The organism is Pseudoduganella violacea (assembly GCF_014191875.1).
Classification (GTDB): Bacteria; Pseudomonadota; Gammaproteobacteria; order Burkholderiales; family Burkholderiaceae_D; genus Rugamonas; species Rugamonas violacea_A.
This window is the reverse complement of the sequence record NZ_JACHXD010000004.1, coordinates 56,608-112,521: the sequence shown is the minus strand read 5'-3', so window position 1 is coordinate 112,521 and position 55,914 is coordinate 56,608. Positions and strand designations below refer to the sequence as shown.

The following is a 55,914-nucleotide window of genomic DNA, read 5'->3' as shown; positions in this document are numbered from 1 at the left end:
AGCCGAAGAAGCGGAAGTGCACCGGCTCGCCCACCACCAGGCCGAATTCCTGGCCCGGCAATTCCAGCTCGCCGCCTTCTTCCATGCCGAATGGCGCCACGCACAGCGCCTGGATCGGCGGCTCCATGCCGGGGATGGCCGGCATCGACGATTCCACCGCCACGTAGTAGGAACGCGCCGTGCCGCCGCGAATGCGCACGCCAGCGCCGCGCCGCACATAGCTGTAGTAAGCCGCGCCGCGCGCCACCGCCAGATCGAGGTCGGCCCCGCCCAGCATGCGTGCCGGCTCCGCGCCTTCCATATACAGCCAGTCGTTGATGGTATCCATCACGCGCTGAGCCAGCAGTTCGGACTTGAACACGCCGCCGTTGAACAGCACCGCGCTTGGATGCAGGAAGGTGTGCTCGCCATTCTGCTGGCCGGCATAGCCTTCCAGCTCGGCGGTCGCGCCCACCTGGCGCGCCAGGAAGGCGGCTAGGTGGCGCGTTACGGCCGCGTCCTGCGCATATGGCAGGCCAAGCTGGGTCAGGCCGGCGCGGGTGCGCACGGCCGGACGGGCCGCCGCTTCCACGCGCGGGAAGAAGCCGTCGGTAATGAAGGTGGTGACTTCCTCGCGCGTCAGTTCGGTGCGGATGGAGCCGCCGATCAGCTTCGAGCCGCGGCTTGGCACCACGATAGGCCAGGTCTGCGCATCGGCATTGGCCAGCAGGTTTTCCTTGGCGGCGCGGCAGCCATAAGTCAGGGCGCGCATCTGCCAGGCGTCGAGCTGGGTGCCGTTGGCGGCCAGCTTGCGCGCCACCAGATGGGCCAGGGCCAGGTCCATATTGTCGCCGCCCAGCAGGATATGGTCGCCCACGGCCACGCGGTGCGGTTCCAGCTTGCCGTCGCGTTCCAGGATGGCGATCAGCGAAAAGTCGCTGGTGCCTCCGCCCACGTCCACCACCAGGATGATGTCGCCCGGCTTGACTTCCTTGCGCCAGCGGCCGTCGCTGTTCTGGATCCAGCTGTACAGGGCGGCCTGCGGTTCTTCCAGCAGGGTCAGGCCCGCGTAGCCGGCCGCGTTGGCGGCGGCGGCGGTCAGCTCGCGCGCGGCCGGATCGAACGATGCCGGAATGGTGACGGTGACGGCCTGCTCGGCGAACGGCGCGTCGGGATGCGCTGCATCCCAGGCCTGGCGCAGATGGTTCAGGTAGCGCGTCGACGCTTCCAGCGGCGAAACGCGCGTCACTTCTTCCGGCGCGTCGTTGGGCAGGATGGCGGCGCAGCGGTCCACGCCGGGGTGGCACAGCCAGCTTTTCGCGCTCGACACCAGGCGGATCGGTGTCGTGGCGCCACGGCTGCGCGCCATCTCGCCGGCCACGCCGGTTTCGTTCTCGCCGCTGGACCAGGGCAGGGCCAGTTCGCCCGCCGCCAGTTCCTCGGGATGCGGCAGATACAGGAAGGAAGGCAGCAGCGGCAGCTCTTCCACCGTACCGGGCGCCGTCAGTTGCGGGATGCCCAGCACGCCGTGGCTGGTTTTCTCGCCGTCACTGCCAGCCAGGTCTACATAGGAGAGGGCGCTGTGCGTGGTGCCCAGGTCGATGCCGATGGCGTAACGTGGATCGCTCACAGTTCCACCTCGGCCGGCGCCAGGATTTTCGCGTCATGCGCTTCCGCCAGTTTCGGCAGGCGCACGCTGGCGGCACGCCAGCCACGGTGGCTCAAGCTGCCGGTGAAGGGCGCCTTGCCCACCACGTTGCCGGTCAGGCGCACGCTGCTCGCGTCGAAGCCTTCCGCCAGGGTGACGCGGCTGCCTTCGGCTTCGCTGCGCACCGGTTCGATCGAGAAGTGCTCGCGCAGCACCTTGCTGCAGCCTTCGTGCACCACGCGCGCGGCGGCGCCGATGTCGGCGTCGGCGTAGCCGCTCAGGTTTTCCTGGGTGAAGTCGATCAGGCGCGCTTCGCGCTGCAGGAGGCTAAGCAGCTGCAAGGCGGCATCCGGCGTGGCTTCGCGCAGTGGCGCGGCGACTGGGGCGGGTGCTGGAGCCGGGGCCGGTGCAGGCGCCGCAGTTGGAGCGGGAGCGGCCACGGGGGCGGCTGCCGGTTCGTAAGGATGTTGGATGCGGCCCGCGAATTCGGCATCGGACAGCGTCTTGAAGAAGGCGCCGAAGGCAAGCGGGATGCGGCTCCAGAAGGACGGGAGTGTGGTCGATTTGTTCATTTTTGCTCTTGAGAGGTAAGCGGATCGCCGCGCCGCATGTAAGAGGGCGCCGGGAGCGATCTCCAGGGAATGCCGCATCATACCAGCTAGCGCCGCGCGTCAGCAGGGAAAACACTTGCCGCTCAAGCCAAGGCGGCATAAAATACTGTATAAATATACAGTTATAATGAGACGCCTATGCGGAACAAGGAAACCGAAGGGCAGGCCATGCTGCCCCCGCAATCGCTGAAAGCGCAGAAGGGGCGCGGCGCCGTCACGAATATGCAGGGCCGCTACGAGGTACTTGGGCGCGAAGCTTTCGACGATGGCTGGAACCAGGAAGAGGCGGAAGAAGACGCGCCGAAAGTCTGGCGCACCCAGGTCAGCGAGGAAACGGCGCGCAGCATCTTGAGCCGCAACCAGTCGCCGGATATTCCGTTCAATGTCTCGCTCAACCCTTACCGTGGTTGCGAGCATGGTTGCATTTATTGTTTCGCGCGGCCCTCGCACAGCTATCTGGGCCTGTCGCCTGGCCTCGACTTTGAAAGCCGCCTGTTCGCCAAGGTGAATGCGCCCGAGCTGCTGCGCAGCGAGCTGGCCAAGCCCTCCTATGTGGTCGAGCCGATCGCGCTGGGCGTGAATACCGACGCCTACCAGCCCTGCGAACGCGACTACAAGCTGACGCGGCGCGTGCTTGAAGTGCTGCAGGAGTGCGCGCACCCGGTCGGCTTGATCACCAAGTCCGCGCTGATCGAACGCGATATCGACATCCTGGGTGCGATGGCGCAAAAGAACCTGGCTGCCGCCTCGGTGACGATCACCACGCTCGATCCGAAAATCGCCCGCACCCTGGAGCCGCGCGCCGCCGCACCGGCGCGGCGCCTGCGCACCATCAAGACGCTGAGCGAGGCCGGCATCCCGGTCGGCGTCAGCATCGCCCCCATCATTCCCTTCGTCACCGAACCGGATATTGAAAGGGTGCTGGAAGCGGCGCGCGATGCCGGCGCCATCATGGGCAGCTATATCGTGCTGCGCCTGCCATGGGAAGTGAACCCGCTGTTCCAGCAATGGCTGGAAGCGCATTTCCCCGAGCGTGCCCAGCGCGTGATGAACCGCATTCGCGATATGCGCGGCGGCAAGGACTACGACGCCAATTTCGCCACGCGCATGCGCGGTGAGGGCGTGTGGGCCGACCTGATCCATCAGCGCATCGAAAAGACCCTGGCCCGCCTCGGCATGATCGGCCGCGGCACCCGCTACAAGAGCCTCGACCGCAGCCAGTTCAAGCGTCCCCAGCAAATTCCCCCTAGCGGCGCCAAGGCGCGCGCCGCGGCGGCGGCAGGGCAGGGGGATTTTTTCCTATGATGAAAGGAGACTGCCATGGGATGGATACTGATAAGCGTCGTATTGCCGCTCACCGCACCCTTGATCGCGCTATTGTTTCTTCGGCCACTGGCTTTGCCGGAACCACTACGCCCGTCATTAAGCCTGATGGTGCCACTCAAAGATGGGCAACTATGCTGGGGAGCAATCAGCTTTTGCGCCTCGTCCCTTTATGAGCTTGGTGTCAGAAATTGGGAAAGGACGGGCATCACGACTAGTGGCCACGGCTATCTGATAGCCTGCCTGATCGTGTTGCTGGTGGTATCGAGTCTGCTGGCGGCAGGCGGGGCTATTTTCCCCACATCGAACAAGCGTCCGGCTGGCGTCGAATGGCACGCGCATTACAGGTGTTTTCTGGTTTCGCTGGCGCTGACCTTTTGGGCGGCACTTGCTTATATCTTGGTACACTACGAAGTGATCAAACGCTGATCTGTTTAAGGGGAATTTATTATGTCTTTCTCCGGTATAAAAAACCGTTTCAGGAACGAGGATCAGGCCAGAGCGACGCTATCGGTTTTTTGCGGAACTATTGGCCTTGCCTCTTTTTTAATGTTCTTGTTAGGCATTTGGCTGATGCGCTGAGCTTGCCAACTCCGCCAGATAGCGCTCGATGGCAAACACATGCTCATCGTGATGCCCCATCTCCCGCAGGGCGGCGGCAAGATGCAGCAGGTAGTCGCGATTGGGGCCGCTAGGGCCGACGGCGGCCGCGATGTGCTGCGCGATCTCTTCCTCGCTGGCTGCGCCGAGAAAGGCGGCATTGTCCTCGGCGGCGATGTACACCAGGCCTTCCACACTGTCCCCATCGCCGAAATCGATCTCGACCGCCAGGCGCAGATAGCCGTTCTTTTCGCGGTGATCGAGGTGGGCGAATTCTTCCGGCGTCACCAGATAGGCCATGCCGTGGCAGACCGCGCCTTCCTGCGGAATCAGCGTCACCACGCGGCCCGGCGCCTCGGGTGTGCCGCGATGGTCGTGCGAACCCTGCCAGAAGCGGCGCGTCCAGCCCGTGATGCTGGCGGGACGTTTTTGCAGATAGGGAAAGTCCGCCTTGTAGATCAGCGAACCGTAGCCGAACAGCCAGACCTGATGGTGGCCGTCGAATTTGTCCATCGCGCGGTTGATTTCGATGGTGTTGTGGGACATGGCGCCGAACCTGCAAAAAGCCGCATTATGAACTAGCTGGACGGAAGCTGCCGCGCCTGCACGAACTCGTGCAGGAAGGCGGTAAAGCTTTCGGCGGCCGGCGACAGCGAACGCGCCGTCTTGGTGTAGACGAAGAATTTGCGCGTGAGCTCGGGCTGCGTCAGCAGGCGCATCTGTAAGCCGTAGAGTCTGACCATGCGTTCGGCATAGGGCAGGCAGGCGGTGATGCCCAAGCCCGCGCTGACCATGGCCAGCGCCGTCGTCATGAAGGTGACTTCATTGTAGGGAATGAGCGACTGCTCGCGCAGGGACATATCGCGCATCAGCCGTTCGGTGAACTGGCCTTGCAGCGCGATGAGGGGATGCTGGTTGACGTCGGCCCAGCTCACGCTGTCCTGCGCTTCGAGCGCATGGCCGGGCGGGAAAACGATCACGAATGGCATCTCGAACAGCATTTGCGCCTCGATTTCCGCCGTGGGGTCGCGCTCCGGGCCGATGCCCACATCGACCTCGCCGCTGAACACCCGTCCCGACACATCTTCCACCGGGCAGTCGACCAGCTTGACCTGCACTTCCGGCACCGCCGCCTTGTAGGCCGCGATCACCTCCGGCAGCAGGGTGCAGGACATCATCTGCGGCGCCGCCACCCGCACCATGCCTTTCTTTAGCGCCTTGCGGTTGGCGATATCGGCCATCGCCCCGTCCAGATCCTGCAGCATCTTGTCGAACAGGGGGAAGAGTTCGCGCCCCACCTCGGACAATTGCACGCGGCGCGTGCTGCGCTCGACGACTTTCACGCCCAGCAGTTGTTCCAGCTCCTTGATCTGCCCGCTCAGCGCGGACTGGGTCAGGTGCAGATATTCGGCGGCCAAGGTGAAACTGCCGGTACGGGCCACGGCCACCAGGGCGCGCATCTGGCGCAAACTAGGATTCATAAGAAAATCTGATAAATCGAGATGAAAATTCCGTTTGAATGATAGCTGAAACAGGAGTCTAATGTCAGCAAGTCAATAAGGAGACACCATGAAAATCAAGCGCATTCACCATGTCGCCTACCGCTGCAAGGACGCGAAGGAGACCGTGGACTGGTACGTCAAGCACCTGAATATGGACTTCGTGCTGGCCATCGCCGAAAACGAAGTGCCGTCCACCAAGGCGCCCGATCCCTATATGCACGTCTTCCTCGACGCCGGCCAAGGCAATGTCCTGGCCTTCTTCGAGCTGCCGACCCAGTCCGATATGGACCGTGACCGCAACACGCCGGCCTGGGTCCAGCACCTGGCCATGGAAGTGGCGTCGATGGACGAGCTGCTGGCCGCCAAGGAGCGCCTGGTCGCCGCCGGCATCGAGGTGATCGGCCCGGTCAACCACACCATCTTCAAATCGATTTACTTCTTCGACCCGAACGGCCACCGCCTGGAACTGGCGGCCAATACCGGCACCCCCGAAATGATGCAGAAGCTGGACGACGTCAAATGGGAAATGCTGGAAGAATGGTCGAAAACGAAGAAGGCGCCGACCCACGCCGCCTGGATGCACGCCCCACAGCCTGAAGGACAATAAATGAAACTCGCAACACTGAAAAACGGCACGCGCGACGGCCAACTGGTGGTCGTCAGCCGCGACCTGGCGCAATGCGTGGCGGTGCCCGCCATCGCCGCCACCCTGCAGGCCGCGCTCGACAACTGGGACGAGGCCGCGCCCCAGCTGAAACAGATTTACGCCCTGCTGAACCAGGGCAGCGCCACCGGCGCCCAGGCTTTCGATGAAGCCCAATGCCATTCGCCGCTGCCGCGCGCCTACCAATGGGCCGACGGTTCCGCCTACATCAACCACGTGGAGCTGGTGCGCAAGGCGCGCAATGCCGAAGTGCCGGCCTCCTTCTACACCGATCCGCTGATGTACCAGGGCGGCTCGGACAGCTTCGTCGGCCCGCGCGACGCGGTGTATGCGCTGAGCGAAGACTGGGGCATCGATCTTGAAGCCGAAGTGGCCGTTGTCACCGGCGACGTGAAAATGGGTGCCAGCGACGAGGAGGCGGGCCAGGCCATCCGCCTCGTCATGCTGGTCAACGACGTGTCGCTGCGCAACCTGATTCCGAACGAGTTGGCGAAAGGCTTCGGTTTCTACCAGTCCAAACCGGCCAGCGCCTTCTCGCCGGTGGCCGTCACGCCGGACGAATTGGGCGACGACTGGTCCGGCCACAAGCTGCACCTGCCGCTGCTGGTTACGCTGAACGGCAAACCTTTCGGCAAGCCGAACGCCGGCGAAGACATGACCTTCAGCTTCGCCCAGCTGGTGGCGCACGCCGCCCGGACGCGCGAACTGGGCGCGGGCACCATCATCGGTTCCGGTACCGTGTCGAACAAGCAGGGCAGCCTGCACGGCTCCAGCATCGAGAACGGCGGCGTCGGCTACTGCTGCCTGGCCGAAGTGCGCATGTACGAAACCATCGAAAGCGGCGCGCCGCAAACCGGCTTCCTCAAGTTCGGCAATACCGTACGCATCGAAATGCAGGACAAGCAGGGCGCCAGCATCTTCGGCGCCATCGACCAGACCGTGAGGAATTATCAGGAGCGCAGCTGATGAAGCTCTATTCCTACTTCCGCAGTTCCACCTCCTACCGGACGCGCATTGCGCTCAATCTGAAGGGGCTGGAGTATGAACTGGCGCCGGTGCACTTGCTGCGCGACGGCGGCGAACAGCATGGCGAGAGCTACCGCACCGTCAATCCCAGCCAGCTGGTGCCGGCCCTGGTGGATGAAGACCTGACCATCACCCAGTCGCTCGCCATCATGGAGTATCTGGACGAGGTGCATCCCGTCATGCCGCTGCTGCCGCAGGACGCGGCGGGCCGCGCCCGCGTGCGCGCGCTGGCGCTGACGGTGGCTTGCGAAATCCATCCGCTGGCCAATCTGCGCGTGCTGCAGCATCTGAAAGGCGCGATGGGCTTGTCGGAGGAAGTGAAGAACGAATGGCAGCAGCACTGGGTGAAGGAAGGCCTGGCCATGCTGGAAGCGCATCTCGCGCGCGACAGCGAAACCGGCCGCTTCTGCCACGGTGACACCCCGACCATGGCCGACTGCTGCCTGGTGCCGCAAGTCTTCAACGCCCAGCGCGTCGGTGTGGATGTGGAAGCGTATCCCAACATCGCCCGCATCTACGCCAATTGCAGCGAGCTGCCCGCATTCAAGGCCGCCCATCCTGCGCAGCAGCCGGACGCCGAATAAGCATCCGCGCCCTCGCCAGACAGGCCGCCGCTTTTCGCGCCGGCCTGTCTGGATGCTTCACAAGACCGTATGGGCAATCGTCAGTATGACTATCCACACACCGCTGCTCAACATTTCCTGGAGCGAAGCCAGTATTGGAGCGCTTGAAGAGGGGGGCGGCTTGTCTGCGCTCAGGGCGCGTGCGCGGCTGAGATAGTTGGCCGAGCCGCTTGCGCCGACCAGCGCGATGGCTGTCAATATCCCCAGTTTCGGATCGGCGCCCCCCAGCCACAGTGGTGCAGGCAGACTCAGTAACAGCGCCGGTATCAGCGCCGCCCAGCGCTTGGCAGTACGGATAGCGGCTGGCGCTGCCGGTGAGGATGCCAGCAAATCCCACGCCTGCTCGCCGGACTCAATCAGGCGCGTCAGCGTGCCGGCCAATGCCCCGGTGGCATAGACCGTGAGGGCGGCAATGACGAGGGGGCGCAGGCTGTTGGTGCCTGCCGCCACAAAGGCCACGACCAGCGTTGCTAACTTGGCGGCGAATTGGCTCAACAACATGGGCTGGCGCAAAATCAGCAACCACTCCTTGTATAACACCAGCTGGCCTAGGCTGCGGCCAAAGTGCAGGCTGACGCCGAACGCCCGGCCGGGCGTGCGACCCGTCAGATGACGTCCCTGCTGCAGTGCGTGCAGGAAGCGGTGCTGCAGCAGCACGGTGGCAAGCTGCGCCAGCCCGAGCGCGGCAAGACAAAACAGCATCAAAGGAATCGGACTGCCCTGCAGCGCGTGCACTGGCAGCCACAGCGGGCTTGCCGGTCCCAGCAGGGCGCCGTCCTCCAGCAGACTGCCAAAGCTTGTCTTGATGCCGGCGGGGATGGCCTGCAGCAGGTTGGGCAGCAAATACAGTCCCACGATGACGACCGTGCCCGGCACCTGCGCCACAATGGAGGCGCGGCGTGGGCCAATCCACCGGGCGAGCTGGATGGCTAGCATCATGCCGCAACTGGCGGCGATCGTGGCCATCGCAATCAGGGCCGGATACAGTGCCAATAGCTGCGGCCGGCCAGTCAGCAGGCCGATATGGATGATTGGACTGACCAGGAAGAGTGTCAGCAGCAGCGTGCCCAGCACCACGCCGCCCAGGCGCGCGCGCAGGAGGGTGACGCCAGGCACGGGAGAACACAGCAGCAGATCCAGGTCATTACGGCTGTACATCACATGCACGCAGCGTATCATCGCGGCCGACAGCATCAGGATGAACAGCACGGCAGCGGCGGCGCCGTCGAGATGGAGCTGATCGAGAGGATCAGTTGGCCGCCAGTACGGCAGGGTGGGGAGTATGCCCATTGCGGCCACATGCAGTATCAGATAGATCGCTGCAATCCATCCCAGGACGGCGGCAGGCATGGCGCGCTGGTTGGGGCCACGCCGCAGGGTGAGACTGACGGCCGCGGCTGAGTCGGCGACGAACAAGCGCAGCTCGTGGCGCATCAGCCAGAGCGCTCCGCCTGGGCGTAGTGCCACCAAATCAGATAGCGGCTTCATCGCGGCTTTCCGTCAGGCTCAGGAACACATCTTCCAGCGAGGCATCGCGTTGCCGCGCCTGGCCCCGCAATTGATCGAGACTGCCTTCGCCGATCAGGCGTCCATGTTGCAGAATGCCGATGCGATCGGCCATGCGCTCCGCCACTTCGAGAATGTGCGTGGTGATGACGACGGTGCCGCCGGCCTCTGTATGGCGCTGTAGCAGGTCTTTGACCTGGCGCGAAGCGTGGGCATCGAGTCCCGTGAGCGGTTCGTCCAGAATAATCAGCTCGGGCTGGTGAATCAGCGCGCCGGCCAGCGCCAATTTCTGTTTCATGCCGCGCGAATAGCTTTCGGTCAGCTGCCGCGCATGGGGCGCAAGCCCCAGCAGCGCCAGCAGATCATCCGCATCGGCGGCAGCTTTGGCGGCGGGCATATTCCATAGACCAGCCATAAAGGCCAGATACTCCAGCCCGGTGAGCTTGCCGTAAAGCAGAGGTTCGTCAGGCAAGTAAGCCAGCGGCCGTTTCGCCGCCTCGGGCTGGGCGTGCAAATCGATGCCGAAAATATGCACACTGCCGGCGTCGGGCAGGAGCAGGCCGGTGGCCATGCGTAAGGTAGTGGTCTTGCCTGCACCGTTGGCGCCTAGCAGCGCGTAGATTTCGCCGCGCCGCACGCTAAGGTCCAATTCATTCACGACAGGGCGGTCGAATCTTTTGCTGAGCCCACGCAGTTCAAGGGCGTGCTTATTCAAGAGGGACATTGTTTATCTACTTCTGAAAATATTGGGCGAATATTAATATTGTGTCCATATGGAAACAAATAATCTTTTGTCATAACCATATGATTTTGTTTCCATACCATTTTTGATTGGCAAGAACTGATGGATGGCTCAGAATTTGGCGGATATCCATTCGCCACTTTCATATGCCGAACTCCCGATTGCCCTCGTTCAAGTTCCTGATTGGCTTCGAGGCGGCTGCGCGCTTGGGCAATTATTCGCGCGCGGCGGACGAGTTATGCATTTCCCAGTCTGCCATCAGCCACCAGATCGCCCAGCTGGAACAGCAACTGGGCCAGCCGCTGTTCCGGCGCAAAGGGCGCGGCGTCGAGCTGACCGTGGCGGGGCGCCTGCTGCTGGACAGCGTGGGCAAGTCGCTGGAGCAGTTGCGCAATGGGCTGAACCGCATCGAGACTTATATGGACGGCAGCCTTGCCACCGTGGTCTGTCCCGCCCACATCGCCAGCGGCTGGCTGCAGCCGCGCGTCGATCGCCTATTGCAACTGCACCCTGGCCTGTGTCCCATCATTTCGATCGACGAAAGCGCCCGCTACATCGACGAACTGGACGTGGACATCGCTATCACCACCGAGCCGCTTAAACAGCCCGGCTTGTTCGAAGTGCCGCTGCTGGGCGATGAGCTGATTGCCGTGTGTACGCCGGCGCTGGCCGGCAAGCCTGATCTCGGCATGGTTTGCCTGGAGGGCGACCTGACCAGCGACTGGGTCGGCCCCTTCATCCGCCAGCACTTCGGCAGCCTGCGCAAGATCGCCATTTATGACGATCCGCGTCTGGTGCTGGACGCGGCCGTGCGCGGCCGGGGGCTGGCGCTGGTCTCCCGTCTGCTGGCCGATGACGCGCTTTGGTCAGGGCAATTGCGGCGCATGCCGGACTTTCCCGGCCTGCCTTTGGGAACCGTATGGATCGCCCGCGTCGAAGGGGAAACGCGTATCCCGCTGGTGCGCGCCATGTTCGACAGCCTACTGCAGTTTGCCCAGGACGAAGCATAAACCATGAGCAATATTGATTAATCGGGGCAAAAAACATCAATTGTCTGCATAAGTCCTCATCCATAGAATGCGGTTTTTCGGGCAACCATAGGAGACTGCAATGCCAAGCCGCCGACACTTCATCCAGCAACTTGCCGCAGGCGCCGCCATCGGACTGACGGGAGGGTTGAGCTTCGCGCGCGGCGTGGGCGCCGAGAACTGGTATATGCCCGACGAGCACCTGGCGCAGGAACGCGTCTTCGTTTCCTACGCGGCTTCCAGCGCCATCTGGAAAGACTGGGCGCCTGCCGTCAACGCCACCGTCGCCCGCCTGGCCCAGACCATCGCCCGCTACCAGCCGGTGACGGTGCTGTGCCGGCCCGGCCAGCAGGCGCAGGCCCAGCGCGATTGCGGCCAGTCCAATATCGATTACCTGCCGCTGGCGCTGGACGACATCTGGGTACGCGACTACGGCGGCTGCTTCGTGGTGGACGGCGCCGGCAATCTGGGGCTGGTGGATTTCAACTTCAACGGCTGGGGCGGCAAGCAGCGCGCCGGCAGCGACAAGCGCGTGGCCGGCATCTTGAGCGAAGAGTTGGAAGCCAGCTATATCGCCAGCAGCTTGACCGGGGAGGGCGGCGGCATCGAGGTGGACGGCCATGGCACGGCCATCCTGACCGAAAGCTGCTGGATCAATTCCAACCGCAATCCAGGCATGGGCAAGAGCCAGATCGAAGCGGAATTGAAGTTGCGCCTTGGCCTGCGCAAGATCATCTGGCTGCCGGGTATTCGCGACAAGGACATCACCGATGCCCACGTCGATTTTTACGCGCGCTTCGTCAAGCCGGGCGTGGTGATCGCCAATCTGGATAACGACCTGGAATCCTACGACCATGCCGTGACGCGCAAGCATCTGGAGATTCTGCGCAATGCCACCGACGCCGATGGCCGGCGTCTGCAAGTGCATACCCTGCCGCCGCCGCGCAAGCTGCGCGGCAACCGCTTTACCGACGACAACCAGGATTTCGCCGCAGGCTACATCAACTACCTGCCGATCAATGGCGCCGTGATCGCGCCGCAATTCGGCGATTCGGCGGCGGACAATTATTGCCGCGACCTGCTGGCCAAGCTCTATCCCGGCCGTGTAATCGAACAGCTGGACATCGACCCGATTGCGGCCGGCGGCGGCGGCATCCACTGCGTAACCAAGCAGATGCCGCGCGTTTAAATCCGCTCGCGCGCCAGCGGTTGGATGCCGGCGTCAGACCGCCATCAATTCATCGATGGCGGCGAACGCCGCCTTGCGGTCGATTGCGGTGATGCGGTCGGTCGGCGACAGCATGATGCGGAAGCGGTCGCACATCGGGTAGAACCAGCGATGATTGCCGCTGTTGACGTAAAAGCCCAGCACTTTCTTGTTGTAGACCGAGGCGATGTGGATGACCGCCGTGTCGGGCGACACCACCAGATCGCATTCGCGCACCAGGGCGGCCAGTTCCAGCACATGCGTGGTGGCGAACGACAGCATGACATTGGCGCGCGCGCTGCCCGCCACCACGGCGGCGGCCCGCTCGCGGTCGCCCGGCGGATAGAGCACGATGACGGCGTGGTCGGGATAGCGGTCGGCGAGTTGGCGGCACAGGGCTTCGGTATCGTCCTGGGGCAGCACGCGGTTAGCGCCGCTGCCTTGGTAGTTGACGCAAACCAGCCCCGCGTAGCGCTGCTTCAAGCCGGCGGCAAAGGTGCGCGCCTGGTTCGCGTAGGCGTCGACGTTGTACAACTCGTAGCGGTAGTCGATATTGGTCGGCTTGAAATCGCCCAGCGACTCAAAGTATGTCGCCAGGATGTGGCGGTCGCTCGGGTACTCGATGGTGTGATCGTACATGCCGAGATTGCCGGTATGGGTGCCGTACTTGGCGACGCGCGGGCCGTGCAGGTGGCGCGCGCCCAGCATCTTGAGGTAAAGCTGGAAGGCCGGCGAGAAGCGCAGCGACATGCTGAGGATCAGGTCATAACGTTCGCGCCGCAGCCGCCGCACGATGCGCAGGCTGTTCCACACGCCGCGCCGGTCCCACAGAATGGTCTGGCGCACATGCGGACAGTCGCGCACGATGTCCAGATTGACGCTGCTGGCCACCACGTCGATGACCGCATCCGGCCAGGCCGCCTTCAGTTCGCGGAACAGCGGCGTGGACACGATCATGTCACCAATCCTGTCGTTCCTGAGGATCAGTATCTTTTTGACCTTGGCCGGGTCCGGAACGGACTTGCGGCGCTTGTTCAGCAAGCGCTCAAGAAAATATCTTTTAAACAATTTAAATTGATATCAGGATAGTAATTACTCCTAATTGTAACGTATTGTTACATCTGTGGTCTAAAATCTCACCACGCGGTTGCGGCCTTCTTTTTTGGCGCGATAGAGCGCCTTGTCGGCGCGGATCAGCATGGCCGACGAGGTGTCGGCCGCCTCGTGCAGATTGAGCGAGGCCACGCCGATGCTGACGGTCAGCGCCACGGCCGCCCCATCCTCGGCGCCCACGCGCACGCCGGCTGCCGCTTCGCGCAGGCGCTCGGCTACATGCACGGCCACGCCGGCTTCGGTTTCCGGCATCAGCAGCACGAATTCTTCGCCGCCGAAACGCGCCGCCATATCGATGCCGCGCATGGATTCGGTCAGCAGCGTGGCGATTGCCACAATGGCCTTGTCGCCCGCATCGTGGCCGTAGGTGTCGTTGATGCGCTTGAAGTGGTCGATGTCGATCATCAGCATCGACAGCGGATGGTTGAAGCGGCGCGCCCTTTCGATTTCGCGCGCGATCTGCTCGGTCATCTTGCGCCGGTTGGCGATGCCGGTCAGCGGATCGGTGGTGGCCAGCTGCTCCAGCTTCTTGTTGGCCATCAGCAGTTCCAGCGTGCGCTGCAGGACGCGGTCTTCCAGGCCGTTGCGCTCTTCGTTGAGCGTCGCCAGCGTGCGGCGGCGGTCGCGCAGGGCCAGTACCAAGGCGGTAATCAGCACGCCTTCCAGTCCGATCAGGCTAAGGCCCGCGATAATCTGCCAGCGGTACAAATCCCAGACATTGTGCGGCCGGTTCAGCCACACCGAGTCTTCCGGCGCATTGCGGATGTGGAAGCGCTGCGCGGTCGGATAGTCGAACATATAGGTTTGCACATCGAAGCTTTTGCCCGGCTGTCCGAGCAGGATGCGCGCGATGGCGCGGCCGATATGTTCGCCGCTCACCACGTAGCCGCCGATCACGCCCGGCTGCACCACCGAGCCGATATGGGTGAAGATCGGCGCCTGCGACACCTGGGTCAGGCGGCGCGCCAGTTCCGGCGGCGGCATCAGCTTGCCGGCGCGGTCGCGCGTGGCGCCCATGATGAAAAGGGCGCTGCTGCCGTCCAGGCCCGCGGCGCGCTGCGGCAGGTCTTCAAACAGGTAGTCGTCCCAGTATTCGAAGGCGATGCGGCCCGCGTATTGCGGCTCCAGCGCGCGCACATTGCGGATCCAGCCCTGCACGCGCGCGCTGCCGTCGCCGACCACCACAATGCGCTTGACCTGGGGCGCGGTCTGCGGGATCACGCCGATGGAGCGCGCGAAATCGCTTTTCACTTCCAGGCCGGTGGCGTTGACCGGGATCCAGTCATGCTTGCCGTGGTTGACGTAGTAGCGCGGCACGCCGGCGAACAGGCCGGGATGGGCGTCGAGGAAGTCGGCCGCCACATAGTTCTCGCTGACGATGGCGTCGAATTTGATATTGGCGTACTTGGTGCGCAGATAGGGCGCCATGCTTTCGCGCGAGGCGCTCTCGCCAACGCGCAGGGCGTCGAAGCGCTCCTCGAAAATAGCCGGCGTGCTGCCGCGCTGCTGGCTGCCAAGTTCATCGTACAAGCCCTTGTGCACCTGGCGTTGCCAAAGCGAAGCCGAGTCCGCGCCCATGGAGTACAGCACAAGAATCTGTCTCTGGTTCACGTCCGGTTCCGCCCGTACCAGACCGCATAGAGCGAGCAGGCAAACAAGCTTGGTCAGGGCAAAACGCGGGAAGGATACTGACATAAGGAGGGACTAGGTATCTGGGAAAGGCGATTTGCTTGAAGGAAAGTCTAACATGCAAAATTTCTTTTAAAGCAAGGATCATGACGATTTTGCCAGCCTTTTTCGGCGGATGGTCAGGCCGCTCTTAGTGCATCGACGATCTGCATGCGGGCCGCGCGCAGGGCCGGCAGGAAGCCGCCGACAAAGCCCATGAGTAGCGAAAAGACGAGGGTTTTGAGCACAATCGCCGGGTTCAGGCGGAAGCCGAAAGCCAGTTCGGCGAAGGATTGGAAGTTGGTGGTGGAGAAGGAGATGAATTGCATGAATGAAGCGAAAAACAGGCCGGCCGCGCCGCCCAGCACGGCCAACAGCATGGCCTCGGCCAGGAAGGCGGCCAGGATGCTGCGGCGCTGGAAGCCCAGCGCGCGCAAGGTGCCGATCTCGCCCACGCGGTTGGCGACCGAGGCATACATGGTGATGGTGGCGCCGATCATGGCGCCGATCGAGAAGATCACCGACAGCACCATGCCGAGGATGCTGATGAAGTTGGACAGCGCTCTTGACTGGTCGGAGTAGAACACCTGCTCGCGCTTGGCCTCCAGCGTCAGGCGCGGATCGGCCTCGATCTCCTGCTTGAAGGCCTCGAAGCGCTTGCCGTCGTTCAGGCGCGCGATCACCGAGGAATAGGCGTTGCGGCGGAAGGCCTGCATCAATTGCTCGGCGTCGCCCCAGATTTCCGAGTCGAAGCCGCTGTTACCTGCGTCGAACAGGCCGACCACGGTCCATTCGCGCTGGCCGAAGCGTAGGGTCTCGCCGATGCCCGCGCCGGCAAAGCGGCGCGCGATGCTGGCGCCGGCGATGATTTCCGAGGCGCCGGGGCGGAACATGCGGCCCTGGGTCAGCTTCACCTGCGGCCGCAGCGCCATGCCTTGCCGGCCGATGCCGCGTATCACCACATTGGACGGCTTGTCCGAGCCGCGCTTGACCAGGGAAATCAGCACCACCGTTTCCTTCGACAGCAGCGGCGAGCCGTCCGCGCCCAGGGCCAGCGCGGCATGGCTGCCGGCGATGCTGGCCTGGCGCCGCTCCACGCCGCTCTGCACCTCGGTTTCGGCCGCGCGCCGTATCAGCACCACATTGTCGTATTCGCCGGTGGTGACGAGGGTGGTGCGCAAACCTTCGTCCAGCATCAGCACCGTGGCGAAGACGAAGACCACCAAGGCCAGGCCGCCCGCCGTGAGCACGGTGGTCAGCCGCCTGGCCCAGAGATTGCGCGCGATATAGGAGAAGGGGATTTTCATCGGCTCATCCTATGCTGCGCAAGCCTTCGACGATATTCACGCGGGCGGCGCGCAGGGTGGGCGCAATGCCCGCCACCAGGCCCACCGCCACGGCCGACAGCAGTTGCAGGAGCACCGTCAGCGGCGACACCTGGAAGACCGGGAACATGGTGCCCATGGCGGCGGCGAAGGTCGCGGCGACCGGGAATAGCAGCAGGATGCCGAGCGCCGCGCCGGCCAGCGCCAGCAGCATCGATTCGCCGAAGATCAGGGCGGCCAGATAGCCAGGGCCGAAGCCCAGTACCTTGAGCGTGGCGTATTCGGCCAGCCGTTCGCGCGCGCTCATGGCCATGGTATTGGCCATCACCGCCATGATGATGACGATCACCACGAAGGAGACCACGCGGATCGCCACCACGATGGCTTCCGACATGGAGACGAAGCCGAGCTGGAAGGCTTTCTCGGTTTCCGTCAGCGTTTCGGCCAGCGAGTTGCGGAACTGGGCGTCGATGGCGCCGGAGACGGCCGCCGCGTCCTCGGCATGGGCGATCTGCACCACATACACGCCGACCTGGTTGGCGCGGCGCGGGATGCTGCGTTTCACCACCTCGTTGATGTAATCCCAGTGGAAGAACATGGTGGCGGTATTGGTGGTGCTTTGCCGCCCGTCGTAAATGCCGCGCACCACGAATTCCCATTGGCCGGGGAAGATGGTGCCGCGCAGCGGGATGATGTCGCCCACCTTGAAGCCGTATTGCATGGCCAGCTTGCGGCCGACGATGGCGCCCTTGCGGTCGCGCAGGAAGGCGCTGCGCTCGGCTTCCGGCAGCAGGTAGTCGGGATAGATGTCCAGGTAGCTCTTGCCGGAAATGGCGAACTGGGCGAAGAAATTTTTCGGTTCCTGGTAGATACCGCCGAACCAGTTGGCATAGCCGACGCCGGACACGCCGTCCACGGCGCGCACGCGTTCCTGGTAGGACAGCGGCAGCGGAAACACCAGCGAGGTGGCGTTGCGCGTCACCAGGGTGGTGGCCGAAGCGCCTTCCGCGCCAGAGTACCAGGCGTCGACCACGGTCTGCAGCAGGCCGAAGGAGAGCGTGGCGACCACCAGTCCGAGTATCGTCAGCGCCGTGCGCAGCTTGTGGCGCAAGGCGTTGCGGGAGATCAGGCGGAGCAGGTACATGGCGGCGCGGGCGCGGCGTCAAGCCGGCGCGGCCTCCAGTATCAGCTCGCCCTTTTCCAGGTGTACCAGGGTGCGCGCCTGCTGGGCGGCGTGGGCGTCGTGCGTGACCATGATGATGGTCTTGCCCAGCTCGCGGTTCAGGCGGTTGAGCAGGGACAGCACCTCGCCGGCCGAGTGGCGGTCCAGGTCCCCGGTCGGCTCGTCGGCCACCAGCAGGGTGGGATCGGTGACGATGGCGCGCGCAATGGCCACGCGCTGCTGCTGGCCGCCGGACAGCTCGTTCGGCACATGCTCCATGCGGTCGGACAGGCCGACCATGGACAGCGTCATCTCCACCCGTTCGCGCCGTTCGCGGCGCGAAAGCGGCGTCAAAAGCAGCGGCAGCTCCACGTTCTCGAAAGCCGACAGCACCGGCATCAGGTTGTAGAACTGGAAGATGAAGCCCACATTGGCGGCGCGCCAGGCGGCCAGCGCGCTTTCGGACATGCCGGCGATATCCAGGTCGTTGACGCGCAGCAGGCCGCTGTCCGGCTTGTCGATGCCGGCGATCAGGTTCAGCAGGGTGCTCTTGCCCGAGCCGGATGGCCCCATCAGGGCCGTAAAGTCGCCGGCCTGGATGTCGAGCGTGATATCGGTCAGCACCGGCACCACCTGGTCGCCGCGGCGGTAAGACTTCACCAGGTGCTCGATCCGCACCAGCGGCGGCGCGCTCATTTTTTGGCAATGGCCACAGCCTGGCCATCCTTGAGTTTCTCGTCCGGCTTGAGCACGACCTTGTCGCCCGGCTTGACGCCGCCGACCTGCACCAGCTCACCGACCTTGCGGCCCGGCGTGACCACGGTCTGGCGTGCCTTGTCGTCGGCCACCACGAAGACCACGTCGCGTCCATCGCGCTTGACGATGGCGGCCGGCTGCACGGCGGTCAGCGCTTGGCGGTCTTCCGGCGGCACCGCTTTCGACAGGAAGGCCACTTTGGCGCTCATATCCGGCAGCACGCGCGAATCGCGCTCCAGGAAGCGTACCTTCACCAGCAGGGTGGCCTTGCTGCGGTCCACGGTCGGCACCATGCGCGAGACCACGCCGGCCAGGCGCAGGTCGGGGAAGGCGTCGAGCTGGATTTCGGCCGGCTGATCCACCTTGATGCGCGCCAGGCTCGATTCCGAGACATCGGCCTCTACCTCCAGCGTATCCATATCGGCAATGGTGACGACCGCGCCCTTGCTGTCGGCGGCGGAAGAGAAGGGCGTGATGTTGTCGCCCACATTGGCGTTCTTGGTCAGCACCACGCCGTTGAAGGGGGCGCGGATCAGGGTCTGGTCCACCGCCACCTGCGCGGCGCGGGCATTGGCCTGGGCCGCCGCGATGGCGGCGCGCTGGGCAGCGATGGCGGCCTTGGCCTTGTTGTAGCGGGCCTGGGCCGCGTCATGGCTGGCGGCGGCGATGAATTTCTGGTTCAGCAGCTCGCTGGCGCGCTGGAAGGCGTTCTGCGCATCCTGCAGTTCGGCCTGGCCCTGCTCCAGATTGGCGACCGCCAGCTTCACATTGGCCTGGGCCTGGCCCAGCGTGGCGCTGACGTCGCGGTTTTCCAGGCGCGCCACCACTTCGTCCTTCATCACCCGGCTGCCTTCGAGCACGCCCAGCCACTCCAGCCGCCCGGTGGCCTTGGAGGAGAGCGCGGCTTTGCGCTGGGCTACCACATAGCCGGTGGCGTTCAGCACGGTGTAGTTCTGCGAGGGGTAGGCCTGGGCCACGTTGACGGTATCCACATTGACCTTGCCGCCGCCCGGACGCAGCAAGAAGGCGCCGGCGGCCGCCAAGGCCAGCACGATCAGGCCATTGCGCAGCCAGCGCCGGCGCCGCGAGCGCTGGCCCGGCAACTGGGTATTCGCACTGCGTTCTATCTTCAGCTTCGAAAGATCGGGAGCCGTCACGCGCACCTCAGCCGTCAGTGAATATGCTGGAAATATTCCTCTACATTGCTGCGGCTGGCAAGCTTTTCCTATGCAGGCAACAGGGGCAGGCGCAGCTCGAACATGCTGCCCTGGCCCAGTCCCGCGCTGTGGGCGGCGATGCTGCCGCCATGCAGTTCGACGAAGCTGTGCACAATGGCCAGGCCCAGTCCCAGGCCGCCGCGCGAGCGGTCCAGCGCCTGGCGCTCCTGCACGAATTTGCCGAACAGGCGGGACAGCATGTCCGGCGCGATGCCGATGCCGTTATCGCTGATGCGCACCACGGCCCAGCCCTCCTCGGCCACCGCGCACACCTCGATGCGCCCGCCGTTATTGGTGTATTTGACGGCGTTGGTCAGCAGATTGCTAAACACCTGGGTCAGGCGCAGCGGGTCGGCGTTCACCACCAGGCCGCGCGGCGGCACGCTCAGGACCAATTGGTGGTGCCGCTCCTGCACCTGGGCCGCCACCGTTTCCAGCGCCCGCGTGATCAGGGCGGACAGCTCGCAGCGTTCGCGGCGCAGCTCGATCTTGCCCTGGGTGATGCGGGCCACGTCGAGCAGGTCGTCCACCAGCCCCACCAGATGCTGGGACTGGCGCTCGATGACGGCCAGCTCCTTTTCGATATGCGGCACGCCCTTCAGTCGCATCAACTGGGTGGCGCTGAGGATGGGCGAGAGCGGATTGCGTAATTCGTGGCTGAGCATGGCGAGGAATTCATCCTTGGCGCGGCTGGCGATCTCCGCCTCGCGCCGCGCTTGGGCCAGGCGCTCGGCCTCGGCGCGCTCGCCGGCGCGCTGGCGGCCCCGCAGCAGCTGGGACTCGGCCCGCGTCAGCAGCTCGCGCGCGCTGAAGGGCTTGACCAGGTAGTCGTCGGCTCCGGCGTTCATGCCTTCGATGCGCGCCTCTTCGCCGGCGCGGGCCGAAAGCAGCATCACCGGAATGTCTTGCAAGGCCTGGTCGGCGCGCAAGGCCTGGATCAGGCCAAAACCGTCCAGCTGCGGCATCATCACATCGCTCAGGATCAGGTCGGGGCGCTGGCTGCGCGCCGCCGCCAGCGCTTCCTGGCCATTGGCCACGCTATGCACTTGCCAGTGCTGGCGCAGCAGGCGCACCAGGTAGCTGCGCATATCGGCGTTGTCGTCGGCGATCAGGATGCGTGCCGTGCCGGGCGCCGGCAGGAGCCCCGGGCCGCTGGCCGGGCCGCCAGCCGGCGCGCTGTGGACGGCCGCCGCGCCGCCGGCGGCCGGAGCGGCGCCTGGCGTCTCGTCCTCGCCCGGCAGCCAGCGCCGCGCTTCGGCGGTATAGGCTTCCAGCGTGCGGCTGGGAGGATGCTGGACCGCCTCGTCCAGCAGCTGATCGTCCGGCAGATGGGCGCGACCCAGCGGCAGGACGATGGTGAAGCAGCTGCCCTGGTCCAACTTGCTTTCCACTTCGATGCGGCCGTGGTGCAGTTCGACCAGGTCGCGCACCAGGGCCAGGCCGATGCCCGAGCCCTCGAAAGTGCGGGCGCGCACGCCTTCGACGCGGTGGAAGCGCTCGAACAGGCGCGCCTGCTGCGGCCCGTCGATGCCGACGCCGGTATCGCGGATGCGCAGCACGGCTTCCTGGCCGCGCTGCGCCAGTTCCACCGTCACGCTGCCGTCGAAGGTGAACTTGAAAGCATTCGACAGCAGGTTGAGCACGATTTTTTCCCACATCGCCACATCGACCCAGGTTTCGGCCTGCAGGGTTTCGCAGCGCACATGCAGGGCCAGGCCGGCGCTTTCCATGATGGAGCGGAAACCGCTGGCCAGGTCGCGCGTCAGCGCGCACAGGTCGACGCGGCGGTAGCTGGCCTGCATGCGCCCGGCCTGCACGCGCGAGAAGTCGAGCAGGGTGTTGACCAGCTTTTGCAGGCGCAGGGCATTGCGCTGGGCCAGTTCGAGCCGGGCGCGCTGCGGCGGCGCCAGGCGCTGGATGGGATCGGCCAGCGCATCTTCGATGGGCGCCAGCATCAGGGTCAGCGGGGTGCGGAATTCATGGCTGATATTGCTGAAGAAGGCGGTCTTGGCGCGGTCCAGCTCGGCCAATGCTTCGGCGCGGCGCTGCTGTTCCTCGGCGGCCATGGCGCGCTGTACGGCGGCGGCGGCCTGGCCGGCGACCAGCTCGAAAAAGCTGCGGTAGGCGCTGTCCAGCGGCCGCGCCGGACTGACGCCGGCCACCAGCATGCCGATCGGGCGCTCGTAGCCGGGCATGGACAGGGGCAGGGCCAGGCACTGGTGCACGCGCTGGCCGGCCAGACCGAGCGGCAAGCCGGGCAGGGCGCCGATGGCCAGCGCCACCGTGGCGCCTTGTTCGTAGACCTGGGCGAAAGGCCAGGGACAGCCGGGCTGCGGCCGCCGGCCCGCCGCCAGCTCCACCAGGGGCGGCGCCAGCTCGATGCCGGCCGCCACATGGACGGCCTGCGCCAGACGGGCGCTGCCGGTGGCCGGGTCGAACAGATACAGCAGGGCGAAGGGGATGTCGGCCGGGTTTTCGCCGAGCACGGCGGCTGCGGCGGCGCAAGCGGATACGACATTGTCCTGGCGCAGCGTGGTGGCGGCCAGGTCGGACAGCGTGGTCAGGCGGCGCGTGTGCAGATTGGCCGTGGTGACGTCGACGCAGGGACAGAACAGGCCGCCGACCGTGCCGCCCTCGTCCACGATGGGGCTGTAGGTAAAGGCATACCAGGTCTCTTCGCGCCAGTCGCCGCGACTCATGAAGAACTGCGCCTTCTCCACCATGCAGGCTTCGCCGCGCTGGAAGACGCGCTCGGCCAGCGGCCCGCAATAATCCCACAGCTCGGGCCAGACCTCGCGCGCCGGCTGGCCCAGGGCGCGCGGGTGCTTGGCCAGGCTGAGCACGTCGATATAGGCGTCGTTATAGAGGAAGGTGATGTCCGGCCCCCAGCCTATCCACATCGGCTGGGTCGAGTTGAGTATCAGGTTGACGGCGGTGCGCAGGCTTTGCGGCCATTGGCGCAGATCGCCCAGCGGCGTGGACTGCCAGTCGTAGGCGGCGATCAGGCGGCCCATCTCGCCGGGTACCCGGAGGAAGTGCAGGTCGGCGCGATGATCCGCTTCTGCCAGCATGCTGATGGTTGGTGCCAAAGGTTCTCCTGCCTGGGTGGTGATGGAGTGGGGCGCTTGTGCACTTTACGCCGGGCTGTTGCGCAGCACAATATGCGCACGCTAAATTCCGGCGGCCTGGTTTGACAGCGGCCGGCGGCCACCGCATACTCGGACGCATCCGCCGGAGTCTTCCCATGCCTGAAGCCAGCCCGTCCAGTCCGCTTAGCTTGCACGCCGCCCAGCCGCCGCTGCGCAAGGAGTGCCCGCCTGGCGCTTGCGATTGCGAGCGCGAACGGCTGCTGGCCGATCCCGAGGCCGACCGGCGCGTGCTGCGCCTGACCAAGGACGAAGAAAAGCGCCTGATCGAGCGCATCGAGGCAATCGCCAGCCATGCCGAACTGATGCGCGTGGGCCAGCGCCTGCAGGAGCAGCTCGGCGTGTCCCTGAGCATCGCGCCCGGCGGCAACGAGGTGCGCACCATGCGCGGCTTCGTGATCCAGCTGGGCCAGCGTCCCGGCCTGTGCCGCAAGACGCGGCAGGCGGTGCCGGCCGCCGTGCGCCGCTGCCTGGAGCGCCACCCGGAAATCGCCTTCGCCATCCTCAACGCCAACGACTTGCTGGGCGAAAGTTAGGCCTTTCCCCAAGGCATGTCCGCGCAGCAAGCCATGCTGCGTTGCGGTACAATCTCGCCTTTGATTTCCGGCCGTTTTCCCCCATGACTATCCCATCGCCCATCCTGCAAGCCCTCGACCTGGCCCATTCCTCATGGCGGCCGGTCTTGCTGCAGGGGCTGGAAGCGATGGCGGCGGCCAATCCCGCTTATCTGCCGGCGCTGGCAGCCGATGACTACCTGCCCACTGAGATGCGCCTGTTCGCCGCCTTTTCCCTGCCCATGGCGCAGGTGCGTTATGTGCTGGTGGGCGAGGGACCGTATCCGCGCGCCGAGAGCGCGACCGGGGTCTGCTTCATGGACGGGGCGGTGCGCGGCCTGTGGTCGGAAGAGGCCGATGGTGGCCTGTCGAAGCCGGTCAATAAAGCCACCTCCTTGCGCAATTTCATGAAGATGCTGCTGGTGGCCGACGGCCAGCTGGCGCAGGACAATACCGCCGGCGCCGCCCTGGCCGCCGTGGCCAGCCGCGCCCGCGCCGGCGGCGCCATCGCCACCCTGGCCGAGATGCAGGCCCGCTTGACGGAGCAAGGTTTCCTACTGCTCAACGCTTCCCTGGTGTTCCGCGCCCATGTGGCGCCGGCCATCGATGCGCGCGCCTGGCTGCCGTTCTTTGAGACCGTGGTCGCCGCGCTGGCCCCGCAGGCGCCCAAGCTGGTGCTGTGGGGCAAGATCGCTGAGCAGCTGAATAAGTTGCCTACGGTTAAGGATATGCCGCAAATCGTCGCGGAACACCCGTATAACCTGTCGTTTATTGCGAATAAGGACATGCACGCCCTGTTCGGGCCGATGAATCTGCTGAAACCCTGAAATAGTGGGCGGCGGGAACACAAGCAGCTTCCCGCAGGCGGTTTTGGGGTCGCCTGACAAAGATAGCCAAGTTTGATATACTTGACTAAATCGTTCAACTAATCGGGAAATGCGATTGGTTGGGTAGCACGATATTTTAACTGAGTTGAACCGAGGTTGTGATGCGTCTGACCACCAAAGGCCGTTTTGCAGTAACCGCGATGATCGATTTGGCGATGCGCCAGGGCAAAGGCCCGGTCACGCTGTCCGGCATCAGCCAGCGGCAGGCGATTTCGCTGTCCTATCTGGAGCAACTGTTCGGCAAGCTGCGCCGCCACGAAATCGTGGAATCGATCCGCGGCCCCGGCGGCGGCTATAGCTTGGCGCGCCGGGCCGACAAGGTGACGGTGGCCGACATCATTATCGCGGTCGATGAACCGCTCGATGCCACCCAGTGCGGCGGGAAGGAAAATTGCCATGGCGCCGACCACGCCACCGGCGCCCGCTGCATGACCCACGAACTGTGGACCACCTTGAACGAAAAAATGGTCGACTACCTGGATTCCGTGTCGCTGCAGGATCTGGTGGACCAACAGAAGCAAAAAAATGCTGATCAAAACGTGGTCGTCATGCACCGCGCCGCGCTCGGTTAAACAGACGCAGTACTAGTATTGGAGTAATTGATGAACGCCCCTGAAAAGAACGTTGCCCAGGTTGCCCCGGTGGACTTCCACACGGCCCCGCACTTCCCGATCTATATGGATTATTCGGCCACCACGCCAATCGATCCGCGCGTGGCCGACAAGATGATCCCGTATCTGCGCGAACAGTTCGGCAACGCGGCGTCGCGCAGCCATATGTATGGCTGGACGGCGGAAGCGGCGGTGGAAGAGGCGCGCGCCCAGGTGGCGGCCCTGGTCAACGCCGACCCGCGCGAAATCATCTGGACCTCCGGCGCGACCGAGAGCAACAATCTGGCGATCAAGGGCGCCGCCCAGTTCTACAAGACCAAGGGCAAGCACATCATCACGGTCAAGACCGAGCACAAGGCCGTGCTGGACACCGTGCGCGAACTGGAACGCGTCGGCTTCGAAGCGACCTACCTCGACCCGCAGGACAATGGCCTGATCAGCGTCGAGCAGCTGCGTGCCGCTATCCGTCCCGACACCATCCTGGTGTCCGTGATGCTGGTGAATAACGAGATCGGCGTGATCCAGCCGATCGATGAAATCGGCGCTCTGTGCCGCGAAAAGAAAATCATCTTCCACTGCGACGCCGCGCAAGCGACCGGCAAGGTGGCGATCGACCTGCAGAAAACCCCGTGCGACCTGATGACCTTCACCGCGCACAAGACCTACGGCCCGAAAGGCGTGGGCGCGCTGTACGTCTGCCGCAAGCCGCGCGTGCGCATCGAGGCGCAGATGCACGGCGGCGGCCATGAGCGCGGCCTGCGCTCGGGCACCCTGCCGACCCACCAGATCGTGGGCATGGGCGAAGCCTTCCGCATCGCCAAGGAAGAGATGGACAGCGAAATCGCGCGCATCAAGGCGCTGCGCGACCGCCTGGCCCAAGGCCTGCAGCAGATCGAGGAAGTCTATATCAACGGCGATATGGAACACCGCGTGCCGCATAACCTGAACGTCAGCTTCAACTACGTGGAAGGCGAGTCGCTGATCATGGCGGTGAAAGACCTGGCCGTGTCCTCCGGTTCGGCCTGTACTTCGGCCAGCCTGGAACCGTCCTACGTGCTGCGAGCCCTGGGCCGCAGCGACGAACTGGCGCACAGCTCGATCCGCTTCACCATCGGCCGCTTCACGACCGAGAAGGATATCGACTTCGCCATCGAACTGATGAAGTCCAAGGTGAACAAGCTGCGCGAACTGTCCCCGCTGTGGGATATGTTCAAGGAAGGGATCGACATCAATTCGATCCAGTGGGCCGCGCACTGATCGCGCCGCCGTCATACGTTGAATTATTAGGAGCATCAAAATGGCTTACTCGGAAAAAGTACTCGACCACTACGAAAACCCGCGCAATGTGGGCGCTTTCGAAAAGGGCGATGAAACCGTCGGTACGGGCATGGTCGGCGCGCCGGCCTGCGGCGACGTGATGAAACTGCAGATCAAGGTCGGCGCCGACGGCCTGATCGAAGACGCGAAGTTCAAGACCTATGGCTGCGGTTCGGCCATCGCTTCCAGCTCGCTGGTGACCGAATGGGTCAAGGGCAAGACCCTGGACCAGGCGCTGGCCATCAAGAACACCCAGATCGCGGAAGAACTGGCCCTGCCGCCAGTGAAGATCCACTGCTCCATCCTGGCGGAAGACGCCATCAAGGCCGCAGTGCAGGACTACAAGGCCAAGCACGCAGCCTAAACCGGCCACGGAGAAGAGTATGGCAATCACACTGACCGAGAAGGCAGCGAAACACATCAGCCGGTATATCGAACGGCGCGGCAAGGGCATTGGCCTGCGCTTCGGCGTGCGCACTACCGGCTGCTCGGGACTGGCTTACAAGCTGGAATACGTGGATGAATCGGCGGCCGAGGACACCGTCTTCGAGTCGCACGGCGTAAAGGTCTTTGTCGACCCGAAAAGCCTGCCATACATCGACGGCACCGAACTCGATTTCGCCCGCGAAGGCCTGAACGAAGGCTTCAAGTTCAATAACCCGAACGAGAAAGACGCCTGCGGCTGCGGCGAAAGCTTCCGTATCTGACTGGCTGGCCGTGCAAAACCATTTCGACCTCTTTCAACTGCCGCAGCAGTTCGCCGTGGACGGCGCCGCCCTGGACGCCGCCTACCGCGAAGTGCAGAGCCGCGTCCACCCGGATAAATTCGTCAACGCCAGCGACGCCGAAAAGCGCGTGGCGATGCAGTGGGCGACGCGCGCCAACGAGGCTTACCAGACCCTGAAGAATCCGCAGAAGCGCGCGCAGTACCTGTGCGAGTTGAATGGCGTGGACTTGAAGGTGGAGTCGAATACGTCCATGCCGATGGCCTTCCTGATGCAGCAGATGGAATGGCGCGAAGAGCTGGCCGAGGCGCGCGCCGCCAAGGACGCCGACCTGCTCGACAAGCTCGATGGCCAGCTGCGCGGCGCGCGCAAGCTGCAATTGCTGGAAATCGAAACGCAGATCGGCGGCGGCGATTTCCACGGCGCCGCCCAGGGCGTGCGGGCGTTGATGTTCCTCGAAAAATTCGGCGAAGAAGTCCGCTTCGCCTTCGACGCCATCGAAGCCTGATCCATTCAGGCTTGGCGAATGCCGGCGCGCTAGCCGGTGCATACAGAAAAACAGGTTTCACATGGCACTTCTGCAAATCTCCGAACCAGGCATGTCCACCGCGCCGCACCAGCACCGTCTGGCCGTCGGCATCGATCTGGGCACCACCAATTCGCTGGTCGCCACTGTGCGCAGCAGCATCCCCGAGGTGTTGCGCGACGAAGAGGGCCATTCGCTGCTGCCTTCCGTGGTGCGCTACCTGCCGAACGGCCATGCGAACATCGGCTACAAGGCTATGGCGCACCAGACCACCGATCCGCGCAATACCATCGTGTCGGTCAAGCGCTTCATGGGCCGTGGCCTGAAGGACGTGGCTTACGCGGAAAACCTGCCATATGAATTCGTCGACGCGCCCGGCATGGTGCAGCTGAAAACCGTGGCCGGCGTAAAAAGCCCGGTCGAGGTCTCGGCCCAGATCCTGGCCACTCTGCGCCAGCGCGCCGAAGATGCACTGGGCGATGAGCTGGTGGGCGCGGTGATCACTGTGCCGGCCTATTTCGACGACGCCCAGCGCCAGGCCACCAAGGACGCGGCCCAACTGGCCGGCCTGAACGTGCTGCGCCTGCTGAGCGAGCCGACCGCCGCCGCCATTGCCTATGGCCTCGACAACGGTTCGGAAGGCTTGTTTGCCGTGTACGACCTGGGCGGCGGCACCTTCGACATCTCCGTCCTGAAACTGAGCAAGGGCGTGTTTGAAGTATTGTCCACTGGCGGCGATTCCGCGCTGGGCGGCGACGACTTCGACCACCGTCTGTTCTGCTGGATTCACGAACAGGAAAAACTGGCCCCGCTGTCGGACGAGGACACCGCCATCCTGATGGTGAAGGCGCGCGAAGCGAAGGAACTGCTGTCCACCAAGTCCGAAGTGACGGTGGACGCGGTCCTGAATTCGGGCGAGGAAGTGCACCTGCGCATCAGCGCCGAAACCTTCGCCGACATCACCAAGCACCTGGTCGCCAAGACCATGAACGCCGTGAAGAAATCGCTGCGCGACGCCAATGTCGACGCCGACGATATCGACGGCGTGGTGATGGTGGGCGGCGCCACCCGCATGCCGCATGTGCAGCGCGCCGTGGGCGACTACTTCCACACCATCCCGCACGCGAATATCGATCCGGACAAGGTGGTGGCGCTGGGCGCCGCCGTGCAGGCCAATCTGCTGGCGGGCAACCGCGCGGCGGGCGACGACTGGCTGCTGCTGGACGTGATCCCGCTGTCGCTGGGCATTGAAACCATGGGCGGCCTGGTCGAGAAGATCATTCCGCGCAATTCCACCATTCCTTGCGCCCGCGCCCAGGAATTCACCACCTTCAAGGATGGCCAGACCGCGCTGGCGGTGCATGTGCTGCAGGGCGAGCGCGAGCTGGTGTCGGACTGCCGTTCGCTGGCGCGCTTCGAGCTGCGCGGCATTCCGCCGATGGCGGCCGGCGCGGCGCGCATCCGCATCACCTACCAGGTCGATGCCGATGGCCTGCTGTCGGTATCGGCGCGCGAACTGCGTTCGAACGTGGAAGCCTCGATCACCGTCAAGCCGTCCTACGGCCTGGGCGACGACGACGTGGCGCGCATGCTGCAGGATTCCTACAGCGCCGCCGATGCCGATATGAAGGCGCGCGCCCTGCGCGAAGAGCAGGTCGAAGCCGAACGCATCATGCTGGCGACGCAAGTGGCGCTGGACGAGGACACGGCCCTGCTGTCGGCCGAAGAACGTGCCGCCATCGATGCGTTGATGGCCAATACCCGTGCCGTGGTCGAGCAGTCGCTTGCCGGCGCGGTCGACCACCAGGCCGTCAAGGCCGCGGTGGAAGCGCTGGCCCAGGGCACCGAGGAATTCGCCTCGCGCCGCATGGACCGCAGCGTGCGTAGCGCGTTGGCCGGCAAGGCGCTGGACCAGGTAGCATAAATCTGCTGAATATTGAAAGAGGTATCAAGTGCCACAAATCGTAGTCCTGCCCCATGAAAAGCTGTGCCCTGAAGGCGCCGTGATCGAAGCCCCAGCCGGCAAGTCCGTTTGCGACGTGCTGCTGGAGAACGACATCCATATCGAGCACGCTTGCGAGAAATCCTGCGCCTGCACCACTTGCCACGTGCTGGTGCGCGAAGGCTTCGATTCGCTCAATGAAGCGACCGAAACCGAGGAAGACTTGCTGGACAAGGCCTGGGGTCTGGAAGCGGTATCGCGCCTGTCCTGCCAGTCCATCGTGGCGGAAGAAGACCTGGTCGTCGAAATTCCGAAGTACACCATCAACCACGCCAGCGAAGGCGGCCACTGATTGCGGAGCCAGCGATGAAATGGACTGATATTACGGCGATTGCCGAAGCGCTGTACGACAAGCATCCGGACGTGGACCCGACCACGATCCGCTTCACCGACCTGCACAACTGGACCGTCGATCTGGAAGAATTCGACGACGACCATAAGCGCGGCGGCGAGAAGGTGCTGGAAGCGATTCAGCAGGCATGGATCGATGAAGCCAAATAAGAAAGCGGCCGCGCCACTGGCGGCCACCGTGACCGATATCCCTGAAGTGAAGCCCGGCCAGTCGGTCGCGCTGCTGCAGGAGCTGCACATCCTCACGCGCGACGGCAAGCTGAATCAGGACAGCCGCCGCAAGCTGAAACAGGTCTACCACCTGTACCAGTTCATCGAGCCGCTGCTGAAAGAGGTGCAGGCCACGGGCAAGAGCATCTCCCTGGTCGATCATGGCGCGGGCAAGTCCTATCTGGGCTTCATCATCTATGATCTGTTCTTCAAGGCGCTGAGCGACGGTTCGCACATCTACGGCATCGAAACGCGCGAAGAGCTGGTGCAGCGTTCGCAGGAACTGGCGGCCAAGTTCGACTTCCCCGGCATGTCCTTCCTGCCGCTGTCGGTGGCCGAATCGACTACCTCCGATTTGCTGCCGGCGCAGATCGACATCGTCACCGCCCTGCATGCCTGCAATACCGCGACCGACGACGCCATCGACTTCGCGCTGAAGAAGCGCGCCAAGTACATGGTGCTGGTGCCGTGCTGCCAGGCCGAAGTGGCTTCGGTGCTGCGCAAGAACAAGGGCAAGTCTCTGGCTAAATCAGCGCTGACCGAAATCTGGCGCCACCCGATTCACACGCGTGAATTCGGCAGCCAGATCACCAATGTGCTGCGTTGCCTGCAGCTGGAAGCGCATGGCTATCAGGTGAATGTGACGGAACTGGTGGGCTGGGAGCATTCGATGAAGAATGAACTCATCATCGCCACCTACAAGAACCTGCCGCGCCGCCGTCCGAGCGAGCGCCTGCAGGAAGTGCTGGAAACCCTGGGCCTGGAAGAAATGGGTCAGCGTTTCTACAGCAGCCATCTGGAAAAAGCCGAACACGCCGAGGCGGGCGTAGTAGAAGAGTAAATCATGACTGAAGAAACGACGATCCGCCTCTCCAAGCGTGTGGCGGAAATGGTGCCATGTTCGCGCCGCGAAGCCGAGCTGTATATCGAAGGCGCTTATGTGCGCGTCGATGGCGTGCTGGTGGAAGAAGCCGGCGCGCGTGTCGCCGCCCATCAAAAGGTGGAGCTGGCGGCCGATGCCGAGCCGACCGAGATTCCGCCCGTGACCATCGTGATGCACAAGGCGGCCGGCGCCGCGCCGCAGGCGCACCTGAAGGAAGAGGCGCGTTCGGCCGAGGCGCAAAAGCAGCGCTTCCTCAAGCGCCACTTCGTGAATCTGACGCTGGCGCTGCCGATGGACGATATGGCCAGCGGCCTATGCGTGTTCACCCAGGACTACCGCGTGGCGCGCAAGCTGGTGCAGGATGCCGATACGGTGGAGCAGGAAATCATCGTCGATGTCGATGGTGCGATTGCCGAGGATGGCCTGAAACAGCTGAACCAGGGCAGCGCCAAGGTGAGCTGGCAGAACGAAGGCCGCCTGCGCTTCGCCATCAAAGGTCCGAAGCCGGGCCAGATCCGCAAGATGTGCCTGGCCGTGGGCCTGAAAGTCACGGCCATGAAGCGCATCCGCCTGGGCCGCATCGCCATGTCCGGCCTGCCGGTGGGCGAGTGGCGCTACCTGCAGGGCTACGAACGCTTCTAAGCTTTACTGCATATCCTCCGGCGCCGCCGCGCGCGGCGCATAATCCTTGACGAAACGCTTGGGCACTTCGCGGTAGCCCACCCGCTCATAGAACAGATGGGCGGGCTGGCGCCGCATGCTGCTCGACAGCTCCGTATGCGTGCAGCCGCGCGCCTGCGCCCGGGCTTCCGCGTGGGCCATCAGCGCCCGTCCCGCGCCCAGGCGGCGCAAGGTTTCATCCACCACAAAGGCCGACACCACGGCATATTCGCCGGTGGTGCTCAGCGGCAGGACGTAATTCTGCGTCAGCACACCGACGATCTGTCCGGCCACCTCCGCCACCCAGCAATCGCCATCGCGCCGCTCGAATTCGGGCCAGCGCTGTTCCAGGCTGGCGACGGTATTGGGATAGCCGAGCTGCCAGAACAGCGCGGCGATGCGCGGCAGGTCGCCGCGCTGTGCATTGCGTATTTCCATTTGGTCTTTCGATGCGTGTGTGCGTGGAGCAGGGCAGGGAACGGCGCGCTCCCTGCCGCCGGGAATCAGAAGGAGTGGCGCAAGCCGAGATTGAACTCGCGCGTACCGGCTATCGCGCCGGTCTGGCCCGCGACGGGCAAGGTGGCGCTATAGGTATGGTAATTGGCGCCGTTCTTGTTGCTCACTTTCGCCGTGGAGGCGTAGGCGATGGTGCGCTTGGACAGGTCGTAGGTATAGGTCAGCGCCCACTGGTTGGCGTCCTTGTTGGCGACGGTGCGGTCGTTCTTGCGGATATAGCTGGCCAGGATGGTGCTGGAGCCGAAAGGAATCGATGCGCCCAGCAGCAGGTCGCGGCTGTCGGTCGTGCCGGTGCCCTTGTTGCTGCCGCCGATGATGATGGCTTTCACCACGCGGAAATCGTAGCTGCCGCCGATCACGTAGTTGGTGGAATGGTCGGTGGCGTTGGCGTTGTTCTGGCGATGGTAGCCGGCGCGGATGGTCAGCGGACCTTCGGCATACATCACCGAGCTGCCGATATGGCGGTTGGCAGCCTTGTTGTCGGCCACCTCGCCGAAGCCATACAGGATATCGGCCGTCACGCCGTGCAGGGTGGGCGTGGTGTACTTCACCGCATTGTTGACGCGCTTGCCGTTGGTGGCGAACAGATTGCTGCCGGCGCCGGCAAAGCCGTCATCCATCGGCTCCATCAGCTTCCACGCCAGGTATTCGGGACCGTATTGGCGGCCCAGGGTGAGCGTTCCCAGTTCCTTGTTTTTCAGGCCGACGAAAGCCTGGCGGCCGAACAGCAGGCCGCTCTGGTCGGAAGCGCCGGTATCGGCCAGGATGCCCGATTCCAGCGTGAAGATGGTGGACCAGCCGCCGCCCAGGTCTTCCGTGCCGCGGAAGCCGATACGGCTGCCTTGCAGCGTGCCGCTCTGCATCTTGGTGTCGTTGCCGTTGAAGGCGGGCAGGGCGGCCGTCGGCGTATGCGTGCTGGCGGTGGCGCCCGAGGTTTTGGCTACGCTGAGGTCAAGCACGCCGTAGATGCTGACGTTCGATTGAGCCAGCGCGGGGGCGGCACTACAGGCGCACAGGGCGGCGGCCATGAGAGATTTCTTCATTCCTATTCTTCCCGTTGAAAGTGGCGAAGGTGCCAGATTTAGGCGGATTGCCTGAGCGCCGAAGCTTAAACAGGGATTGTTACCAGATCGTGACGTCTAGATGACTGAATGATTTAATGAAAATAGACGTCTAGATGTCATTGTGGCGTCATATTCGCTGGCTAAGATGCGCCGCATCCTGTTCAACTTCATGGAGCTGTGCATGTCTTTCCCCGCTACTCTCAAGCCGCTTGCCCTGGCCTTGACCCTTGGTCTGGGCGCCGCCCTGGCCCACGCCGAAACCACGCTGACCGTGTACAGCGCGCTGGAAGCCGACCAGCTCAAGGCCTACCAGACCCGTTTCGAAGCCGATAATCCCGATATCAAGATCAAGTGGGTGCGTGATTCGACCGGCATCATCACCGCCAAGCTGCTGGCCGAAAAAGCCGCACCGCAAGCCGACGTGGTGATGGGCGTGGCCGCCACCTCGCTGCTGGTGCTCGAAAAAGAAGGCATGCTGCAGCCGTATGCGCCCAAGGACTACAGCAAGCTCAATGCGCGCTATGTGGACAGCGCCAATCCGCCAAGCTGGGTGGGCATGGACGTGTGGGGCGCGGCGGTCTGCTTCAACACCGTGGAAGCGGCCAAGCTGGGCCTGAAAAAGCCGGAATCGTGGAAAGACCTGCTCAAGCCTGAATACAAGGGCAAGATCACCATGCCGCATCCGGTATCGAGCGGCACCGGCTACTTCGACGTGACGGCCTGGCTCACCCTGTTCGGCGAGAAGGAAGGCTGGGCCTTCATGGACAAGCTGCACGACAATATCGGCCAGTACACCCACTCCGGCTCCAAGCCCTGCAAGCAGGCGGCGGCCGGCGAATTCCCGATCGGGATCGCGTTCGAATATCGCGCGGCCAAGCTGAAAGAGGGCGGCGCGCCGCTGGAAGTGATCCTGCCGAAAGAAGGCCTGGGCTGGGACGTGGAAGCCACCGCCATCGTCAAAGGCACCAAGCGCCTGGAAGCGGCGCGCAAACTGGCCGACTGGTCGGCTTCGCGCGCCGCCAATGAGCTGTATGCGAAGAACTTTGCGCTGGTGGCCTATCCCGGGGTGGCCAAGCCGCATCCTGCCATTCCCGCCAACTACGAGCAACTGCTGATCAAGCAGGATCTGAAATGGTCGGCGCGCGAACGCGAACGCATCCTGGCCGAGTGGAGCAAACGCTACGAAGGCAAGGCTGAGCCGAAACAATGAAGCAGAGCGATTTTCCGCTGAGCGGGCAGGAAGCGGCCGGCGTGGCGCGGGGCGGAATGCAGGTCAGTGCGCCCGCGCCGGGCTGGTTGCGCATCGAGGGCGTGAACAAGCGCTTCGGCGCCGCCACGGTGCTGGACGAGATCACGCTCGATGTGCGCCAGGGCGAGTTCCTCTGCCTGCTCGGCCCCTCGGGCTGCGGCAAGACCACGCTGCTGCGCATCATCGCCGGGCTGGAAAAGCAGGACGGCGGCGTGGTGCTGATGGGCGGACGCAATATCGGCGTGCTGCCGCCCGCGCAGCGCGATTACGGCATCGTGTTCCAGTCCTACGCCTTGTTCCCCAATCTGACCGTGGCGGAAAATGTCGCGTATGCGCTGCGCCTGCCGCGCAAGGAGAAAGCCAAACGCGTGGCGCAGCTGCTGGAGATGGTGGAACTGGACGGCAAGCAGGAATGCTATCCCGCCCAGCTCTCGGGCGGCCAGCAGCAGCGCATCGCCCTGGCGCGCGCGCTGGCAACCTCGCCCAGCCTGTTGCTGCTGGATGAGCCGCTGTCGGCACTCGATGCCAAGGTGCGCGAAAACCTGCGCCAGGAGCTGCGTGCCTTGCAGCGCAAGCTGGGCATCACCGCCATCATGGTCACGCACGACCAGGAAGAAGCGCTGGCGATTGCCGACACCATTGCCGTGATGGCCAAGGGCCGCATCGAGCAGGTCGGCACGCCTGAGCAGGTCTACGGTTCGCCGCGCACGCGCTTTGTGGCCGACTTCGTCGGCAGCGCCAACTGGCTGCCCGTCAGGTTGAACGAAGCGGGGCTGGCGACCGTGGGCGATATCTCCTTCGGCCATGACCTGCCGGCCGGCGCGCGCACGGCGCTGGCCTTCTGCCGCCCGGAAGACGTGCGCGTCGAGCCGCATTGGACGGCGGGCGGATCGATGACCATGACCATCGTCGACCGCGTCGATTTCCTGGGCGGCGTGCGGCGGGGCATGCTGTCCCTGTGCGCCGACCGCAGCGTGCAACTGATCGTGGACGTCCCCGCCAGCGAACCTGGCTACGACAGTCTGCAGCCCGGCCAGCGCGTGCCGGTATCGATTCCGCCGCACCGCGTGCGCTTCTTCATGGAGGGCGCGGCATGAGCGCGTCGCTGGCCTGGCCGCGCGGCGCCAGCTTGCGCAGCGCGGACGAGCGCTTCGCGGCCCTGCTGATGTGGGGCGGGGCGGCACTGCTGCTGGTGTTTGTGCTGTTGCCGCTGTCGGCTATCTTCGTCAAGGCGCTGCAGGACCGTTCCGGCGCTTTTATCGGCGCGGCGCAACTGCTGCGCGTGGTGCAGGAGCCGCGCATCGCCATGGCGGCCTGGAACAGCATCCAGATCGCCGTGATGACGGCCGTGCTGGTGCTGCCCGCCGCCTTTGTCTTTGCCTTTGCGCTGACGCGTTCCCGCATCGCCGCCAAACCCATCTTCCGCCTGATCGCCTTGCTGCCGTTGCTGACGCCATCGCTGATGCCCGCCATTTCCCTGGTCTACCTGTTCGGCACCCAAGGCTTGCTGCGCGGCTGGCTGGGCGGGCAAGGCATCTACGGCCCGCTGGGCATCGTCCTGGGCGAGGTGTTCAACACTTTCCCGCATGCGGTGCTGATCATGACGGCCGCCCTGTCCGTGGCTGACGCCCGTCTGTACGAAGCCGCCACCGCCATGGGCGCTAGTCCGCTACGCCGCTTCATGACCATCACGCTGCCGAACGCGCGCTATGGACTGGTCTCCGCCGCCACGCTGGTACTGACCCTGGTCGTGACCGACTTCGGCGTGCCGAAAGTGATCGGCGGCCAGTTCAATGTGCTGGCGCTGGAAGCTTATAAGCAGGTGCTGGGCCAGCAGAACTTCAATCACGGCGCGGTGATCGGGCTCTTGCTGCTGCTGCCCGCCTTGCTCAGTTTTGCCGTCGAACGCCGCGTCAGCCGCCGCCAACAGGCTGCGATGACGGGACGTTCGGTGCAATACCGTCCCAAACCCAACGCCGCGCGCGACATCCCGCTGCTGCTGGCCTGCGGCCTGATCGCCGTCTTCATGCTGGCGCTGGTGGGCGTGGCCATCGGCGCAGCTTTCATCGAGCTGTGGCCGTATAAGCTGCAATTCTCCCTGGTCCATTTCGATTTCGACCAGCAGGATGGCGGCGGCTGGCTGGCCTTCCGCAACAGCCTGACGCTCTCGCTGCTGACGGCCATCGCGGGCAGCGCGCTGATTTTCCTCAATGCCTATTTGATGGAAAAACTGCCTGCCGCGCGCGCCGCGCTGCCGCTGATGCGCTTCGCCGCCATCGTGCCGATGGCTGTTCCCGGCATGGTGTTGGGCCTGGGCTATGTGTTCTTCTTCAACGCGCCGGGCAATCCCTTGCATGGCCTGTTCGGCGGCATGGCGATCCTGGCCGCTTCCGCCGTGGCCCACTTCTATACCACCGGCCACCTCGCGCTGACCACATCGCTGCGCCAGATCGACGGCGAAATCGAAGCGGCGGCGCGTACGCTGGGGCGGCCCTGGTGGACCTGCTGCCTGCGCGTCAGCCTGCCGATCGTGCTGCCGTCGCTGCTGAACGTCTTCCGCTACCTCTTCGTTTCCAGCATGACCACGGTGAGCTGCGTGATCTTCCTTTACAACGCCGATACCGTGCTGGCATCGGTCGCCGTGCTGAATATGGACGACGCGGGCGACACCGCCGCCGCAGCCGCCATGGCAACACTGATCGTCGCCACCTCGGCCGCTATATCGCTGGCCCTGAACGCGCTGGGCTGGTGGTGCGAGCGGCGCACCCAGGCCTGGCGCGGCCATTGAACACCTTCTTCTCTAAACCTTATGCAAAGTAGAACCATGCAAGCACCTCTGTTATTGACTCCCGGTCCCCTGGTCACGTCCGCGCTCACCAAGAGCGCCATGCAGCACGACTGGGGTTCCTGGGACAGCGACTTCAACGCCCTGACCGCGCGCGTCGGCCAGCGCCTGCTCGCCATCATCGACGGCGCCGATAACTACACCTGCGTGCCGATGCAAGGCTCCGGCACGTTCGCCGTGGAAGCGGCCATCGGCAGCCTGCTGCCGCAGAGCGGCAAGCTGCTGGTGCTTGCGAATGGCGCCTACGGCCTGCGCATGGCCCAGCTCACGCGCCAGATTGGGCGCCAGGTCATGGTGGCCGACTTCGGCGAAACCTCGCCGGTCGATCCGGCCGTGCTGCGCCGTTATCTGGAAGCCGACGAGAGCATCACCCACGTTGGCGTGATCCATTGCGAAACCAGCACCGGCATCCTGAATCCGATCGAAGCGATCGCGGGCGAAACGGCGAGCCTGGGCCGCAAACTGATCATCGATTCCATGAGCGCTTTCGGCGCGCTGCCGCTGTCGGCGCGCAATCTGCCCTTCGAAGCGGTAATCGGCTCCTCGAATAAATGCCTGGAAGGCGTGCCGGGCATGGGCTTTGTCCTGGTGCGCACCGAAGCGCTGGAGCAGGCTGAGGGCCGTTCCCATTCGCTCTCGCTAGACCTGTACGCGCAGTGGCGCTATATGCAGAAGACCGGCCAGTGGCGTTACACGCCGCCGACCCATGTGGTGGCGGCCTTCGATTCCGCCATCGCCCAGTACGAGGCGGAAGGCGGCCAGCCGGCACGTCTGGCACGCTACCGCGCCAATTGTGAAACCCTGATCGCCGGCCTGAAGGACATCGGTCTCGCGTCCTTCCTGCCTGCCGAGATCCAGGCGCCCATCATCGTCACCGTGCATGCGCCCAAGCATCCGGCTTGGAATTTCAATGAGTTCTATCAGCGTGTGAAGGCGCGCGGCGTGATCCTGTATCCGGGCAAATTGACTGCGGTCGAAACCTTCCGCGTCGGCTGCATCGGCGCCATTGACTCCAGCGATATGCGCCGTGGTCTGGCCGCCATCGCCGCCGTGCTCGACGAAATGGGCATGCGCCAATAATCAAAACAAGGAGAACAGCAATGCAACGCAATACCGAACAAAGCCCGGCCTATCGCGGCCCTCTGCAAGCCGTGGTGTGCGACTGGGCCGGCACCCTGGTCGATTTTGGTTCCTTCGCGCCGACCCAGGTGCTGATCGACGCCTTCGCCGGCTTCGGCATCGAAGTCTCGCTGGAAGAGGCGCGCCGCCCCATGGGCCTGGCGAAATGGGATCATATCGAAGCGCTGGGCAGGCAGGATGGCGTGGCCGCGCGCTGGCTGCAGCGTTTCGGCGCGCCCATGCAAAGCAGCGACGTCGATGCGATCTACTCCAACTTCCTGCCGCTGCAGATCGAGCGCGTGGGGCATTACTCTGATCCCATCCCCGGCGCCATCGATGTGCTGACGCAGCTGCGCCAGCGCGGCATGCGCATCGGTTCCTGCTCCGGCTATCCGCGCGTGGTGATGAATCGTCTGCTGGAAAAAGCGAAAGCGGACGGCCTGCTGGTCGATCACGCCGTCGCCACCGATGATCTGGCGGCGGGCGGCCGCCCCGGCCCGTGGATGGCGCTGGACAATGTGGTCAAGCTGGGCGTGCCGGCCGTAGCGGCTTGCGTAAAGATAGACGATACCGTGCCCGGCATCGCCGAAGGCTTGGCGGCCGGCATGTGGAGCGTGGGCCTGGCCTTGTCCGGCAACGAGATGGGCGTGACGCAAGCCGAGCTGGCGGTCCTGTCGCAGGAAGAGCGCGCGCAACGCGCCGAGGCGGCGCGGCAAAAGCTGCTCGGCGTCGGCGCCCATTACGTAATCGACACCATCGCCGATCTGCCGGCCGTGATCGAAGCCATCGAAGCCCGTTTGCGCGAGGGGGAAAGGCCTTGATGCCGGCAGCGCGGGGCAGGCAAATATGCGACAATCCGAGCGAAGATTTTTTGTGTCCGCCTGATACTGGAGTGTAGCTGCATGCTTGAAAACGCGATCGTCCGGCAAGCCGGCACCACGGTCTGGAAGCAGATCCAGGCCACGCTCGCCGACGAAGTGATGGCGGGCCGCCTGAGCGGCCGCCTGCCCAACGAAACCGCGCTGGCCGAGCGCTTTGCCGTCAACCGCCATACGGTGCGGCAGGCGGTCAAGGCGCTGGTGGAGCAGGGCATCGTGGAAGTCGTGCATGGCCGCGGCACCTTCGTGCGCGAGGACTTCCTCGACTACCAGATCGGCCGCCGCACGCGTCTGGCGCATAGCGTGGTGAAAGCGCGCCGCGTCGGCAAGAGCGAAATCCTGAACTGGGAAGCGCTGCGGCCCACGCCCGAAATCGCCGGCATGCTGGAGTTGTCGGCGCGCGCCCGCACCCTGGCCGTGAATTCGCTCGACGTGGTCGACGGCAAGGTGATCGGCGTCTGCACCCAGTACTTCCCGCTGCCGCGCTTCGAAGGCTTCGGCGAGGCCTATGCCAAGGCGGGCAAGACGCATCTGGCGCTGGCGCAGTTCGGCGTGCAGCAGTTCCAGCGCCGCTTAAGCCGCATTACGGCGCGCCTGCCCAGCCTGGAAATCGCCCAGCGCCTGGGGCAGCCGGTGTCGCAGCCCATCCTGTATGTGGAAACGGTGTATGTCGATCAGGACGACAAGCCCTTCGAATACGGCATCTCGAATTTCAGCAGCACGGCGGTGCAGCTGGTGATCGAACCGGATTGAAGGGAGACAGCGCCGCCGGCGGCGGCGCGATGCGGGATCAGGCCTTGGCTTCTTGCGCCTTGGCCTTTTTCTTTTCCAGCTTGGGCAATTGCACCATGCGCGTGCCGGCGATCTTATCGTGCAGGAACTGGCGGTCCTTGTCGAAGAAGGCGGTCAGTGACCACAGTAGCACGCCGCCGAACAGGGCGTACAGCGCATGCCATTTTTCCAGGCCTAGCGCGTAGTCCAGCAGCAGGGCGGGCAGCACCCACATCCAGCTCGCCAGATAGCGCAGGGTCGCCACCTTGAGCGGCACATTCGCCTGGCCCGGCATCACCACTTTCAGGCGCCAGGTCTGCATCGCCAGGGTTTGGCCCTTGCGGCTCCACTGGTGGATGAAGTAGGCGCCCAGGATCAGGAAGGCCAGCGCCTGGCGCAGATGTTCGACCACCGCCGTGTGGCTGGCGCCGCTGATCATTTCAAAAACGAGGAATGGCAGGAACAACACGGCGAACGCCAGCAGCACTTCATACACCATCGAAATCAGGCGGCGCTTGATGCTTGGATTGGTGACGATGACGGGCGTGGCTTTATTTGCTGACATTGGGCGGTACGGCCGGAGCGGCATTAAGTGGTACGGAGGCTGCCGTCGCCGCCGAGGCGGCGCCGCTGGCGTCGGCAGGAATGCCGGCCGTTGCCGGGGCGGCCGCCGCCGCGGGCACAGGGCCGGCGCCCGGATACGAGCCGGGGATCACATTCACCGCGCCCGGCGTCGTGGCGGCGGGCGGCACGGTGCCGACGGCCGGATTGGGCTGCGGCGCAGGCGCCACGGCGCCCGGTGCATGCGGCTTGATCGGCGGCGGGGTTTTCATCTTGCTCTGGGCCGGCGTCGGCGGCTTGGCGACCTGCGGCTTTTTGGCGGCGGCGGCGTCGGCCAGCTTCTTCTTCTGCTCCTGCGGCAGCTGCTGGTATTCCTCCCACTGCGCGGCCTTGGCCTGCTTGCCGGATGTGATTTTCTGCGCGCGCGAGAAGTTCTCGCGCACCACCTTGCGTTCGGCCGGGGTCAGACGCGCCCATTCGCGCATGCGCTCATGCACGCGCTGCTGCTCGTCCGGCTTCATGGAGGCGAAGCGGTTGGCGATCTCGATCCATTTCTGCTTGCGCACCGGTCCCAGGTCGTCCCAGCCGCTTTGCAGCGGCGCCAGGGCGCTTTGCTGGGCGGGCTTCAGGTCTTTCCAGTACGGCTTGTCGCCCACGGCCGGCTTGGCCGCGCCCGGCGCGACGGCAGGCGGCGCGGCCACGGTATGCGGCATATTGGCGCTGGATGCGGCAGAGGGAGCAAGGGCGGGTGCGGCCTGGCGGGTTTCACCCACCCAGGCGGCGGCCAGCGCGGCGGCCACGAGGGCGCCAGCACCGGCAATCAGGTATTTGCTGCGACCGGAAACACGCGTCATTGCTTACTGTCCGCGGGTTTCGAGATAGGCGTGGAAACCGTCGTCCAGATAGGCCGACAGCGGCAGCTCGTCGGACAGCACGGCGGCGTCCAGTTCGGCCAGTTCGGCGATCGATTGCTGCTGCTCGTACTGGAACACGCCCATCAGGCCGCCCACCAGCAGCATCAGGGGCAGGGCCACGCTGAAGCGGTTAAACCAGCCCAGGGGATTGGCGAAGAAACCATGGCCGCCACCGGCCACGGCCGGCGCGCTACGCACAACGCGTACGGGAACATGCGCTTTTTTGCGGGCAAGGGCGGCCTGACGCGCGGCGGCCAAGCGGTCGCTGGTGGCGGCCGGCAGGTCGTCGAGCTTTTCGTTGAGCGCATGGCGCACTTTGTACGCGAAATTCAGGTCTTCGGTATTCATAGTTTTATCCCCTTGGCTTTGAGCGATTCGGCGAGAGTGTGAGTTGCTCGTGAGCAATGCGTTTTCACGCTCCCTTCGGAACATCCCATCGCTTCGGCGGTTTCTGCCACGTCCATGTCCTGCCAATAACGCATGAGGAAGGCTTCCCGTTGACGCGCTGGCAGCTTTTGTACTTCATCTTCAATGACTTGCAAGACCTGCATGCGCTCGACCTGGTCGGCGCTCGATTCCGCTGCCTGGGAACCGTGTTCGGCCTCGTAAGATTCAAGTATATCAAAATCCTCATGCTCGTCCGAGCTGGGGCCGAGGCCGGAAAACAGGCTGACCCAGGTGTTGCGCACCTTTTCGCGGCGGAAGAAATCGAGGATGGTGTTTTGCAGGATGCGCTGGAACAGCAGGGGCAGCTCGGCCGCCGGCTTGTCGCCGTATTTTTCGGCCAGCTTGATCATGGCGTCCTGGACAATATCCAGAGCCGCTTCGTCGCGGCGCACCGCGTACACGGCTTGTTTATAGGCACGCCGCTCGACGTTCTCCAGGAAATCCGATAATTCTTTGTCTGTGGCCATGCGTCGGGAAGCGTGCGGCGGCAGAAGAGGCCGCTGTTGAGGTCAGTCTAAACTGTGCGCATCCTAGCAAAAAATGACTCATTCCGCATGTTTTTTCCACGTTTTCCACGGCGCAAAAGCGGGAAATGCGCAATTTCAACAATAATTCTTGACCAAAATTGTGCAACGCAGTACCGTATGAATCGCTTTGCACACCACGAAGCGCCCCGGAAGTACCGCAGCAGGCACACAAAGCCGCCATGGTGCATCCAGCTTTCATTTGTCAGCAGTTTGCTCTAACCCGCGCCACAAGCGCGAGAGGTTTGCGCGAGTGCTGCAGAAACTCCGGCCAAACGAGTTGCGTTGAGCTGTGTCTTGTACCTTGCCTACGGTCAAGGGAAGGGATGCCGCGACCGCAGAAAGAAGGGACGCTTGAGAGTGCTGCAGTGCAACGCTTACTTCGATAGGCAAGAGCATCCGTTCAATCTCCTATGGACCTTGAAAGGAATGTTTCATGAACACCGAAGCAGCAGCCCCCATCACGGGCGCCGAGATCGTCGTCCGCTGCCTGGCGGAAGAAGGCGTTGAACACGTCTTCGGCTACCCCGGCGGCGCCGTACTGTACATCTACGACGCCATCTTCAAGCAGGACAAATTCCAGCACGTTCTGGTACGCCACGAGCAGGCCGCCATCCACGCGGCGGACGCCTATTCGCGCAGCTCGCAGAAAGTCGGCGTGGCCCTGGTCACCTCCGGTCCCGGCGTGACCAATGCCGTCACCGGCCTGTCCACCGCCTATATGGATTCGATTCCGATGGTGGTGATCTCCGGCCAGGTGCCCAGCCACGCCATCGGCCAGGACGCCTTCCAGGAATGCGACACCGTGGGCATCACCCGCCCCGTGGTCAAGCACAACTTCCTGGTCAAGGACGTCAAGGATCTGGCCGAAACGATCAAGAAAGCCTTCTTCATCGCGCGTACCGGCCGGCCCGGCCCGGTGCTGGTGGATATCCCCAAGGATATCTCCATGCACAAGCACGTCTACAACTACCCCAAAGACATCGAGATGCGTTCCTACCGTCCGATGGACAAGGGCCACTCGGGCCAGATCCGCAAGGCCGTGCAGCTGCTGCTGCAAGCCGAGCGCCCCATGATCTATACCGGTGGTGGCGTGATCCTGGCCAATGCCGCGCCGGAGCTGAACCGCCTGGTCGACAAGCTCGGCTTCCCGGTGACGAACACCCTGATGGGTCTGGGCGGCTACCGCGCCAGCGACGAGAAATTCGTCGGCATGCCCGGCATGCACGGCACCTACGAAGCCAATATGGCGATGCAGAACTGCGATGTGCTGATCGCCATCGGCGCCCGCTTCGACGACCGCGTGATCGGCAATCCCAAACACTTCGCCAGCAACCCGCGCAAGATCATCCACGTCGACATCGATCCCTCGTCGATCTCCAAGCGCGTGAAGGTCGATATCCCGATTGTGGGCAATGTGAAGGATGTGCTGGTCGAATTCCTGGCCCAGCTCGACGCCGCCGAAGCCAAGCCGAACGCGCCCGCCCTGAAAAAATGGTGGGGCCAGATCGCGGAATGGCGCGGCCGCGACTGCCTGAAATACAGCACCTCGGACCTGGTGATCAAGCCGCAGCAAGTGGTGGAGAAGGTCTGGGACATCACCCAGGGCGACGCCTTCATCACGTCCGACGTCGGCCAGCATCAGATGTGGGCGGCGCAGTACTACCGCTTCGACAAGCCGCGCCGCTGGATCAATTCCGGCGGCCTGGGCACCATGGGCGTGGGCCTGCCTTACGCCATGGGCGTGCAGATGGCCAATCCCGACGCCACCGTGGCCTGCATCACGGGCGAAGGATCGATCCAGATGTGCATCCAGGAGCTCGCGACCTGCAAGCAGTACCACCTGACGCCCAAGATCATCCTGCTGAATAACCGCTTCCTCGGCATGGTGCGCCAGTGGCAGCAGATCGACTACGGCTCGCGCTATTCCGAGTCGTATATGGATTCGCTGCCCGACTTCGAGAAGCTGGCCGAAGCCTATGGCCACGTCGGCATGCGCATCGAAAAGCCGGGCGATGTGGACGGCGCCCTGCGCGAAGCGTTTGGCATGAAAGACCGCCTGGTCTTCATGAACTTCATTACCGACCAGAGCGAAAACGTGTGGCCGATGGTGAAGGCTGGCAAAGGCCTCTCCGAAATGCTGCTTGGCTCGGAGGATCTTTGATATGCGACACATCATCTCTGTCTTGCTGGAAAACGAAGCCGGTGCGCTCTCGCGCGTGGTCGGCCTGTTCTCGGCGCGCGGCTACAACATCGAAACGCTGACGGTCGCGCCGACCGAAGACGCCACCCTGTCGCGCATGACCATCGTCACCAGCGGCTCGGACGACATCATCGAGCAGATCACCAAGCACCTGAACCGCCTGATCGAAGTGGTCAAGGTGGTCGATCTGACCGAAGGCCAGCACATCGAGCGCGAGCTCATGCTGATCAAGGTGAGGGCAGTGGGCAAGGAGCGCGAAGAAATGAAGCGCACCGCCGACATCTTCCGCGGCCGCATCATCGACGTGACCGAGAAGACCTACACCATCGAGTTGACCGGCGCCAAGAGCAAGCTCGATGCCTTCATCGATGCCATCGACCGCACCTCGATTCTGGAAACCGTCCGTACCGGCGGCTCAGGCATAGGACGCGGCGAACGCATCCTCAAAGTCTGAGCCTCCAGCCCCAACACCCTATACACGCAAAATATACAAGGAATAAATCATGAAAGTTTTCTACGACAAAGACGCTGACCTCTCCCTCATCAAAGGCAAAAACGTGGCCATCATCGGCTACGGTTCGCAAGGCCACGCTCACGCCCAGAACCTGAGCGATTCCGGCGTCAACGTGACGGTCGGCCTGCGCAAGGGCGGCGCTTCGTGGCAGAAGGTGGAGAAGGCCGGCCTGAAAGTGGCGGAAGTCAATGACGCCGTGAAAGCGGCCGACGTCATCATGATCCTGCTGCCGGATGAAAACATCGCCCAGGTCTACAAGGAAAACGTCGAACCGAACGCCAAGCAAGGCGCCGTGCTGGCCTTCGCCCACGGCTTCAATGTGCACTACGGCCAGGTCGTGCCGCGTGCCGACCTCGACGTCATCATGGTGGCGCCGAAAGCGCCGGGCCACACCGTGCGCGGCACCTATACCCAGGGTGGCGGCGTGCCGCACCTGATCGCCGTGCACCAGGATAAATCCGGCATCGCCCGCGACATCGCCCTGTCGTATGCTTCCGCGAATGGCGGCGGCAAGGCCGGCATCATCGAAACCAACTTCCGCGAAGAAACCGAGACCGACCTGTTCGGCGAGCAAGCCGTGCTGTGCGGCGGCACTGTCGAGCTGATCAAAGCCGGTTTCGAAACCCTGGTGGAAGCCGGTTACGCGCCCGAGATGGCCTACTTCGAATGCCTGCACGAACTGAAGCTGATCGTCGACCTGATCTACGAAGGCGGCATCGCCAATATGAACTACTCCATCTCCAACAATGCGGAGTACGGCGAATACGTGACCGGCCCGAAAGTGGTGACCTCCGCCACCAAGGACGCCATGCGTCAATGCCTGAAAGACATCCAGACCGGCGAATACGCCAAGAGCTTCATCCTGGAAAACAAGGCCGGCGCTCCGACCTTGATCTCGCGCCGCCGCCTGACCTCCGAGCACCAGATCGAAGAAGTCGGCGCCAAACTGCGCGCCATGATGCCCTGGATCGCCAAAAACAAACTGGTCGACCAGTCCAAAAACTAATCCTAAAGCAGAGCTCGTGTCCACCCTGGTGCCAGGCACCGGATTGGACACGAGTTCAGCTGTATCAGCGGATCAGTTAACGGCCGAGGCCGTGTCCGATTGGTGCCTGGCACCAGGGTGGACACGGCCTCGGCTGTTGTGTTTTAGCGCAGGGTTTCGGTCAGGACGCGGCCTTCGGCGGCGGCTGGCGGGCGGATGCGCAGCAGGTGGGCCAGGGTGGGCGCGATGTCGACCACCTCGGCGTACTGGCCATAAGCTCCGGGCTTGATCCAGCGCTTGCCCATCACCATCAGCGGAACATTCGTATCGTAGGCATAAGGCGAGCCGTGCGAGGTGCCGCTGGTGCCGCTACCGAAATACCAGTAGGGCTTGGTGACGGTCATCAGGTCGCCCGACAGCTCGCGGTGCCAGGCGCGTCGCATCAGCGTGGCCAGGCGCGTGCCGCCGACGGCGCTGCTCTCCATCTGGCCGCGCGTGAACACTTCAGCCACGCCATTTTGCTTGAGCAGGAAGCGGGCGGCGGCCTGCTCCACTTCATCGCGTTTCAAGCCGCTCTTTTCGATCTGCGCATAGTCGAGGTGGATGTTTGGCAGCGACCAGGCCGCCACCAGCTTGCCGGCCTTGAATCGTTCGTCCAGATGCTGGTTCAGCGCAGCCATCAGCTTTTCGCCGTCGAGGCGTTGGGCGTCCATATGTTGCGATTGGGCGAACTCGGGCACGTTCGGGAAGCCGTGGTCGGCGGTCAGCACCACCAGCACATTGTCGAGGCCGACGCGCTGGTCGAGGTAGCCGAAGAACTGGGCCAGCATGCGGTCCAGGCGCTGCAGGTGGTCGTGCGACATCTTGCTTTCCGGTCCGAAGGCGTGGTTCACATAATCGTGGCTGGACAGGCTGACACCCAGAATGTCCGGCACGCCGGCCGGGTTCTTGCCCAGGTTCTCGCCTTCGACGGCGGCGCGCGCGAAGTCTAGCGTCAGCTCGTCGAGGAAGGGGCCGACTTTCAAACGGCCGTAGTAGCCGGCGTCGATATTGCCGCTCTCGCTGTAGTAGGAGAAGGGGAAGCGGTTACGCGCCGCCGCCGTGGATGGCGTGGCGTCGTCGGCCGCATCGCCGGCGTACGCGGCATCATCGAGCAGCGGACGCCAGCTCTTGCCGTAATAGCGGTCCTGCGGCTTGGCCGCCTGGAAGCGCTGTACCCACTCGGGATGTTGCTGCATATAGAAGCTGCTGCTGGCGAAGTTGCCGCTTTTATCCATATACATATAGGCGGTGCCGGTCTTGCCCGCCAGCAGAATCGCGCCGCGGTCCTTGCCGGATACGGCCACCACCTTGGAACGCTGGCCGCTCGCATAACGCAGCTCGTCGCCCAGGGTGCTCACGCGCAGGCGCGCCGGCGAGGTGCCGTCGCTGGGCTTGGTCTCTTCGCCCAAATAAGTATGCGCCCGGTCCTCGGTGCAATACACGGAAGTCTTGCTGACCGGATCGATCCAGTTATTGCCGATCACCCCGTGCTGGTAGGGATAGGCGCCGCTCAGCACGGCCGCATGGCCGATCGCGGTGACGGTGATGCCATGCGCCTGGTGCGCATTGCTGAACCAGGCGCCCTGATCCAGCAGACGGCGGAAGCCGCCCTGGCCGAACTGGTCGCGGTAGCGCACCACCTGTTCCTGCGGCAGACCATCGACCACCAGCACCACCACCAGCTTGGGTTGGGCCGCCGCCGGCGCGGAGGAGGGCGCTTGCGTGGCGGCCAAGGCGCCGTTGGCGAGCAGGCAGGAAGCCAGCGCGAGCGCGCGTAGGGAAAGGACAGGATTTCTCAGCATAGTCATCGGTCTTGATCTCAGGTGAAATTCAGGCAGCCTACATCTTGCATGAATTTGATTTCAGGACGATGACAAACTCTGCACTACACTGATGCCAGCACTGTTACAAACGTTCACGAGATCGTCCCTTGCTCAGCCGTAATATCGGTTAAAGTTGCTTCACTGCCTGATAGGCCTTACCAACAAAAAGGAGAAAACTCTATGAAAGTAATGCAAACCGTGGCCGCCGCTGCCCTGGTACTGGGCGCACAAGCCGTACAGGCACAATCCCTGCCAACCACTGGCACCCTGGTGGTCGTTCCCGCGTTTGGCGAAGTCAAAGCCCCGAACGACCAGGCCGTCGCCACCTTCGCCATCGAAGAGCAGGACAAGGACAAGGCTGCCGCCGCTTCGCGCGTCAACCAGAAAATGAAACAGGGCCTGGATATCCTGAAGAAGGAAGACCCGCAAGCCAGCCTGAAAACCCAGGGCTACTACACCTATCCCGTGTATCCGGAAGACCGTCCGCTGCCGCCGGGCGTGAGCGCCAAGGCGCGCATCCCGACCGCATGGCGCGTCGGCCACTATGTGCAAATGACCACCAGCAACCTGAACGCGCTGCCGAAAACCGTCGCTTCGGTGCAAAAGGTGCTGACCCTGAACAATCTGCAATTCGGCCTGAGCCCTGCCGCCACCAAGAAACTGGATGACCAGCGCATCGCCGCCACCTACCAGAACCTGAACGAGCGTATCGCCTCCATCGCCAACGCCATGGGCCGCAAGCTGAGCGACGCCGTGCTCGATACCGTCGACTTCGAAGGTTCGGGCAACTACGCCCAGCGCGAATACGCGGCCGCTCCAGCCATGATGCGCAGCGCCATGATGAAGGATACGGCGGAAGTTTCCGAGCCAAGCTTCGAGCCGGGCGAAACCACGCTGGAAATGCGCCTGGTGGGCAAAGTTAAGTTCAAGTAAAGCAAAGAGCCATTCTCTCGGCTGCATGTGCCACTATAATAGGGGCATATACCCGGCGGCCAGCGGGACCATCCCCGCCGCCGGGCTAGAATAATACGCAGTAAGAGAATGGAACTTTATGCCTCAATTCCCACGCCGCAGACCTAACCCGATCGGCAAGGCGCCCAAGAAGCCACGCTTCAGCAAATTCATGCGCCAGCAGGGTGCCGACGCAGCCAGCAAGCCGCGTCCACGCGGCATTTACCTGCTGCCCAATGCCTTCACCACGGGAGCGCTGTTCTGCGGTTTCTTCGCCATCGTCATGGCCATGAACCAGCGTTTCGAACATGCCGCCTGGGCCATCTTCGTGGCCATGGTGCTGGACGGCCTGGATGGCCGCATCGCCCGCCTTACCAACACCCAAAGCGAATTCGGCGCCCAATACGACAGCCTGTCGGATATGGTTTCCTTCGGTGCCGCGCCGGCCCTGGTGATTTACGAATGGTCGCTGCGCGGCCTCGGCAAGCTGGGCTGGATCGCCGCCTTCGTCTATTGTGCCGGCGCCGCGCTGCGCCTGGCGCGCTTCAATACCAATATCGAAGTGGTCGACAAGCGTTTCTTCCAGGGCTTGCCCAGTCCCGCCGCCGCCGCGCTGGTGGCGGGCTTCGTGCTGATGATGGTCGATCTTGAAGTGCCGGGCATCAGCCTGCCATGGGTGTCGTGGGTGATCGCGCTGTTCGCTGGTCTGACCATGGTCACCAATGTGCCTTTCTATAGCTTCAAGGATGTGAACTTCCGCAAATCCGTGCCTTTCATCGCGGTGTTCCTGATTGCGCTCGGCTTCGCGCTGGTGTCGATCGATCCGCCGAAAGTGCTGTTCCCCATCTTTGTCGCTTACGGCATTTCCGGCTATATCGTGTATTTCATCCGGCTGGCCAAGGGCAAGCCGGTGAGCATCGTCCAGACCGAAGAAGAACCGGTCGATCAGAGCGAACGCCGCTGACGTATTCAGGCGGTCATTCAAGGAGCCAGCCATGAGTAACCGCCTCATCATCTTTGACACCACTCTGCGCGACGGCGAACAGTCGCCGGGCGCCTCCATGACGCGCGAAGAGAAGGTGCGCATCGCGCGCCAGCTGGAAAAGCTGCGCGTCGATGTGATCGAAGCCGGCTTTGCCGCCGCCTCGCAAGGCGACTTCGAATCGATCCGCGCCATTGCCTCCTCGATCCGCGAATCCACCGTCTGTTCCTTATCACGCGCCAACGACCGCGATATCGCGCGCGCCGCCGAAGCCCTGCAACCCGCTGCGCGCAAACGCATCCACACCTTCATCGCCACCTCACCGCTGCATATGCGGATGAAGCTGCGCATGGAGCCGGAGCAGGTGCTTGAGCAGGCCAAGCTGGCTGTGCGCTTCGCCCGCCAGCACACCGACGACATCGAATTCAGCCCCGAGGACGGCAGCCGCTCGGAAGAAGACTTCCTATGCCGCGTGCTGGAAGGCGTGATCGCCGAAGGCGCCACCACCATCAACTTCCCCGACACGGTGGGCTATGCCGTGCCCGAGCTGTTCGGCGCCACCATCAAGCGCCTGCGCGAGCGCATTCCCAATTCAGACAAGGCCATCTGGTCGGTGCACTGCCATAACGACCTGGGACTGGCCGTCGCCAACTCCTTGGCCGGCGTGATGATCGGCGGCGCGCGCCAGATCGAATGCACCATCAATGGCCTGGGCGAAAGGGCTGGCAATACGGCGCTGGAAGAAGTGGTGATGGCGCTGCGCACGCGCAACGCCTACTACAATCTGGAGCTGGGCATCGACACCACGCAGATCGTGGCGGCGTCGAAAATGGTGTCGCAGATCACCGGTTTTGCCGTGCAGCCGAACAAGGCCGTGGTGGGCGCGAACGCCTTTGCCCACGCCTCCGGCATCCACCAGGACGGCATCCTGAAGGCGCGCGAAACCTACGAAATCATGCGCGCCGAGGATGTCGGCTGGACCGCCAACAAAATCGTGCTCGGCAAGCTCTCCGGCCGCAACGCCTTCAAGCAGCGCCTGCAGGAACTTGGCATCGAACTGGACTCCGAGGCTGAAGTGAATGCCGCCTTTGCCCGCTTCAAGGAGCTGGCCGACCGCAAATCCGAAATCTTCGACGAAGACATCATGGCTCTCGTTACCGACGAAGAGCAGGCCCACGAAAGCGAATACTACCGCTTCGTCTCGCTGGCGCAGCGCTCCGAAACCGGAGAGCTGCCGCTGGCCAAAGTCGTGTTCTCGATGGACGGCAAGGAATACAGCTGCGAAGGCAGCGGCGACGGCCCGGTCGATGCCACGGTCAACGCCATCGAAAGCGAAGCCAGGAGTGGCGCCGAGCTAGTACTGTTCAGCATCAACGCCATCAGCTCCGGCACTCAATCGCAAGGCGAAGTCACGATGCGCTTATCGCATGGCGGAAGAATCGTGAACGGCGTCGGCGCCGACCCTGACATCGTGGTCGCCTCCGCCAAAGCCTACTTATCGGGCCTGAACAAGCTCCACTCCAAAATCGAACGCCTCAACCCCCAAACCGAACCCGCCCCTTGATCTGCATCAAACAATGTCCCACCCTGGTGTCAGGCGGGGCCGCCGAGGCACCAGAGCAGGACATTCTTTGAGATTTATCAAGAAATGTCCGACCTTGGTGCCTGACACCAGGGTTGGACATTGTTTGATAATTGTCAATGGAAGAAGCCGCGCCGCTCGTCGTACATGGGGTCGGGGCCGCTCATGAGCTCGCGCACGGTGCCGTTTTTGTCAAAATGGATGTGCATCATGGAGTCCCAGACGCCGGACTCTTTGTAGCGGTAGCCCCAGACATCCATATCGCGCAGACTCAGATGGGTGGTTTCGTCGGGCTGGCCGAGCAGCTCGCGCACGCTGGTTTTGCTGGCCTGGCCGAGCTGGATGGCGCTGAATTTGGCGCCGCGCTCCCAGCGCGGGTCGCCTTGGCCGGCGCAGGCGCTGAGGATCGCTGTAAAAATGATAAGAATGAGACGGTTTTTCATGGCGTTGGCCCTCCTTTCCCGGCTAATTGTAGCCATCCTGGCGGCAATCGGGTTATACTTGCGGGTCTGGCTGAAAGGCTGGATTTTTATCAATCGAAGTTCACGATGTGCAGGGTTCAGACTCCGTGCATCGCATGTGAAAGGTTTATCATGACTGTAGAAAACATCAACAAGGCCGCGATCATTGCGGACAACGCACGTGGTCAGAACGACACCGGCTCCCCAGAAGTGCAAGTTGCGCTGCTGACCGCTCGTATCAACGAGCTGAACGGCCACTTCAAAGCACACAGCAAGGATCACCACTCCCGTCGTGGTCTGATCATGATGGTGAACCGTCGTAAGAGCCTGTTGTCTTACCTGAAAGGTAAGGACGCAAACCGTTACCGCGATCTGATCGCTAAACTCGGTCTGCGTAAGTAATTTTTGCGCCACCCGGTTTAAAAGAGAAATGCCTGCGCCAGTTCGCTGTCGCGGGCATTTTGTCTTTCTAGGTGTTGAAAGATTGCTAAGCGGGACTTTTGATTGGCAAGTGCAGTAAAGCAGTAATCGCAGTAAAGGCGGCGTCCCTACATGGACGGCGCCTGTGGTGAGGTGGAACGACAGCTCCTGAAAATCTGTCGGCAAATAGAAAGGGATTACCCATGTTTAATAAAGTTACGAAAACCTTCCAGTACGGCCAACACACCGTGACCCTGGAAACCGGCGAAATCGCTCGTCAGGCCTCCGGCGCCGTACTGGTGTCGGTGGACGACACCGTGGTGCTGGCCACCGTGGTGGCGCGCAAGGACGCGAAACCGGGCCAGGACTTCTTCCCGTTGACCGTCGATTACCTGGAGAAAACCTATGCCGCGGGCAAAATCCCCGGCGGTTTCTTCAAGCGCGAAGGTCGTCCTTCGGAAAAAGAAACACTGACATCCCGCCTGATCGACCGTCCTATCCGTCCGCTGTTCCCGGAAGGTTATATGAACGAAGTGCAGGTCATCGTGCACGTTCTGTCGGTCAATCCTGAAATCGATCCGGACATCCCTTCGATGATCGGCGCCTCGGCCGCCCTGTGCGTGGCTGGCGTTCCTTTCAACGGTCCAATCGGCGCCGCCCGCGTGGGTTACGTTGACGGCCAATACATCCTGAACCCGACCACCGCGCAGCTGAAAACCTCGCAGATGGATCTGGTGGTGGCCGGCACCGAAAGCGCCGTGCTGATGGTGGAATCGGAGGCGCAGCAGCTGTCCGAAGAAATCATGCTGGGCGCCGTGGTCTATGGCCACGAGCAAATGAAAGTCGTGATCGACGCTATCCATGATCTGGTGCGCGACGGCGGCAAGCCTGAGCAGGTATGGACCGCTCCGGCCAAGAACGAAGCCCTGATCGCCCGCGTGACCCACTTCGCCGAAGCGAAGATCCGCGAAGCCTATCAGACCAAGGACAAGCAAGCCCGTACCGACAAGCTGCGCGCCATGTCGGCTGAAGTGCAGGCTGACCTGGTGGCCGAAGCAGCCGCTGCCGGCACCGAAGCGCCGGACGCTGTCGAAGTGGGCAACATCCTGTTCGATATGGAAGCCAAAGTGGTGCGTTCCCAGATCCTGGAAGGCGAGCCACGCATCGACGGCCGCGACACCCGCACCGTCCGTCCAATCTCGATCCGCAGCTCGGTTCTGCCGCGCACCCACGGTTCGGCCCTGTTCACCCGCGGCGAAACCCAGGCGCTGGTCGTAGCGACCCTGGGCACCGCGCGCGACAGCCAGAAGATCGACGCGCTGATGGGCGAGTACACCGATGACTTCATGCTGCACTACAACATGCCTCCGTTCGCCACCGGCGAAACCGGCCGCGTCGGCACGCCGAAGCGCCGCGAAGTGGGCCACGGCCGTCTGGCCAAGCGCGCGCTGATCGCGGCCCTGCCATCGCCGGAAGAGTTCAGCTACTCCGTGCGCCTGGTGTCCGAGATCACCGAATCGAACGGTTCCTCCTCCATGGCTTCCGTCTGCGGCGGCTGCCTGGCGCTGATGGATGCCGGCGTGCCGATGAAAGCCCACGTGGCCGGCATCGCCATGGGCCTGATCAAGGAAGGCGGCCGCTTCGCCGTGCTGTCCGACATTCTGGGTGACGAAGACCACCTGGGCGATATGGACTTCAAAGTAGCCGGTACCGCCAATGGCATCACCGCGCTGCAGATGGACATCAAGATCCAGGGCATCACCAAGGAAATCATGCAGGTCGCGCTGGCTCAGGCAAAAGAAGGCCGTGAGCACATCCTGGGCGAAATGCAGAAGGCCGTGCCGACCGTGAAGACCGAGCTGTCCGACTTCGCGCCACGCCTGATCACCATCAAGATCAACCCAGAGAAGATCCGTGACGTGATCGGCAAGGGCGGCGCCGTGATCCGCGCGCTGACCGAAGAAACCGGCACCCAGATCGACATCAGCGACGAAGGCGTGGTCACCATCGCCTCCGTGGACGCTGCCGCCGGCCAGGAAGCCAAGCGCCGCATCGAAGAGCTGACCGCTTCCGTGGAAGTGGGCAAGACCTACGACGGCACCGTGCTGAAACTGCTGGACTTCGGCGCCATCGTTCAAGTGATGCCAGGCAAAGACGGCCTGCTGCACATCTCGCAGATCGCCAACGAGCGTGTGAACGCCGTGGCCGACTATCTGAAAGAAGGCCAGCAAGTGCGCGTCAAGGTTCTGGAAACCGACGACCGCGGCCGCCTGAAACTGTCGATGAAAGCCGCCGCTGAAGAAGCTGCCGCCGCTGCGCAGTAATCGCTAGCGTACACCGGGCTTCGTCCCGGTCCCGCCCAAACCGCCCGCGCGCAAGCCGGGCGGTTTTTTTGTGCGCATTTAATTCGGCGTAAGCTGCGGCCACCGCGTTTACGTCAGGCTCTTCCTTGAAAACCCGTTTGCAGCGAATCCATTCGAGGAGTAAATTGGCCATGATAGTTAGCTTTGCCAGTAGAGATACGGCGCAGCTGTTTGCTGGGACGAGGGTGGCACGCTTCGACGCCATTGAAAGGGTGGCGCGCCGCAAATTGATGGTGCTCCATGCCGCAAGCGATCTGAAAGATTTGAGCACGCCTCCCGGCAATCATCTGAAAGCCTTGTCCGGAAACCGGGTCGGACAATACAGCATTCGCATCAATGAGCGCTGGCGGATATGCTTCCGCTGGCTTGCCGATGGCGCGTATGAGGTTGAAGTCGTCGATTATCGCTAGGAGGAGAAAATGGACGAGTCGCTGGAGGAAATTCACCCCGGTGAAATTCTGTTCGAAGAATTTATGCGGCCTTTGGCTATGAGTGCCCAGCAATTGGGCGATTCTCTTGGCCTTCCTGCGCCAACGATTGAGGCGTTTATCCAAGGGCAGGCGTCGGTAAGCGAGGATCTGGCGCAATCCTTAGGGGCCTACTTTGAAACCAGTCCTGCTTTCTGGCTGAATCTTCAGGCCGAATATGACCGGCGCGTTGCCGCTTCGAATACCGCAGCGCGGGCTTGAACACGCATGATATGAAAATCGGGAATCTGTATCTGAACGCCGAGCCGCCCGATACCGGCGAGGTGTTCGAGCAGCTGCTGTCGCATCGGGGCGTGGTGATCGAGCGCATCCTGAGTTCTTCGCGCATCGTGCCGGGCGAGTATGTGCAGGAGCAGGACGAGTGGGTGGCGCTGCTGCGCGGCGAGGCGTCGATGCTGGTGGCGGGCGAGAATGTGGCGCTGACGGCGGGCGACCATCTCTTCCTGCCGGCGCGCACGCCGCACACGGTGCTGAGCGTGTCGCAGGGCGCGCTCTGGCTGGCCGTGCATATCCATGGGGAGCAGGGCGGCGCTGCATAATAAAATTATTGAAAATACAATGACTCCATGCCAGCATAGGTGCACTCTCAGTCACTCTTCCGGGGAAGTTTTATGCTGCGCCGCGTCCTGCTGCTGCTCGT

58 protein-coding genes (2 of these 58 cut by a window edge) are annotated in these 55,914 nt (G+C 63.4%); 37 read left to right on the top strand and 21 right to left on the bottom strand.

Going from position 1 to position 55,914, the window contains the following annotated elements; all coding sequences use genetic code 11:
* Positions 1-1,609, bottom strand: partial view of an Hsp70 family protein gene (locus tag FHS03_RS08930; protein WP_183440654.1) — the 5' portion only. 245 nt of this gene lie to the left of the window's left edge; only the first 1,609 of its 1,854 coding nucleotides appear in the window; it begins with the start codon at positions 1,607-1,609; its stop codon lies beyond the left edge, outside the window.
* On the bottom strand, positions 1,606-2,199 hold the full coding sequence (locus FHS03_RS08925) for a DUF2760 domain-containing protein (RefSeq protein WP_183440653.1): 594 nt from the start codon (positions 2,197-2,199) through the stop codon (positions 1,606-1,608). Before FHS03_RS08925 ends, FHS03_RS08930 begins: the two co-directional genes overlap by 4 nt.
* A gap of 177 nt (positions 2,200-2,376) precedes the next feature.
* On the opposite strand from FHS03_RS08925, the gene FHS03_RS08920 reads away from it, so the two are divergent.
* Positions 2,377-3,543 carry a PA0069 family radical SAM protein gene (locus FHS03_RS08920; RefSeq protein ID WP_229426126.1) on the top strand — a complete coding sequence of 389 codons (1,167 nt, stop codon included), beginning with the start codon at positions 2,377-2,379 and terminating at the stop codon, positions 3,541-3,543.
* Positions 3,544-3,558: 15 nt separating this feature from the next.
* Positions 3,559-3,990, top strand: a complete 432-nt coding sequence (locus tag FHS03_RS08915) for a hypothetical protein (RefSeq protein WP_183440652.1) — start codon at positions 3,559-3,561, stop codon at positions 3,988-3,990.
* Positions 3,991-4,119: 129 nt separating this feature from the next.
* Here the strand turns inward: FHS03_RS08915 and FHS03_RS08910 are convergent, their stop codons facing one another.
* Positions 4,120-4,707 (bottom strand): gamma-glutamylcyclotransferase, encoded by a 588-nt coding sequence (locus FHS03_RS08910; RefSeq protein ID WP_183440651.1) that lies wholly within the window; start codon positions 4,705-4,707, stop codon positions 4,120-4,122.
* A 32-nt stretch (positions 4,708-4,739) separates the two neighbouring features.
* A complete protein-coding gene (locus FHS03_RS08905) occupies positions 4,740-5,642 on the bottom strand; it encodes a LysR family transcriptional regulator (protein ID WP_183440650.1) in 903 nt (300 codons plus the stop codon).
* An 88-nt stretch (positions 5,643-5,730) separates the two neighbouring features.
* Between FHS03_RS08905 and FHS03_RS08900 the strand changes: the two genes are divergently transcribed.
* Genes FHS03_RS08900 through maiA form a run of 3 tightly spaced genes read left to right on the top strand, consistent with a single transcriptional unit; the run spans position 5,731 to position 7,937 of the window.
* Complete coding sequence (locus FHS03_RS08900; protein ID WP_183440649.1) at positions 5,731-6,270, top strand: VOC family protein; 540 nt, start codon at positions 5,731-5,733, stop codon at positions 6,268-6,270.
* Complete coding sequence (locus FHS03_RS08895) at positions 6,271-7,293, top strand: fumarylacetoacetate hydrolase family protein (protein ID WP_183440648.1); 1,023 nt, start codon at positions 6,271-6,273, stop codon at positions 7,291-7,293. It begins immediately after the preceding gene.
* On the top strand, positions 7,293-7,937 hold the full coding sequence (gene maiA, locus FHS03_RS08890; RefSeq protein ID WP_183440647.1) for a maleylacetoacetate isomerase: 645 nt from the start codon (positions 7,293-7,295) through the stop codon (positions 7,935-7,937). Before FHS03_RS08895 ends, maiA begins: the two co-directional genes overlap by 1 nt.
* A gap of 57 nt (positions 7,938-7,994) precedes the next feature.
* Here maiA and FHS03_RS08885 read toward each other — a convergent pair whose 3' ends face one another.
* Together FHS03_RS08885 and FHS03_RS08880 are read right to left on the bottom strand one after the other, a co-directional pair.
* On the bottom strand, positions 7,995-9,464 hold the full coding sequence (locus FHS03_RS08885) for a hypothetical protein (protein ID WP_183440646.1): 1,470 nt from the start codon (positions 9,462-9,464) through the stop codon (positions 7,995-7,997).
* A complete protein-coding gene (locus FHS03_RS08880; protein ID WP_371871637.1) occupies positions 9,448-10,140 on the bottom strand; it encodes an ABC transporter ATP-binding protein in 693 nt (230 codons plus the stop codon). Before FHS03_RS08880 ends, FHS03_RS08885 begins: the two co-directional genes overlap by 17 nt.
* 230 nt (positions 10,141-10,370) lie before the next feature.
* Between FHS03_RS08880 and FHS03_RS08875 the strand changes: the two genes are divergently transcribed.
* Complete coding sequence (locus FHS03_RS08875; protein ID WP_183440644.1) at positions 10,371-11,234, top strand: LysR family transcriptional regulator; 864 nt, start codon at positions 10,371-10,373, stop codon at positions 11,232-11,234.
* 100 nt (positions 11,235-11,334) lie between these two features.
* Positions 11,335-12,441, top strand: a complete 1,107-nt coding sequence (locus FHS03_RS08870; protein WP_183440643.1) for an agmatine deiminase family protein — start codon at positions 11,335-11,337, stop codon at positions 12,439-12,441.
* 33 nt (positions 12,442-12,474) lie between these two features.
* Here FHS03_RS08870 and FHS03_RS08865 read toward each other — a convergent pair whose 3' ends face one another.
* The 7 genes from FHS03_RS08865 to FHS03_RS08835 all read right to left on the bottom strand — a co-directional run bounded on the left by FHS03_RS08865 (position 12,475) and on the right by FHS03_RS08835 (position 22,789).
* On the bottom strand, positions 12,475-13,416 hold the full coding sequence (locus FHS03_RS08865) for a glycosyltransferase family 9 protein (protein ID WP_183440642.1): 942 nt from the start codon (positions 13,414-13,416) through the stop codon (positions 12,475-12,477).
* Between the two features lie 171 nt (positions 13,417-13,587).
* On the bottom strand, positions 13,588-15,183 hold the full coding sequence (locus FHS03_RS08860) for a diguanylate cyclase (RefSeq protein ID WP_371871636.1): 1,596 nt from the start codon (positions 15,181-15,183) through the stop codon (positions 13,588-13,590).
* A 197-nt stretch (positions 15,184-15,380) separates the two neighbouring features.
* Entirely contained in the window at positions 15,381-16,547 is a 1,167-nt protein-coding gene (locus tag FHS03_RS08855; RefSeq protein ID WP_183440640.1) for an ABC transporter permease, read from the bottom strand.
* A 4-nt stretch (positions 16,548-16,551) separates the two neighbouring features.
* Entirely contained in the window at positions 16,552-17,709 is a 1,158-nt protein-coding gene (locus FHS03_RS08850) for an ABC transporter permease (protein ID WP_183440639.1), read from the bottom strand.
* Between the two features lie 18 nt (positions 17,710-17,727).
* Complete coding sequence (locus FHS03_RS08845) at positions 17,728-18,423, bottom strand: ABC transporter ATP-binding protein (RefSeq protein WP_183440638.1); 696 nt, start codon at positions 18,421-18,423, stop codon at positions 17,728-17,730.
* Positions 18,420-19,640 carry an efflux RND transporter periplasmic adaptor subunit gene (locus FHS03_RS08840; protein WP_183440637.1) on the bottom strand — a complete coding sequence of 407 codons (1,221 nt, stop codon included), beginning with the start codon at positions 19,638-19,640 and terminating at the stop codon, positions 18,420-18,422. Before FHS03_RS08840 ends, FHS03_RS08845 begins: the two co-directional genes overlap by 4 nt.
* A gap of 68 nt (positions 19,641-19,708) precedes the next feature.
* Positions 19,709-22,789, bottom strand: coding sequence for an ATP-binding protein (locus FHS03_RS08835; protein WP_183440636.1), 3,081 nt, complete (start codon positions 22,787-22,789; stop codon positions 19,709-19,711).
* A gap of 155 nt (positions 22,790-22,944) precedes the next feature.
* Between FHS03_RS08835 and FHS03_RS08830 the strand changes: the two genes are divergently transcribed.
* The 12 genes from FHS03_RS08830 (at position 22,945) to FHS03_RS08775 (ending at position 31,554) form a co-directional block, all read left to right on the top strand.
* The gene (locus tag FHS03_RS08830) at positions 22,945-23,382 is read left to right on the top strand and encodes a hypothetical protein (protein WP_183440635.1); all 438 of its coding nucleotides are present in this window, start codon (positions 22,945-22,947) and stop codon (positions 23,380-23,382) included.
* A gap of 83 nt (positions 23,383-23,465) precedes the next feature.
* Positions 23,466-24,227, top strand: a complete 762-nt coding sequence (locus FHS03_RS08825; RefSeq protein WP_183440634.1) for a uracil-DNA glycosylase family protein — start codon at positions 23,466-23,468, stop codon at positions 24,225-24,227.
* Positions 24,228-24,388: 161 nt separating this feature from the next.
* A complete protein-coding gene (gene iscR / locus FHS03_RS08820; RefSeq protein WP_050406900.1) occupies positions 24,389-24,859 on the top strand; it encodes a Fe-S cluster assembly transcriptional regulator IscR in 471 nt (156 codons plus the stop codon).
* A 30-nt stretch (positions 24,860-24,889) separates the two neighbouring features.
* Complete coding sequence (locus FHS03_RS08815) at positions 24,890-26,155, top strand: IscS subfamily cysteine desulfurase (RefSeq protein WP_176347013.1); 1,266 nt, start codon at positions 24,890-24,892, stop codon at positions 26,153-26,155.
* A gap of 40 nt (positions 26,156-26,195) precedes the next feature.
* Positions 26,196-26,579: a Fe-S cluster assembly scaffold IscU gene (iscU, locus tag FHS03_RS08810; protein WP_050406902.1), complete on the top strand. Its 384-nt coding sequence runs from the start codon at positions 26,196-26,198 to the stop codon at positions 26,577-26,579.
* 19 nt (positions 26,580-26,598) lie between these two features.
* Positions 26,599-26,922, top strand: coding sequence for an iron-sulfur cluster assembly protein IscA (gene iscA / locus FHS03_RS08805; RefSeq protein ID WP_176347014.1), 324 nt, complete (start codon positions 26,599-26,601; stop codon positions 26,920-26,922).
* 10 nt (positions 26,923-26,932) lie between these two features.
* Positions 26,933-27,448 carry a Fe-S protein assembly co-chaperone HscB gene (gene hscB, locus FHS03_RS08800; protein WP_050406904.1) on the top strand — a complete coding sequence of 172 codons (516 nt, stop codon included), beginning with the start codon at positions 26,933-26,935 and terminating at the stop codon, positions 27,446-27,448.
* Between the two features lie 61 nt (positions 27,449-27,509).
* Entirely contained in the window at positions 27,510-29,390 is a 1,881-nt protein-coding gene (gene hscA / locus FHS03_RS08795) for a Fe-S protein assembly chaperone HscA (RefSeq protein ID WP_183440633.1), read from the top strand.
* Between the two features lie 28 nt (positions 29,391-29,418).
* Positions 29,419-29,760, top strand: a complete 342-nt coding sequence (gene fdx, locus FHS03_RS08790) for an ISC system 2Fe-2S type ferredoxin (protein WP_183440632.1) — start codon at positions 29,419-29,421, stop codon at positions 29,758-29,760.
* Between the two features lie 14 nt (positions 29,761-29,774).
* A complete protein-coding gene (gene iscX / locus FHS03_RS08785; RefSeq protein ID WP_183440631.1) occupies positions 29,775-29,969 on the top strand; it encodes a Fe-S cluster assembly protein IscX in 195 nt (64 codons plus the stop codon).
* Positions 29,956-30,870, top strand: coding sequence for a class I SAM-dependent methyltransferase (locus tag FHS03_RS08780; protein WP_183440630.1), 915 nt, complete (start codon positions 29,956-29,958; stop codon positions 30,868-30,870). Before iscX ends, FHS03_RS08780 begins: the two co-directional genes overlap by 14 nt.
* A 3-nt stretch (positions 30,871-30,873) precedes the next feature.
* Complete coding sequence (locus FHS03_RS08775) at positions 30,874-31,554, top strand: RNA pseudouridine synthase (RefSeq protein ID WP_183440629.1); 681 nt, start codon at positions 30,874-30,876, stop codon at positions 31,552-31,554.
* A 3-nt stretch (positions 31,555-31,557) separates the two neighbouring features.
* Here FHS03_RS08775 and FHS03_RS08770 read toward each other — a convergent pair whose 3' ends face one another.
* Both FHS03_RS08770 and FHS03_RS08765 read right to left on the bottom strand, forming a co-directional pair.
* On the bottom strand, positions 31,558-32,010 hold the full coding sequence (locus FHS03_RS08770; protein ID WP_183440628.1) for a GNAT family N-acetyltransferase: 453 nt from the start codon (positions 32,008-32,010) through the stop codon (positions 31,558-31,560).
* 65 nt (positions 32,011-32,075) lie between these two features.
* A complete protein-coding gene (locus FHS03_RS08765) occupies positions 32,076-33,131 on the bottom strand; it encodes a porin (RefSeq protein WP_183440627.1) in 1,056 nt (351 codons plus the stop codon).
* 202 nt (positions 33,132-33,333) lie between these two features.
* Between FHS03_RS08765 and FHS03_RS08760 the strand changes: the two genes are divergently transcribed.
* The 6 genes from FHS03_RS08760 (at position 33,334) to phnF (ending at position 39,996) form a co-directional block, all read left to right on the top strand.
* On the top strand, positions 33,334-34,362 hold the full coding sequence (locus tag FHS03_RS08760) for a putative 2-aminoethylphosphonate ABC transporter substrate-binding protein (protein WP_183440626.1): 1,029 nt from the start codon (positions 33,334-33,336) through the stop codon (positions 34,360-34,362).
* A complete protein-coding gene (locus FHS03_RS08755) occupies positions 34,359-35,498 on the top strand; it encodes a putative 2-aminoethylphosphonate ABC transporter ATP-binding protein (protein ID WP_371871635.1) in 1,140 nt (379 codons plus the stop codon). Before FHS03_RS08760 ends, FHS03_RS08755 begins: the two co-directional genes overlap by 4 nt.
* Entirely contained in the window at positions 35,495-37,189 is a 1,695-nt protein-coding gene (locus FHS03_RS08750; RefSeq protein WP_183440625.1) for a putative 2-aminoethylphosphonate ABC transporter permease subunit, read from the top strand. Before FHS03_RS08755 ends, FHS03_RS08750 begins: the two co-directional genes overlap by 4 nt.
* Positions 37,190-37,225: 36 nt before the next feature.
* The gene (locus FHS03_RS08745) at positions 37,226-38,326 is read left to right on the top strand and encodes a 2-aminoethylphosphonate--pyruvate transaminase (RefSeq protein ID WP_183440624.1); all 1,101 of its coding nucleotides are present in this window, start codon (positions 37,226-37,228) and stop codon (positions 38,324-38,326) included.
* A 20-nt stretch (positions 38,327-38,346) separates the two neighbouring features.
* Positions 38,347-39,186, top strand: a complete 840-nt coding sequence (phnX, locus tag FHS03_RS08740) for a phosphonoacetaldehyde hydrolase (RefSeq protein ID WP_183440623.1) — start codon at positions 38,347-38,349, stop codon at positions 39,184-39,186.
* An 81-nt stretch (positions 39,187-39,267) separates the two neighbouring features.
* On the top strand, positions 39,268-39,996 hold the full coding sequence (gene phnF, locus FHS03_RS08735; protein ID WP_183440622.1) for a phosphonate metabolism transcriptional regulator PhnF: 729 nt from the start codon (positions 39,268-39,270) through the stop codon (positions 39,994-39,996).
* A gap of 37 nt (positions 39,997-40,033) precedes the next feature.
* On the opposite strand, the gene FHS03_RS08730 is transcribed toward phnF, so the two are convergent.
* From FHS03_RS08730 to FHS03_RS08715, 4 genes are read right to left on the bottom strand one after another with little or no spacing between them, the layout of a single operon-like run.
* Positions 40,034-40,579, bottom strand: coding sequence for an RDD family protein (locus FHS03_RS08730; protein WP_183440621.1), 546 nt, complete (start codon positions 40,577-40,579; stop codon positions 40,034-40,036).
* Positions 40,566-41,429, bottom strand: a complete 864-nt coding sequence (locus FHS03_RS08725) for a DUF3106 domain-containing protein (RefSeq protein ID WP_183440620.1) — start codon at positions 41,427-41,429, stop codon at positions 40,566-40,568. Before FHS03_RS08725 ends, FHS03_RS08730 begins: the two co-directional genes overlap by 14 nt.
* Positions 41,430-41,432: 3 nt before the next feature.
* Positions 41,433-41,837: a DUF3619 family protein gene (locus tag FHS03_RS08720; protein ID WP_050406916.1), complete on the bottom strand. Its 405-nt coding sequence runs from the start codon at positions 41,835-41,837 to the stop codon at positions 41,433-41,435.
* On the bottom strand, positions 41,834-42,403 hold the full coding sequence (locus FHS03_RS08715; RefSeq protein WP_183440619.1) for an RNA polymerase sigma factor: 570 nt from the start codon (positions 42,401-42,403) through the stop codon (positions 41,834-41,836). Before FHS03_RS08715 ends, FHS03_RS08720 begins: the two co-directional genes overlap by 4 nt.
* A gap of 493 nt (positions 42,404-42,896) precedes the next feature.
* Between FHS03_RS08715 and FHS03_RS08710 the strand changes: the two genes are divergently transcribed.
* From FHS03_RS08710 to ilvC, 3 genes are read left to right on the top strand one after another with little or no spacing between them, the layout of a single operon-like run.
* Positions 42,897-44,624: an acetolactate synthase 3 catalytic subunit gene (locus FHS03_RS08710; protein ID WP_183440618.1), complete on the top strand. Its 1,728-nt coding sequence runs from the start codon at positions 42,897-42,899 to the stop codon at positions 44,622-44,624.
* Position 44,625: 1 nt separating this feature from the next.
* Complete coding sequence (ilvN, locus tag FHS03_RS08705) at positions 44,626-45,117, top strand: acetolactate synthase small subunit (protein WP_050406919.1); 492 nt, start codon at positions 44,626-44,628, stop codon at positions 45,115-45,117.
* A gap of 49 nt (positions 45,118-45,166) precedes the next feature.
* Positions 45,167-46,183, top strand: coding sequence for a ketol-acid reductoisomerase (gene ilvC / locus FHS03_RS08700; protein WP_183440617.1), 1,017 nt, complete (start codon positions 45,167-45,169; stop codon positions 46,181-46,183).
* A gap of 143 nt (positions 46,184-46,326) precedes the next feature.
* On the opposite strand, the gene FHS03_RS08695 is transcribed toward ilvC, so the two are convergent.
* A complete protein-coding gene (locus FHS03_RS08695; protein ID WP_229426125.1) occupies positions 46,327-48,012 on the bottom strand; it encodes an alkaline phosphatase family protein in 1,686 nt (561 codons plus the stop codon).
* Positions 48,013-48,207: 195 nt separating this feature from the next.
* Here FHS03_RS08695 and FHS03_RS08690 point away from each other — a divergent pair, with 195 nt between their 5' ends.
* The 3 genes from FHS03_RS08690 (at position 48,208) to FHS03_RS08680 (ending at position 51,524) form a co-directional block, all read left to right on the top strand.
* A complete protein-coding gene (locus FHS03_RS08690; RefSeq protein ID WP_176347029.1) occupies positions 48,208-48,960 on the top strand; it encodes an SIMPL domain-containing protein in 753 nt (250 codons plus the stop codon).
* A gap of 118 nt (positions 48,961-49,078) precedes the next feature.
* Positions 49,079-49,942, top strand: coding sequence for a CDP-diacylglycerol--serine O-phosphatidyltransferase (gene pssA / locus FHS03_RS08685; protein WP_183440616.1), 864 nt, complete (start codon positions 49,079-49,081; stop codon positions 49,940-49,942).
* Between the two features lie 31 nt (positions 49,943-49,973).
* On the top strand, positions 49,974-51,524 hold the full coding sequence (locus FHS03_RS08680; protein WP_183440615.1) for a 2-isopropylmalate synthase: 1,551 nt from the start codon (positions 49,974-49,976) through the stop codon (positions 51,522-51,524).
* A 134-nt stretch (positions 51,525-51,658) separates the two neighbouring features.
* Here the strand turns inward: FHS03_RS08680 and FHS03_RS08675 are convergent, their stop codons facing one another.
* Positions 51,659-51,985: an outer membrane protein assembly factor BamE gene (locus FHS03_RS08675; protein WP_183440614.1), complete on the bottom strand. Its 327-nt coding sequence runs from the start codon at positions 51,983-51,985 to the stop codon at positions 51,659-51,661.
* Positions 51,986-52,135: 150 nt separating this feature from the next.
* On the opposite strand from FHS03_RS08675, the gene rpsO reads away from it, so the two are divergent.
* From rpsO to FHS03_RS08645, 6 genes are all read left to right on the top strand, one after another.
* Positions 52,136-52,405, top strand: coding sequence for a 30S ribosomal protein S15 (gene rpsO / locus FHS03_RS08670; protein WP_050412268.1), 270 nt, complete (start codon positions 52,136-52,138; stop codon positions 52,403-52,405).
* A 221-nt stretch (positions 52,406-52,626) separates the two neighbouring features.
* Positions 52,627-54,747, top strand: coding sequence for a polyribonucleotide nucleotidyltransferase (gene pnp, locus FHS03_RS08665; protein ID WP_183440613.1), 2,121 nt, complete (start codon positions 52,627-52,629; stop codon positions 54,745-54,747).
* Between the two features lie 170 nt (positions 54,748-54,917).
* Positions 54,918-55,196, top strand: coding sequence for a type II toxin-antitoxin system RelE/ParE family toxin (locus FHS03_RS08660; RefSeq protein ID WP_183440870.1), 279 nt, complete (start codon positions 54,918-54,920; stop codon positions 55,194-55,196).
* A gap of 9 nt (positions 55,197-55,205) precedes the next feature.
* Positions 55,206-55,475: a HigA family addiction module antitoxin gene (locus FHS03_RS08655; protein WP_183440612.1), complete on the top strand. Its 270-nt coding sequence runs from the start codon at positions 55,206-55,208 to the stop codon at positions 55,473-55,475.
* Positions 55,476-55,486: 11 nt separating this feature from the next.
* The gene (locus FHS03_RS08650) at positions 55,487-55,813 is read left to right on the top strand and encodes a cupin domain-containing protein (protein ID WP_183440611.1); all 327 of its coding nucleotides are present in this window, start codon (positions 55,487-55,489) and stop codon (positions 55,811-55,813) included.
* A gap of 72 nt (positions 55,814-55,885) precedes the next feature.
* Positions 55,886-55,914, top strand: partial view of a hypothetical protein gene (locus tag FHS03_RS08645; RefSeq protein ID WP_183440610.1) — the 5' end (the start) only. The gene runs 1,111 nt beyond the window's last position; only the first 29 of its 1,140 coding nucleotides appear in the window; its start codon is at positions 55,886-55,888; its stop codon lies beyond the right edge, outside the window.

Coding starts and splice junctions, on each gene's coding strand:
- phnX (WP_183440623.1), top strand. CDS start 38,347: ATGCAACGCAATACCGAACAAAGCCCGGCCTATCGCGGCCCTCTGCAA.
- FHS03_RS08845 (WP_183440638.1), bottom strand. CDS start 18,423: ATGAGCGCGCCGCCGCTGGTGCGGATCGAGCACCTGGTGAAGTCTTAC.
- FHS03_RS08690 (WP_176347029.1), top strand. CDS start 48,208: ATGAAAGTAATGCAAACCGTGGCCGCCGCTGCCCTGGTACTGGGCGCA.
- ilvC (WP_183440617.1), top strand. CDS start 45,167: ATGAAAGTTTTCTACGACAAAGACGCTGACCTCTCCCTCATCAAAGGC.
- FHS03_RS08865 (WP_183440642.1), bottom strand. CDS start 13,416: ATGATCGTGTCCACGCCGCTGTTCCGCGAACTGAAGGCGGCCTGGCCG.
- FHS03_RS08870 (WP_183440643.1), top strand. CDS start 11,335: ATGCCAAGCCGCCGACACTTCATCCAGCAACTTGCCGCAGGCGCCGCC.
- FHS03_RS08920 (WP_229426126.1), top strand. CDS start 2,377: ATGCGGAACAAGGAAACCGAAGGGCAGGCCATGCTGCCCCCGCAATCG.
- FHS03_RS08710 (WP_183440618.1), top strand. CDS start 42,897: ATGAACACCGAAGCAGCAGCCCCCATCACGGGCGCCGAGATCGTCGTC.
- FHS03_RS08715 (WP_183440619.1), bottom strand. CDS start 42,403: ATGGCCACAGACAAAGAATTATCGGATTTCCTGGAGAACGTCGAGCGG.
- FHS03_RS08650 (WP_183440611.1), top strand. CDS start 55,487: ATGAAAATCGGGAATCTGTATCTGAACGCCGAGCCGCCCGATACCGGC.
- FHS03_RS08900 (WP_183440649.1), top strand. CDS start 5,731: ATGAAAATCAAGCGCATTCACCATGTCGCCTACCGCTGCAAGGACGCG.
- FHS03_RS08655 (WP_183440612.1), top strand. CDS start 55,206: ATGGACGAGTCGCTGGAGGAAATTCACCCCGGTGAAATTCTGTTCGAA.
- FHS03_RS08730 (WP_183440621.1), bottom strand. CDS start 40,579: ATGTCAGCAAATAAAGCCACGCCCGTCATCGTCACCAATCCAAGCATC.
- FHS03_RS08885 (WP_183440646.1), bottom strand. CDS start 9,464: ATGAAGCCGCTATCTGATTTGGTGGCACTACGCCCAGGCGGAGCGCTC.
- FHS03_RS08770 (WP_183440628.1), bottom strand. CDS start 32,010: ATGGAAATACGCAATGCACAGCGCGGCGACCTGCCGCGCATCGCCGCG.
- pnp (WP_183440613.1), top strand. CDS start 52,627: ATGTTTAATAAAGTTACGAAAACCTTCCAGTACGGCCAACACACCGTG.
- FHS03_RS08910 (WP_183440651.1), bottom strand. CDS start 4,707: ATGTCCCACAACACCATCGAAATCAACCGCGCGATGGACAAATTCGAC.
- FHS03_RS08760 (WP_183440626.1), top strand. CDS start 33,334: ATGTCTTTCCCCGCTACTCTCAAGCCGCTTGCCCTGGCCTTGACCCTT.
- FHS03_RS08775 (WP_183440629.1), top strand. CDS start 30,874: ATGACTGAAGAAACGACGATCCGCCTCTCCAAGCGTGTGGCGGAAATG.
- phnF (WP_183440622.1), top strand. CDS start 39,268: ATGCTTGAAAACGCGATCGTCCGGCAAGCCGGCACCACGGTCTGGAAG.
- FHS03_RS08660 (WP_183440870.1), top strand. CDS start 54,918: ATGATAGTTAGCTTTGCCAGTAGAGATACGGCGCAGCTGTTTGCTGGG.
- FHS03_RS08905 (WP_183440650.1), bottom strand. CDS start 5,642: ATGAATCCTAGTTTGCGCCAGATGCGCGCCCTGGTGGCCGTGGCCCGT.
- maiA (WP_183440647.1), top strand. CDS start 7,293: ATGAAGCTCTATTCCTACTTCCGCAGTTCCACCTCCTACCGGACGCGC.
- FHS03_RS08745 (WP_183440624.1), top strand. CDS start 37,226: ATGCAAGCACCTCTGTTATTGACTCCCGGTCCCCTGGTCACGTCCGCG.
- FHS03_RS08915 (WP_183440652.1), top strand. CDS start 3,559: ATGGGATGGATACTGATAAGCGTCGTATTGCCGCTCACCGCACCCTTG.
- iscA (WP_176347014.1), top strand. CDS start 26,599: ATGGCAATCACACTGACCGAGAAGGCAGCGAAACACATCAGCCGGTAT.
- FHS03_RS08720 (WP_050406916.1), bottom strand. CDS start 41,837: ATGAATACCGAAGACCTGAATTTCGCGTACAAAGTGCGCCATGCGCTC.
- FHS03_RS08855 (WP_183440640.1), bottom strand. CDS start 16,547: ATGAAAATCCCCTTCTCCTATATCGCGCGCAATCTCTGGGCCAGGCGG.
- FHS03_RS08780 (WP_183440630.1), top strand. CDS start 29,956: ATGAAGCCAAATAAGAAAGCGGCCGCGCCACTGGCGGCCACCGTGACC.
- FHS03_RS08755 (WP_371871635.1), top strand. CDS start 34,359: ATGAAGCAGAGCGATTTTCCGCTGAGCGGGCAGGAAGCGGCCGGCGTG.
- FHS03_RS08680 (WP_183440615.1), top strand. CDS start 49,974: ATGAGTAACCGCCTCATCATCTTTGACACCACTCTGCGCGACGGCGAA.
- rpsO (WP_050412268.1), top strand. CDS start 52,136: ATGACTGTAGAAAACATCAACAAGGCCGCGATCATTGCGGACAACGCA.
- FHS03_RS08750 (WP_183440625.1), top strand. CDS start 35,495: ATGAGCGCGTCGCTGGCCTGGCCGCGCGGCGCCAGCTTGCGCAGCGCG.
- hscA (WP_183440633.1), top strand. CDS start 27,510: ATGGCACTTCTGCAAATCTCCGAACCAGGCATGTCCACCGCGCCGCAC.
- iscU (WP_050406902.1), top strand. CDS start 26,196: ATGGCTTACTCGGAAAAAGTACTCGACCACTACGAAAACCCGCGCAAT.
- FHS03_RS08925 (WP_183440653.1), bottom strand. CDS start 2,199: ATGAACAAATCGACCACACTCCCGTCCTTCTGGAGCCGCATCCCGCTT.
- FHS03_RS08825 (WP_183440634.1), top strand. CDS start 23,466: ATGACTATCCCATCGCCCATCCTGCAAGCCCTCGACCTGGCCCATTCC.
- FHS03_RS08875 (WP_183440644.1), top strand. CDS start 10,371: ATGCCGAACTCCCGATTGCCCTCGTTCAAGTTCCTGATTGGCTTCGAG.
- FHS03_RS08675 (WP_183440614.1), bottom strand. CDS start 51,985: ATGAAAAACCGTCTCATTCTTATCATTTTTACAGCGATCCTCAGCGCC.
- FHS03_RS08725 (WP_183440620.1), bottom strand. CDS start 41,429: ATGACGCGTGTTTCCGGTCGCAGCAAATACCTGATTGCCGGTGCTGGC.
- pssA (WP_183440616.1), top strand. CDS start 49,079: ATGCCTCAATTCCCACGCCGCAGACCTAACCCGATCGGCAAGGCGCCC.
- FHS03_RS08765 (WP_183440627.1), bottom strand. CDS start 33,131: ATGAAGAAATCTCTCATGGCCGCCGCCCTGTGCGCCTGTAGTGCCGCC.
- FHS03_RS08895 (WP_183440648.1), top strand. CDS start 6,271: ATGAAACTCGCAACACTGAAAAACGGCACGCGCGACGGCCAACTGGTG.
- FHS03_RS08815 (WP_176347013.1), top strand. CDS start 24,890: ATGAACGCCCCTGAAAAGAACGTTGCCCAGGTTGCCCCGGTGGACTTC.
- iscX (WP_183440631.1), top strand. CDS start 29,775: ATGAAATGGACTGATATTACGGCGATTGCCGAAGCGCTGTACGACAAG.
- iscR (WP_050406900.1), top strand. CDS start 24,389: ATGCGTCTGACCACCAAAGGCCGTTTTGCAGTAACCGCGATGATCGAT.
- FHS03_RS08830 (WP_183440635.1), top strand. CDS start 22,945: ATGCCTGAAGCCAGCCCGTCCAGTCCGCTTAGCTTGCACGCCGCCCAG.
- FHS03_RS08695 (WP_229426125.1), bottom strand. CDS start 48,012: ATGACTATGCTGAGAAATCCTGTCCTTTCCCTACGCGCGCTCGCGCTG.
- FHS03_RS08850 (WP_183440639.1), bottom strand. CDS start 17,709: ATGTACCTGCTCCGCCTGATCTCCCGCAACGCCTTGCGCCACAAGCTG.
- ilvN (WP_050406919.1), top strand. CDS start 44,626: ATGCGACACATCATCTCTGTCTTGCTGGAAAACGAAGCCGGTGCGCTC.